The organism is Streptomyces sp. CLCI03, assembly GCF_053615355.1.
On sequence record NZ_CM132132.1, the window covers coordinates 4,701,259 to 4,757,146 of the forward strand.

At 72.5% G+C, this 55,888-nt stretch carries 54 protein-coding genes and 1 pseudogene (2 of these 55 running past the window's edge); 29 read left to right on the forward strand and 26 right to left on the reverse strand.

Annotation, left to right across the window (positions count from 1 at the left end; translation table 11 throughout):
• The 4 genes from ACWG52_RS21795 to cseB form a co-directional block, all read right to left on the reverse strand.
• Positions 1-1,014, reverse strand: partial view of an ABC transporter permease gene (locus ACWG52_RS21795; protein WP_390168364.1) — the beginning only. Its footprint begins 1,599 nt before the window's first position; 1,014 of the gene's 2,613 nt are visible here — the first part of the coding sequence; the start codon lies at positions 1,012-1,014; the stop codon falls past the left edge of the window.
• An 88-nt stretch (positions 1,015-1,102) separates the two neighbouring features.
• Positions 1,103-1,876 (reverse strand): ABC transporter ATP-binding protein, encoded by a 774-nt coding sequence (locus ACWG52_RS21800; protein WP_389815211.1) that lies wholly within the window; start codon positions 1,874-1,876, stop codon positions 1,103-1,105.
• Positions 1,877-1,938: 62 nt separating this feature from the next.
• Positions 1,939-3,273: a sensor histidine kinase gene (locus ACWG52_RS21805; RefSeq protein ID WP_389815214.1), complete on the reverse strand. Its 1,335-nt coding sequence runs from the start codon at positions 3,271-3,273 to the stop codon at positions 1,939-1,941.
• Positions 3,274-3,314: 41 nt separating this feature from the next.
• Positions 3,315-4,043 carry a two-component system response regulator CseB gene (cseB, locus tag ACWG52_RS21810; RefSeq protein WP_389815217.1) on the reverse strand — a complete coding sequence of 243 codons (729 nt, stop codon included), beginning with the start codon at positions 4,041-4,043 and terminating at the stop codon, positions 3,315-3,317.
• A gap of 361 nt (positions 4,044-4,404) precedes the next feature.
• Here cseB and ACWG52_RS21815 point away from each other — a divergent pair, with 361 nt between their 5' ends.
• The gene (locus ACWG52_RS21815; RefSeq protein ID WP_389815220.1) at positions 4,405-5,343 is read left to right on the forward strand and encodes a beta-ketoacyl-ACP synthase III; all 939 of its coding nucleotides are present in this window, start codon (positions 4,405-4,407) and stop codon (positions 5,341-5,343) included.
• Positions 5,340-6,110 carry a thioesterase II family protein gene (locus tag ACWG52_RS21820; RefSeq protein ID WP_389815223.1) on the forward strand — a complete coding sequence of 257 codons (771 nt, stop codon included), beginning with the start codon at positions 5,340-5,342 and terminating at the stop codon, positions 6,108-6,110. The genes ACWG52_RS21815 and ACWG52_RS21820 overlap by 4 nt, the downstream gene beginning before the upstream one ends.
• Before the next feature lie 127 nt (positions 6,111-6,237).
• Here ACWG52_RS21820 and ACWG52_RS21825 read toward each other — a convergent pair whose 3' ends face one another.
• A complete protein-coding gene (locus tag ACWG52_RS21825) occupies positions 6,238-7,515 on the reverse strand; it encodes a M6 family metalloprotease domain-containing protein (RefSeq protein ID WP_389815227.1) in 1,278 nt (425 codons plus the stop codon).
• Positions 7,516-7,808: 293 nt separating this feature from the next.
• On the opposite strand from ACWG52_RS21825, the gene ACWG52_RS21830 reads away from it, so the two are divergent.
• The 3 genes from ACWG52_RS21830 (at position 7,809) to ACWG52_RS21840 (ending at position 10,985) form a co-directional block, all read left to right on the forward strand.
• Positions 7,809-8,501 (forward strand): TetR/AcrR family transcriptional regulator, encoded by a 693-nt coding sequence (locus ACWG52_RS21830; RefSeq protein ID WP_389815230.1) that lies wholly within the window; start codon positions 7,809-7,811, stop codon positions 8,499-8,501.
• A 62-nt stretch (positions 8,502-8,563) separates the two neighbouring features.
• Positions 8,564-10,102 carry an MFS transporter gene (locus ACWG52_RS21835; protein ID WP_389815233.1) on the forward strand — a complete coding sequence of 513 codons (1,539 nt, stop codon included), beginning with the start codon at positions 8,564-8,566 and terminating at the stop codon, positions 10,100-10,102.
• 121 nt (positions 10,103-10,223) lie between these two features.
• Positions 10,224-10,985: a dioxygenase family protein gene (locus ACWG52_RS21840; protein ID WP_389815424.1), complete on the forward strand. Its 762-nt coding sequence runs from the start codon at positions 10,224-10,226 to the stop codon at positions 10,983-10,985.
• Between the two features lie 33 nt (positions 10,986-11,018).
• Here ACWG52_RS21840 and ACWG52_RS21845 read toward each other — a convergent pair whose 3' ends face one another.
• The gene (locus tag ACWG52_RS21845) at positions 11,019-11,549 is read right to left on the reverse strand and encodes a GNAT family N-acetyltransferase (protein ID WP_389815236.1); all 531 of its coding nucleotides are present in this window, start codon (positions 11,547-11,549) and stop codon (positions 11,019-11,021) included.
• Between the two features lie 204 nt (positions 11,550-11,753).
• Here ACWG52_RS21845 and ACWG52_RS21850 point away from each other — a divergent pair, with 204 nt between their 5' ends.
• Entirely contained in the window at positions 11,754-12,731 is a 978-nt protein-coding gene (locus tag ACWG52_RS21850; protein WP_033223788.1) for a sigma-70 family RNA polymerase sigma factor, read from the forward strand.
• A 90-nt stretch (positions 12,732-12,821) separates the two neighbouring features.
• Here the strand turns inward: ACWG52_RS21850 and ACWG52_RS21855 are convergent, their stop codons facing one another.
• Positions 12,822-13,778 (reverse strand): helix-turn-helix transcriptional regulator, encoded by a 957-nt coding sequence (locus ACWG52_RS21855; protein WP_389815240.1) that lies wholly within the window; start codon positions 13,776-13,778, stop codon positions 12,822-12,824.
• Between the two features lie 62 nt (positions 13,779-13,840).
• On the opposite strand from ACWG52_RS21855, the gene ACWG52_RS21860 reads away from it, so the two are divergent.
• Positions 13,841-15,403 carry an MFS transporter gene (locus ACWG52_RS21860; RefSeq protein ID WP_389815243.1) on the forward strand — a complete coding sequence of 521 codons (1,563 nt, stop codon included), beginning with the start codon at positions 13,841-13,843 and terminating at the stop codon, positions 15,401-15,403.
• 407 nt (positions 15,404-15,810) lie between these two features.
• A complete protein-coding gene (gene pfkB / locus ACWG52_RS21865; protein ID WP_389815246.1) occupies positions 15,811-16,761 on the forward strand; it encodes a 1-phosphofructokinase in 951 nt (316 codons plus the stop codon).
• A gap of 21 nt (positions 16,762-16,782) precedes the next feature.
• Here pfkB and ACWG52_RS21870 read toward each other — a convergent pair whose 3' ends face one another.
• Positions 16,783-17,553: a DUF6227 family protein gene (locus ACWG52_RS21870; RefSeq protein ID WP_389815249.1), complete on the reverse strand. Its 771-nt coding sequence runs from the start codon at positions 17,551-17,553 to the stop codon at positions 16,783-16,785.
• Between the two features lie 192 nt (positions 17,554-17,745).
• Here ACWG52_RS21870 and ACWG52_RS21875 point away from each other — a divergent pair, with 192 nt between their 5' ends.
• Positions 17,746-18,387: a vitamin K epoxide reductase family protein gene (locus tag ACWG52_RS21875; protein ID WP_389815252.1), complete on the forward strand. Its 642-nt coding sequence runs from the start codon at positions 17,746-17,748 to the stop codon at positions 18,385-18,387.
• Positions 18,388-18,503: 116 nt separating this feature from the next.
• Here the strand turns inward: ACWG52_RS21875 and ACWG52_RS21880 are convergent, their stop codons facing one another.
• Positions 18,504-18,914 carry a rodlin gene (locus tag ACWG52_RS21880; protein ID WP_327262925.1) on the reverse strand — a complete coding sequence of 137 codons (411 nt, stop codon included), beginning with the start codon at positions 18,912-18,914 and terminating at the stop codon, positions 18,504-18,506.
• A 270-nt stretch (positions 18,915-19,184) separates the two neighbouring features.
• Between ACWG52_RS21880 and ACWG52_RS21885 the strand changes: the two genes are divergently transcribed.
• Positions 19,185-19,649: a hypothetical protein gene (locus ACWG52_RS21885; protein ID WP_389815255.1), complete on the forward strand. Its 465-nt coding sequence runs from the start codon at positions 19,185-19,187 to the stop codon at positions 19,647-19,649.
• A gap of 154 nt (positions 19,650-19,803) precedes the next feature.
• Positions 19,804-20,043 carry a chaplin gene (locus ACWG52_RS21890; protein WP_033223794.1) on the forward strand — a complete coding sequence of 80 codons (240 nt, stop codon included), beginning with the start codon at positions 19,804-19,806 and terminating at the stop codon, positions 20,041-20,043.
• Between the two features lie 81 nt (positions 20,044-20,124).
• Here ACWG52_RS21890 and ACWG52_RS21895 read toward each other — a convergent pair whose 3' ends face one another.
• The 5 genes from ACWG52_RS21895 to ACWG52_RS21915 form a co-directional block, all read right to left on the reverse strand.
• The gene (locus ACWG52_RS21895; RefSeq protein ID WP_033223795.1) at positions 20,125-20,469 is read right to left on the reverse strand and encodes a hypothetical protein; all 345 of its coding nucleotides are present in this window, start codon (positions 20,467-20,469) and stop codon (positions 20,125-20,127) included.
• A 192-nt stretch (positions 20,470-20,661) separates the two neighbouring features.
• Positions 20,662-21,816: a chaplin gene (locus tag ACWG52_RS21900; protein ID WP_453125681.1), complete on the reverse strand. Its 1,155-nt coding sequence runs from the start codon at positions 21,814-21,816 to the stop codon at positions 20,662-20,664.
• Between the two features lie 121 nt (positions 21,817-21,937).
• Entirely contained in the window at positions 21,938-22,171 is a 234-nt protein-coding gene (locus ACWG52_RS21905) for a chaplin (RefSeq protein ID WP_389815263.1), read from the reverse strand.
• A 252-nt stretch (positions 22,172-22,423) separates the two neighbouring features.
• The gene (locus ACWG52_RS21910; protein ID WP_030386268.1) at positions 22,424-22,834 is read right to left on the reverse strand and encodes a rodlin; all 411 of its coding nucleotides are present in this window, start codon (positions 22,832-22,834) and stop codon (positions 22,424-22,426) included.
• A gap of 118 nt (positions 22,835-22,952) precedes the next feature.
• Positions 22,953-23,207, reverse strand: a complete 255-nt coding sequence (locus ACWG52_RS21915; RefSeq protein ID WP_266442030.1) for a chaplin — start codon at positions 23,205-23,207, stop codon at positions 22,953-22,955.
• A gap of 174 nt (positions 23,208-23,381) precedes the next feature.
• On the opposite strand from ACWG52_RS21915, the gene ACWG52_RS21920 reads away from it, so the two are divergent.
• From ACWG52_RS21920 to ACWG52_RS21960, 9 genes and pseudogenes are all read left to right on the forward strand, one after another.
• Positions 23,382-24,473, forward strand: a complete 1,092-nt coding sequence (locus ACWG52_RS21920) for a DUF3344 domain-containing protein (RefSeq protein ID WP_389815268.1) — start codon at positions 23,382-23,384, stop codon at positions 24,471-24,473.
• A 19-nt stretch (positions 24,474-24,492) separates the two neighbouring features.
• The gene (locus ACWG52_RS21925) at positions 24,493-25,680 is read left to right on the forward strand and encodes a glycosyltransferase (protein ID WP_389815271.1); all 1,188 of its coding nucleotides are present in this window, start codon (positions 24,493-24,495) and stop codon (positions 25,678-25,680) included.
• A complete protein-coding gene (locus tag ACWG52_RS21930; protein ID WP_453125683.1) occupies positions 25,677-27,197 on the forward strand; it encodes an exopolysaccharide biosynthesis polyprenyl glycosylphosphotransferase in 1,521 nt (506 codons plus the stop codon). The genes ACWG52_RS21925 and ACWG52_RS21930 overlap by 4 nt, the downstream gene beginning before the upstream one ends.
• Entirely contained in the window at positions 27,197-28,600 is a 1,404-nt protein-coding gene (locus tag ACWG52_RS21935; protein ID WP_389815278.1) for an O-antigen ligase family protein, read from the forward strand. Before ACWG52_RS21930 ends, ACWG52_RS21935 begins: the two co-directional genes overlap by 1 nt.
• Positions 28,597-30,606 carry a murein biosynthesis integral membrane protein MurJ gene (locus ACWG52_RS21940; protein WP_389815281.1) on the forward strand — a complete coding sequence of 670 codons (2,010 nt, stop codon included), beginning with the start codon at positions 28,597-28,599 and terminating at the stop codon, positions 30,604-30,606. Before ACWG52_RS21935 ends, ACWG52_RS21940 begins: the two co-directional genes overlap by 4 nt.
• Positions 30,596-31,372: a polysaccharide deacetylase family protein gene (locus ACWG52_RS21945; RefSeq protein WP_389815284.1), complete on the forward strand. Its 777-nt coding sequence runs from the start codon at positions 30,596-30,598 to the stop codon at positions 31,370-31,372. The genes ACWG52_RS21940 and ACWG52_RS21945 overlap by 11 nt, the downstream gene beginning before the upstream one ends.
• Positions 31,373-31,377: 5 nt before the next feature.
• Positions 31,378-32,636 (forward strand): annotated as a pseudogene (locus tag ACWG52_RS21950) (glycosyltransferase).
• Positions 32,637-32,708: 72 nt separating this feature from the next.
• On the forward strand, positions 32,709-33,527 hold the full coding sequence (locus ACWG52_RS21955) for a YveK family protein (RefSeq protein ID WP_389815290.1): 819 nt from the start codon (positions 32,709-32,711) through the stop codon (positions 33,525-33,527).
• Positions 33,524-34,666: a GNAT family N-acetyltransferase gene (locus tag ACWG52_RS21960; RefSeq protein ID WP_389815293.1), complete on the forward strand. Its 1,143-nt coding sequence runs from the start codon at positions 33,524-33,526 to the stop codon at positions 34,664-34,666. The genes ACWG52_RS21955 and ACWG52_RS21960 overlap by 4 nt, the downstream gene beginning before the upstream one ends.
• A 5-nt stretch (positions 34,667-34,671) precedes the next feature.
• Here ACWG52_RS21960 and ACWG52_RS21965 read toward each other — a convergent pair whose 3' ends face one another.
• Complete coding sequence (locus tag ACWG52_RS21965; protein WP_453125686.1) at positions 34,672-36,363, reverse strand: glycoside hydrolase family 26 protein; 1,692 nt, start codon at positions 36,361-36,363, stop codon at positions 34,672-34,674.
• A gap of 150 nt (positions 36,364-36,513) precedes the next feature.
• On the opposite strand from ACWG52_RS21965, the gene ACWG52_RS21970 reads away from it, so the two are divergent.
• From ACWG52_RS21970 to ACWG52_RS21990, 5 genes are all read left to right on the forward strand, one after another.
• On the forward strand, positions 36,514-37,992 hold the full coding sequence (locus tag ACWG52_RS21970; RefSeq protein ID WP_453125687.1) for a carboxylate--amine ligase: 1,479 nt from the start codon (positions 36,514-36,516) through the stop codon (positions 37,990-37,992).
• Positions 37,993-38,058: 66 nt separating this feature from the next.
• Complete coding sequence (locus ACWG52_RS21975; RefSeq protein WP_390168396.1) at positions 38,059-39,360, forward strand: NAD(P)-binding domain-containing protein; 1,302 nt, start codon at positions 38,059-38,061, stop codon at positions 39,358-39,360.
• A gap of 24 nt (positions 39,361-39,384) precedes the next feature.
• The gene (locus ACWG52_RS21980) at positions 39,385-39,657 is read left to right on the forward strand and encodes a hypothetical protein (RefSeq protein WP_389815302.1); all 273 of its coding nucleotides are present in this window, start codon (positions 39,385-39,387) and stop codon (positions 39,655-39,657) included.
• A gap of 96 nt (positions 39,658-39,753) precedes the next feature.
• On the forward strand, positions 39,754-41,757 hold the full coding sequence (locus tag ACWG52_RS21985; RefSeq protein ID WP_389815430.1) for a SpoIIE family protein phosphatase: 2,004 nt from the start codon (positions 39,754-39,756) through the stop codon (positions 41,755-41,757).
• Positions 41,758-41,828: 71 nt separating this feature from the next.
• Positions 41,829-41,996: a hypothetical protein gene (locus ACWG52_RS21990; RefSeq protein ID WP_375937712.1), complete on the forward strand. Its 168-nt coding sequence runs from the start codon at positions 41,829-41,831 to the stop codon at positions 41,994-41,996.
• 72 nt (positions 41,997-42,068) lie between these two features.
• On the opposite strand, the gene ACWG52_RS21995 is transcribed toward ACWG52_RS21990, so the two are convergent.
• On the reverse strand, positions 42,069-42,506 hold the full coding sequence (locus tag ACWG52_RS21995) for a DUF6299 family protein (RefSeq protein ID WP_389815305.1): 438 nt from the start codon (positions 42,504-42,506) through the stop codon (positions 42,069-42,071).
• Positions 42,507-42,661: 155 nt separating this feature from the next.
• Between ACWG52_RS21995 and ACWG52_RS22000 the strand changes: the two genes are divergently transcribed.
• On the forward strand, positions 42,662-43,252 hold the full coding sequence (locus ACWG52_RS22000) for a hypothetical protein (RefSeq protein ID WP_453125690.1): 591 nt from the start codon (positions 42,662-42,664) through the stop codon (positions 43,250-43,252).
• 56 nt (positions 43,253-43,308) lie between these two features.
• Positions 43,309-43,803, forward strand: a complete 495-nt coding sequence (locus ACWG52_RS22005; RefSeq protein WP_033223804.1) for a DUF5949 family protein — start codon at positions 43,309-43,311, stop codon at positions 43,801-43,803.
• Positions 43,804-43,890: 87 nt separating this feature from the next.
• Here ACWG52_RS22005 and ACWG52_RS22010 read toward each other — a convergent pair whose 3' ends face one another.
• Complete coding sequence (locus ACWG52_RS22010) at positions 43,891-45,144, reverse strand: cytochrome P450 (RefSeq protein WP_390168378.1); 1,254 nt, start codon at positions 45,142-45,144, stop codon at positions 43,891-43,893.
• 120 nt (positions 45,145-45,264) lie between these two features.
• Positions 45,265-46,416: a low temperature requirement protein A gene (locus tag ACWG52_RS22015; RefSeq protein ID WP_389815315.1), complete on the reverse strand. Its 1,152-nt coding sequence runs from the start codon at positions 46,414-46,416 to the stop codon at positions 45,265-45,267.
• A 241-nt stretch (positions 46,417-46,657) separates the two neighbouring features.
• On the opposite strand from ACWG52_RS22015, the gene ACWG52_RS22020 reads away from it, so the two are divergent.
• Complete coding sequence (locus tag ACWG52_RS22020) at positions 46,658-46,870, forward strand: hypothetical protein (RefSeq protein WP_389815317.1); 213 nt, start codon at positions 46,658-46,660, stop codon at positions 46,868-46,870.
• 22 nt (positions 46,871-46,892) lie between these two features.
• On the opposite strand, the gene mscL is transcribed toward ACWG52_RS22020, so the two are convergent.
• From mscL to ACWG52_RS22060, 8 genes are all read right to left on the reverse strand, one after another.
• Positions 46,893-47,384, reverse strand: coding sequence for a large conductance mechanosensitive channel protein MscL (gene mscL / locus ACWG52_RS22025; protein WP_375937696.1), 492 nt, complete (start codon positions 47,382-47,384; stop codon positions 46,893-46,895).
• 123 nt (positions 47,385-47,507) lie between these two features.
• Positions 47,508-47,933, reverse strand: a complete 426-nt coding sequence (locus ACWG52_RS22030; protein WP_389815321.1) for a hypothetical protein — start codon at positions 47,931-47,933, stop codon at positions 47,508-47,510.
• 423 nt (positions 47,934-48,356) lie between these two features.
• Positions 48,357-48,935, reverse strand: coding sequence for a carboxymuconolactone decarboxylase family protein (locus ACWG52_RS22035; RefSeq protein WP_389815324.1), 579 nt, complete (start codon positions 48,933-48,935; stop codon positions 48,357-48,359).
• A 96-nt stretch (positions 48,936-49,031) separates the two neighbouring features.
• Positions 49,032-49,223 carry a hypothetical protein gene (locus ACWG52_RS22040; protein WP_389815327.1) on the reverse strand — a complete coding sequence of 64 codons (192 nt, stop codon included), beginning with the start codon at positions 49,221-49,223 and terminating at the stop codon, positions 49,032-49,034.
• 116 nt (positions 49,224-49,339) lie between these two features.
• Positions 49,340-50,173, reverse strand: coding sequence for an S-methyl-5'-thioadenosine phosphorylase (locus tag ACWG52_RS22045; protein WP_389815330.1), 834 nt, complete (start codon positions 50,171-50,173; stop codon positions 49,340-49,342).
• An 81-nt stretch (positions 50,174-50,254) separates the two neighbouring features.
• On the reverse strand, positions 50,255-50,569 hold the full coding sequence (locus tag ACWG52_RS22050) for an FmdB family zinc ribbon protein (protein WP_389815333.1): 315 nt from the start codon (positions 50,567-50,569) through the stop codon (positions 50,255-50,257).
• A gap of 67 nt (positions 50,570-50,636) precedes the next feature.
• Positions 50,637-52,061 carry an MFS transporter gene (locus ACWG52_RS22055; RefSeq protein ID WP_389815336.1) on the reverse strand — a complete coding sequence of 475 codons (1,425 nt, stop codon included), beginning with the start codon at positions 52,059-52,061 and terminating at the stop codon, positions 50,637-50,639.
• A 388-nt stretch (positions 52,062-52,449) separates the two neighbouring features.
• Positions 52,450-53,973 (reverse strand): potassium/proton antiporter, encoded by a 1,524-nt coding sequence (locus ACWG52_RS22060; protein WP_389815433.1) that lies wholly within the window; start codon positions 53,971-53,973, stop codon positions 52,450-52,452.
• Between the two features lie 215 nt (positions 53,974-54,188).
• Between ACWG52_RS22060 and ACWG52_RS22065 the strand changes: the two genes are divergently transcribed.
• Positions 54,189-55,888: the 5' portion of a penicillin acylase family protein gene (locus ACWG52_RS22065; RefSeq protein WP_389815339.1), read on the forward strand. Its footprint extends 1,174 nt past the window's final position; the window shows 1,700 of its 2,874 coding nt (coding positions 1-1,700); its start codon is at positions 54,189-54,191; its stop codon lies beyond the right edge, outside the window.

The window sequence follows — 55,888 nt, forward strand, 5'->3', positions numbered from 1 at the left end:
GGCTTCCCAGAGGAGGGAGCGGACGACCTGGCGGCGCGTGGCACCGATCGCGCGCAGCAGGGCGATCTCACGGGTGCGCCGGGCGACGAGCATGGTGAAGGTGTTGACGATGAGGAACGACCCGATGAAAAGGGCGACTCCGGCGAAGACCAGGGACAGTTTCTCGTTGCCTCGGGTGAGTGTGTCGACGAGGGCGGCCTGCTGGGCGGCCTGGGCGGTGCCGGTGGTGGCCTCGGCACGGTCTGCGGGGAGCAGGGCGGCGACCCGGCGGGAGAGTTCGGCCTCGTCGGTGCCGGGTACGGCGGACAGGTCGATCGAGGTGTAGCGGCCCGGGGAGACGAACAGCCCTTGTGCGGTGGCCTTGTCGAACACGGCGAGCGTACCGCCGGCCGTCACCCGGGTGTCCCGGGTGGTGACGATGCCGACGAGCCGCTTCGTCATGACCGGGCCGTCAGTCGCCAGGGTGATCGCGTCGCCGATCCGGAACCGGCCGGCGGCGGCGGTGCCGCTGTCCACGGCGATCTCCGTGCCGTCGCGCGGTGCCCGGCCCCCGGTCAGCGGAAGGCGGCTGTCCTTGCCGTCGGCGCCGGGGACGTAGGCGGCCGCCCGGTGCGCCCAGATGCGGCCGGTGCGCAGCGGGGAGCCGTCCGAGGCGTTCAGGGTGGCCAGGCCGTCGGCGGCCGGCCGTACGGCGGAGACGCCCGGCAACGCGGCCAGCTTGCGGGCGAGTTCGTCGTCGAGCGCGGTGGCGTGCGCGTCCGCGACGGACCCGACGGACCCGGCCGCTCCGGGGGCACCGGCCGCTCCGGGGGCGCCGGGCGGGGGGTCTTTCGGGGTCACGGTGACCGCGATGTCGGCGTAGTCCTTCGACACGGCGGCCCGGTGGGCGGCGGTGGAGGAGTCCGCGAAGACGAGGGTGCCGGAGACGAAGGCGACGCCGAGGGCGACGGCGAGCACCGTCATCAGCAGCCGGGCCTTGTGCGCCAAGACGTTGCGCAGGGCTGTTTTCAGCATGGGTGAGTGGCTTCCGAAGACGTGGGGCGTGGGCCGTGGGGCCCACGGGCGGCGGGCGGGGGCAGCGAGGCAGCGGGGCGGGGGAGGGTCAGCTCGTGCGTGCGCGGGTGTCGAGCTGCTTCATCCGGTCCAGCACCCGGTCCGGCGTGGGCCGCGTCATCTCGTCGACCAGCCGCCCGTCGGAGAGGAAGACGACGCGGTCGGCGAAGCCGGCGGCGACCGGGTCGTGGGTCACCATCACCACGGTTCGGCCCAGTTCGCGTACGGAGTCGCGCAGGAAGCCGAGGACCTCGGCCCCGGCACGGGAGTCGAGGTTGCCGGTGGGCTCGTCGCCGAAGACGATCGCGGGCCGGGTGATCAGCGCCCGGGCCACCGCCACGCGCTGCTGCTGCCCGCCGGAGAGCTGGCCGGGCCGGTGGTCGAGGCGCCGGCCCAGGCCCACCATGGACACCACCCGGTCCAGCCACTCCCGGTCCGGGCGGCGGCCGGCGATGGACAGCGGCAGGACGATGTTCTCCAGCGCCGTCAGGGTGGGCAGCAGGTTGAACGCCTGGAAGATGAAGCCGATCCGGTCCCGGCGAAGCTCGGTGAGCTGCCGGTCGCCCAGCGTGCCCAGCTCGGTGGTGCCGACGCGGACGGAGCCCGAGCTGACGGAGTCGAGGCCCGCGGCGCAGTGCATGAGGGTGGATTTGCCGCAGCCGGAGGGGCCCATGATCGCGGTGAACTCGGCCTCCCGGAAGGAGACGCTGACGCGGTCCAGTGCCACCACGCGGGTGTCGCCGCTGCCGTAGACCTTCGACAGCTCGGTGGTGGAGGCCGCGATACCGGGCGTCGGGTGGGGGGAGAACGGGTCGGCGGTCACAGGGACTCCACTTCGGGCGCGGTGGGAAAGGGGTGCAAGCCGAAGGGTGTCGGGGGGACGTATCAGGGCCGGGGCCGCCGTGTATCGGCCTCGGCGCCGTCCTGCGGCGGTCGTGTGTCGGTCGGCGGGGGCGGGAGCCGCAGGGTGGCGACCGCGCCGCCGTCCGCGGCGTTGTCCAGGCGCAGTTCGGCGCCGAGCACCCGGGCCTGACCCAGCGCGATGGTCAGGCCGAGGCCGTGTCCCGCACCACGTTCCGCGGCGCCCGTACGGAAGCGGCGCGGGCCGTCGAGCAGCAGGTCGGCGGGGAAGCCGGGGCCGTGGTCGCGGACGACGACGGTCAGGCCCTCGACGGTGACCCGCACCGGGGTACGTCCGTGCCGGTGCGCGTTGGTGACGAGGTTGCCGACGATCCGCTCAAGGCGGCGCGGGTCGGTCTCCACGTACTCCGCGGCCGCCACCCGCGGCGCGGTCGCCGCGGCTTCCGCGGCCGGTGCCCCGGTGATGACGGTGACCTCCGTGTCCAGGCCGGTACGGGCCACCGCCTCGGCGACCACCGCGGCCAGCGGGACCCGGGCGGGCACCGGCGCCTCCGCGCCCGCGTCCAGCCGGGAGATCTCCAGCAGGTCCTCGACCAGGCCGCGCAGGTCCCGTACGCGGGCCCGCAGCAGGTCCTCCGGCTCGCCGGGCGGCAACAGGTCGGTGGCGGCCAGCAGGCCGCCGACGGGGGTGCGCAGCTCGTGGGCCACGTCCGCCGTGAACTGCCGTTCGATGCGCAGCCGTCGGCCGAGACTGTCGGCCATGAGGTCGACGGTGGCGGCGATGTCGGTCACCTCGTCGTGGCCCCTGGCACGGCCCAGGGCGGGGCCGTTACGTGCGTCGAGGTCCCCGCCGGAGATCCGGGCCGCGGTCTCGGCGACCCGGCGCAGCCGGCGGGCGACCAGAGCGGCCCCGTAGACCGCCAGGGGCAGCGCGGCGGCGAGCGAGACGAGCGAGGCCACCGCCATGCTCGCGTCGAGGCGGCGCAGGTCGTGGAGTTGCGGGCTCATGTTGATCCGGACGGCCAGCACGGGGCTGCCCGGGCCGCCGACGCGCTGGGCGCCCCAGACGCTCGGCCCGAGGTTCCCCTCCACGCGCCCGTCGTAGGCCACCCGCCGGTCGGCACCGGCCGGGTGGCGCAGGGCGGTGGGCAGTTCGGCCGGATCGAGCTCGGCACCGCCCGCCGGCGTTCCGGTACGGCGGTAGACCTCCATGGCGGAGTACACCGTGTTGGAGGCGTCCATCTCGGCCCGGTTGCGGATGTCCATCGCGGTCCACACGTGGACGAGGACGCCCACCGCCAGGGCGACCAGGCAGGCCGTGGCGGCCGCCAGCGCGGCGATCTTCCACCGTAGGGGCACACGGGCCGGCCACCACGGCCGGCGCGGGGGAGGCACCGGCCTCAGCGCCTGAGCTTGTAGCCGAAGCCGCGGACCGTCTCGATCCGCTCCCGGCCCAGTTTCTTGCGCAGCCGCTGGACGGCCAGGTCCACGACCCGGCTGTCGCCGTCCCAGCCGTACTCCCAGACGTTGCGGAGCAGGGTGTGGCGTTCCAGCACGATGCCCGGGTGGGCCGCGAACTCCAGCAGCAGTTTCAACTCGGTGGGGGTGAGCGCCACCGGGCTTCCGCAGACGAACACCTCCATCCCGCCGGTGTCGACGGTCAGATCGCCGAAGACAAGTACGTCCTCCTCCCGGCCGGCGACGGGCTCGCCGCCCGGGGCGGGCGCGTAGGAGGCCCGACGCAGCAGCGAGCGGATGCGGGCCACGAGGACGTTCGTCTCCACCGGCTTGACCACGTAGTCGTCGGCCCCGGCCTCCAGACCGGCGACGACATCGAGGCCGTCGCCGCGGGCGGACATCATCAGCACCGGCACCAGGCTGGTCTCGCGGACCCGGCGGCACAGCCCGATCCCGTCGAGGCCGGGCAGCATCACGTCGAGGATCAGCAGGTCGAAGACGTCGTCGTCGCGGAAGGACTCCAGCCCGGTCAGTCCGTCGGCCGCGGCCGTGACCCGGTAGCCGTAGCGTTCGAGGGCGACGGTGAAGGACCGGCGCATCAGCTCGTCGTCCTCGACCAGCAGCACACGGACCGGAGGCAGAGATTCCGGCGCCGGGGCGGGTGAGGGCACGGGCGGGACTCCTGTTCGTACGCGTCGGGCGAAGCGCCGCTCGGGCGTGAACCCCCACGCGGCCGGCGGCGCCGGAAGGAACGATACGGGAGGCATCGGACGCGGCGGCCGAGGTCAGGGCCGGGTGCGCGATTCGATCGGCGGCCGAGCGCCCGTCGATACACGGCCGATACAAACAACCCCGCCCGGACGCCCACGAGCGCGTGCACCGGTGGCGTGTCGATCGAAATCGGCCTGAATGCCGGTGGTGCCGGCCTGAATCGGTCTGCTGAAGCGATGAGTCCGGCCGGGCCGCCGCATAGTCTGATCATCGGTCGATCGGGATCCGTACCGGGGGTCCACGGAGCGAGGAGAAACACTGATGGTCGGGTCGCGTGTCCTTGCCCTCGGGCACTATCAGCCGTCGAAAATCTTGACCAATGCCGATCTTGAGCAGATGGTCGACACCACCGACGAGTGGATCCGGAGCCGGGTCGGAATCACGACGCGCCATGTGGCCGCCGAGGACGAGTCGGTCTCGGACATGGCGACCAAGGCCGCCGAGCACGCACTGGCCAACGCCGGACTCACCGGCGCCGACATCGACTTCGTCATCGTCGCCACCTGCACGGCACTCGACCGCTCGCCCAACACGGCGTCCCGGGTGGCGGCCGCGGTCGGGGCGAGGACTCCCGCCGCCATCGACGTGAACACGGCCTGCTCCGGATTCCCGCACGCCATGGCACTGGCCGACCAGAGCATACGGACGGGTTCCGCCACGAAGGCCTTGGTCATCGGCGTGGAGAAGCTCACCGACTTCGCCGACTGGACCGACCGCACCACCTGTGTGCTCGTCGGCGACGGGGCGGGCGCGGCCGTCGTCGTCGCTTCCGAGGAGCCGGAGATCAGCCCGGTCGTGTGGGGGTCCGTACCCGAGATGGGCGGGGCCGTCCGCATCGAGGCCCCGACCAACACCTTCGCCCAGGAAGGGCAGTCGGTCTACCGCTGGGCCACCACGGCGCTTCCCGAGGTCGCCCTCCAGGTCTGCGAGCGGGCCGGCGTGAAGCCCGAGGAGCTGGGCGGCGTCGTCCTCCACCAGGCCAACCTGCGGATCATCGAACCCCTGGCGCGCAAGATAGGCGCGGTCAACGCCGTCGTGGCCAAGGACGTCGTCGACTCGGGCAACACCTCGGCCGCGAGCATCCCGCTGGCGCTGTCCAAGCTCGTCGAGCGGGGTGAGATCGAGAAGGGATCGCCCGTACTCCTCTTCGCGTTCGGCGGGGGCCTGTCCTACGCCGGCCAGATCATCAACTGCCCGTGATCGGCGCCGACGGATCGACGACGCGGAATTCCCCGCACGTGCCGTGGTGGCCGCTGCTGCGGGAGGCGAAGACCGCTCCCCGGGTGCGGCTGCTGGTGTTCCCGCATTCCGGGGCCGGCCCCAACACGCTGTTCCCCCTGGTCCGCCCGTTGCCCGGCGATGTGGAGGTGCTCGGACTCTCGCTGCCCGGGCGGGAGCGCCGGTTCGACGAGCCCCCGGGCTGCCGGCTCGACCAGGTACTGGACTCCGTGGCCGACGAGGTGCTCGGCCTGGACCCGCTGCCCACGGTGGTCTTCGGACACAGCCTCGGCGCGCTCCTCGCCACCCGCGCGGCGCGCCTGCTCGGCCCGCACTGCCGGGCGGCCGTCGTCAGCGGGCAGGCCCCCGGCCGGACCACGCGCCGGGCCCACGGCACCAGCACCGACGAGGACGTCGTCCGGCTGCTGCGGGAGGGCGGCGGCACCCCGCAGTGGGTGCTGGACGATCCGGAGATGCTGGCGCACGTGACGCGCGTCCTACGGGCGGACATCGAACTCAGCCGGGAGTCCGCGACGGGGTTCGAGGACGTACGGCTCGACGTGCCCCTGCACGTGCTGGGCGGCACGGCGGACCCCCTGATCCCGCACGAACCGCTCGACGGTTGGGCCGACCACACGACCGGGGCGTGCCAGGTGCTCCGCTTCGAAGGCGACCACTTCTTCCTGCTGGCCGAGGCGCACCGCCCCACGGTCGTGGACGTGCTGCGCCGGGCACTCACGGAGGGCTGACCGAAGGACCACCCGGGCGTCCACGCGCCCACGCGCCCACGCGCCCGGGCGTGCCGAAGGGCCGGGGTCACGTGGCGCGTGACCCCGGCCCTTCGGCCGGTCCCCGTCGGACGGGACCGGCGGGAGATCACGGCCGGATGATGCGGACCTGGTAACTGCCGTTGCGCAGTTCACCCACGACGGACACGCTGATGCCCGCCTTCTCGTCGGTGAAGGTCTCGCCCGGCCGGAACGGCGCGTCCGAGAGCTCCGCGTGCACATTGGGCCGCCGGGTGCAGCCGCCGCTCGTGCTCGCGCTGTCCGACACGGTGATCGGGCCGTGCCCGGTGTCCACGTCGGAGTCCACCTTGTAGATCAGGACGCCCGGCTTGCAGACGGCCTCGTCGTTCCCGGCCCGGGTCCGCACCTCCACCGCGTACCCGGCGCTCTCCGACAGTGGGATGAAGGCCAGCTTGGTGCCGCCCCGTATCCCCAGCGGGGACAGGGTGTGGTCGCTGGTGCCCGACTTGGCCGCGCAGCTGATCTGCGTACTGTCCAGCCAGCCCAGCTTCCACTTGTGCCAGCCCATCAGGTCGTTGTTGGCACCCCAGTCCTCGCTCATGATGTCCCAGTGCCCGACCGTGCTCCCGCCGTCCGCGGTGTAGAGGTCGGGCAGCCCGAAGACGTGCCCGTTCTCGTGCGGGAGCACCCGGTAGCCGGTCTCCTGGTAGGTGCCGGAGCCGTCGTCCTGCCGGCTGTAGACGAAGGACGTGTTGGCCAGCGGCACGCCGTCGGCGACCGGAGCCTCGCCGTTGCCCGAGAAGGTCACCGACAGGACGGTGTCCAGGGCGGACGGCCCGGCGTTCGGCGTGACCAGGATGTTGATCAGGTCGTACCGGGTGAAGTCCACCTCGGGGTCGGCGGCCTTCGCTATGTGCTCGACGAGCTGTCGGTAGCCCGGCTCGTACGCGGACCCGCGCTCGATCCCGTACGCCGCGAAGGGCATCGGCATCCGCAGCCAGTCCTTTATCGGCGCTTCGGCCCGGTAGGCCAGCCGGCCGTAGGAACTGACGCGGAACCATTCGGCCGTCTGGGGGAAGAACTCCGCCATCCGGTCCGCCGCCGTGCCCTCGCCCTTGGCGTCGGGGAAGTCGATCATCAGGTTCAGGGCCCGGATCTCGCCGGTGGAGCGCGAGTAGCCGGGCGGGGTCGGCATGCCCTCGGACATCTGCACACCCATGGTGCCCGCGATCCGGCAGGGCGCGAGAGCCGATTCGACGGTCGTGGCCACCGCTCCGGCCGCCGAGTTGCCGCGACCGGATATGCCCGTGCTCGCCGTTGCCGTGACGCCGAGGGCCAGCGCGGTCAGGCCGATGTACGCGCTGGTGCGACGTGGTCTGCGTATCCGGTGGCGGGTCTGCGACATGGAGATCGCCTTCGGGTCCGCGGCAGCCGGCCCTGCCCGGTCTGCGCTCTGTTCGATCACCCTCCGCCGGGCGCGGCGCGCCCGCGCGTCGGGAGAGGCCGAACGTGGACACGCCGGTGACTCAGGTCACACGAGGGAGTGAAATAACCGGGGACCGGATCCCCGTTTGTACGTGAGTCCCACCAAGCGGGGAGCGACTCCCCGTTTGGGCGGGGTGGTCGCTCGGTCCGCACCACGAGTCCATGAGTCCACGAGCCCACGAGTCCACGAGTCCGCGCCAGGGAGGCCCCGGAATGAAGAGCTCCACCCGCACCACCCCGGCGCCCGGCCTCACCCCGGACCTTGCGCAGGGGTCCGCTTCCGGTGTTCCGCGTCCGCGCGCCGACGCCGTCCGCAATCGCGAGCGGATCCTGGCGGCGGCCCGCGAGGCCTTCGTCGAATCCGGCTCCGGGGCTCCCTTCGACGAGGTGGCCCGCCGGGCCGGCATCGGCAATGCCACGCTCTACCGGCACTTCCCCGACCGCCCCACCCTCGTCCACCACGTCGTGCTCTTCACGATGGGCCGGGTGACGGCCTCGGCCGAGGCCTCCCTCGCCGAGGAGCCCGACGCCTTCGCCGCCCTGTGCCGGTTCACGCACGCCGCCGCGGACGAGCGGATCGGCGCCCTGTGTCCGATGCTCGCCGACGGGTTCGACGGCGAGCACCCCGAACTGCTCGCGGCGCGCACCGCGTTGGAGGGGGCCGTCGTCACCCTGCTGGCCGCGGGCCAGGACGCCGGGCTGGTCCGCACCGACATCGGGGTCGGCGACCTGATGGTCGCCCTGTCCCAGCTCAGCCGCCCGCTCCCGGGCACGGCGTGCCTCGACACCGACCGCTTCGCCCACCGCCATCTGCAGCTCTTCCTCGACGGGTTGCGGGCCCCGGCCCGCTCCGAACTCCCTGGTTCGGCGACGACCTTGGACGACCTGCGGCAGAAAACCATGTGACACGCACAAAGCTTACGAAATAGCCTTTTTCAGTCATTCCGCACAGTGAAGTGGGTATCCCCATGTCAAAAACAGCCGCGAGCCTCGCGCCGGCTGCCGATCCCAGCCGCTGGAAGGCACTCGTCTTCATAGCCCTGGCCCAGCTGATGGTCGTCCTCGACGCGACCATCGTGAACATCGCCCTGCCCTCCGCCCAGACCGACCTCGGCATCTCGGACGGCAACCGCCAGTGGGTCATCACCGCGTACGCGCTGGCCTTCGGCGGACTGCTCCTCTTCGGCGGTCGCATCGCCGACAAGTGGGGCCGTAAGAACGCCTTCGTCGTCGGTCTCGTCGGCTTCGCCCTGGCCTCCGCGCTCGGCGGCGCCGCGAACGGCGAGGCCATGATGCTCGGCGCCCGCGCGTTGCAGGGGGCCTTCGGCGCGCTGCTCGCACCGGCGGCCCTGTCGCTGCTCGCCGTCATGTTCACCGACGCCAAGGAGCGGGCCAAGGCCTTCGGCATCTACGGAGCCATCGCGGGCGGCGGCGGCGCCGTCGGCCTGATCCTCGGTGGGTTCCTGACCGAGTACCTGAACTGGCGCTGGACCTTCTTCGTCAACATCCCCTTCGCGATCGTCGCGGCCGTCGGTGCCTGGATGGTCATCCGTGAGCCCGCCGGGTCCCGCAACCGCGCGCCCCTCGACATCCCGGGCGTGATCCTTTCCACCACCGGTCTCGTCGCCCTCGTGTACGGCTTCACCCGCGCCGAGTCCGCCGGCTGGTCGGACGCCCTGACGGTCACCATGTTCGTCTCCTCGGCGCTGCTGCTGTCCGCCTTCGTCCTCGTCGAGTCCAAGGTGAAGTCCCCGCTGCTGCCGCTGCGCGTCCTGCTGGAGCGCAACCGCGGCGGTGTCTACCTCTCGCTCGGCCTCGCCGTCATCTCGATGTTCGGCCTCTTCCTCTTCCTCACCTACTACCTGCAGGTCGTGAAGGGCTTCTCGCCCGTCAAGACCGGCTTCGCCTTCCTGCCGATGATCGCGGGCATGATCACGGGCTCCACCCAGATCGGCGCCCGTCTGATGACCCGCGTCCCGCCGCGCCTGCTGATGGGCCCGGGCTTCATGGTCGCCGGCCTCGGCATGCTGCTGCTCACCCAGCTGGAGGTCGGGTCCTCGTACCCGGCGCTGATCCTGCCGGCGCAGCTGCTGCTCGGCCTCGGCATGGGTACGGCGTTCATGCCGGCGATGTCCCTGGCCACGCACGGGGTGAACCCGGCCGACGCCGGTGTCGCCTCCGCCATGGTCAACACCTCGCAGCAGGTCGGCGGCGCCATCGGCACCGCGCTGCTGAACACCATCGCCGCCTCGGCGACCACCGCGTACCTGACCGACCACGCGGCCGAGGCCGCGGCGGGCGGCCCCGCGGCGCAGCTGATCCAGGCGCAGGCCATGGTGGAGGGCTACGCGTCCGCCATCTGGTGGGCGGTCGGCATCCTGGTCGCCAGCTCGGTCATCGCGCTGACGCTGATCAACACCGGCCGTCCGGGTGCCGGCGGCCCGGTGGCCTCCGGTTCCGGTTCCGGCGAGGAGGCCGAGCTCAAGGTCCCGGTGATCGCCCACTGATCAGGGCCGAGGGCCCACGGGAATGACTGATGACCCCGTTTCGTTCAAATTTGAACGAGACGGGGTTAGTCTGTTTCGGTACGCATTTCAACTACGCGGAGGAGCGCCCGCTGTGACCCGCATACCGGCCCTGTACCTGAGCCACGGCGCACCCCCGCTGGCCGACGACCCGATCTGGCCCGGCGAGCTCGCCGCCTGGTCCGCCGACCTGCCGCGCCCCCGGGCGATCCTCATGGTCTCCGCCCACTGGGAGGAGGCCCCGCTCGCCCTCGGCGCCACGGAGCGCGTCCCGCTCGTGTACGACTTCTGGGGCTTCCCCGAGCACTACTACCGGGTCCGTTACGACGCCCCCGGCGCCCCGGAGCTGGCCGCCTCGGTCCGCAAGCTGCTGCGCGCCCCCGGCACCCCCGTCCAGGACATCCCCGACCGCGGCCTGGACCACGGCGCGTACGTCCCCCTGGTGGAGATGTATCCGGAGGCCGACATCCCGGTCCTCCAGATCTCCCTGCCCACGCTGGATCCGGCCGGCCTGATGGACATCGGCCGCAAGCTCGCCCCGCTGCGCGACGAGGGCGTGCTGATCGTGGGCAGCGGCTTCTTCACCCACAACCTGGCGGCGCTGCGCCACACGGGCCCGGGCGTCCCCGGCTGGTCGGCGGAGTTCGACGCGTGGGGAGCCGAGGCCCTGGCCGCGTCCGACGTGGACGCCCTGCTGGACTTCGAGCACAAGTCCCCGGCGGGTCGCCTGGCCCACCCCCGCACGGAACACTTCGCCCCGCTCTTCGTCACCCTCGGCGCGGCCGAATCCGACCTGACCGCGACCCGCACTCCGGTGGACGGCTTCTGGATGGGCCTCTCGAAGCGCTCCCTGCAGTTCGGCTAGGGCGTGCCTTTCGGACCGGGTCGGAGGTCGCGCTCACCCGGACGGGTGGTGGCCCAGTCGCTTCTCGTACCAGCGGACGTCCCAGTACCGGTCGAACTTCCGGCCCGCCTCGGTGAACTCTCCGACCCGGCGGAAGCCGAAGCGCTCGTGCAGGCGCACCGAGGCCTCGTTCGGCAGGGCGATCCCGGCGAACACGCGGTGCACCGGCTCCTTGGCCAGGGCGGCGAAGAGCGCCTCGTAGAGGAGGGTGCCGATGCCCCGGCCGACCGCGTGCGGGGCGAGGTAGACGCTCGCCTCCACCGAGGTGACATAGGCCGGTTTGGGGCGATACGGGCTACTGGTGGCGTATCCGGCCATTCGATCGCCGGTCCAGGCAACCAGAAGCCGGTGGGGCCCGTCTTCAGAGTAGGAGTGCAGCCACGGGCGGCGCTGTTCCGGAGTGAAAGCGGCGGTGTCGAACGTGACGGCGGTCTCACGGACGTAGTGGTTGTAGACGTCCGTGAGAGACGCCAGATCGGCCTCTGTTCCGGGCCTGACCTGCACCTCTTCGAGATCTTGCGCCATTGGCTCCCCTCCCGTGGCGGGGCAGGATACTGCAAGATCTCGAAAATGAGGGAGCAGCGTGGGAATTCTGTCCCGATTCCAGTCGTTGTTTCCTTCGGAAGCGGGCACTCGGGAGAGTGTCCGTGACGCACCGGACCGGTCGGCAGCCGTCCCGGCGGCGTCCACCAGCCGCACCGCGACCGAACACTTCGCAAGGGAGCACGCATGGCAACCCGCGCCGTCGCCCGTCGTCAGTCCACGAGCAGCGCCCGCGCTGTGGGCGGGGAGATCGCAGACCGCGACCTGGTCGGCATGTACCTGGACGAGATCGCGCGCACCCCGCTGCTCGACGCCGCCAAAGAGGTGGAGCTCTCCCAGATCATCGAGGCGGGCGTCTACGCCCAGCAGATCCTCGACGGCGCGATAGAACGCGACGGGGACACCCCGGCCCGCGAGGAGCTGGAGGCGCTGGCCGCCGAGGGGGAGCGGGCCAAGGAGGTCTTCATCCGCTCGAACCTCCGCCTCGTCGTGGCCGTCGCCCGTCGCTATCCGCGCAGCGGCCTGCCCCTCCTCGACCTGATCCAGGAGGGCAACGCGGGCCTCGTCCGCGCCGTCGAGAAGTTCGACTACGCCAAGGGCTTCAAGTTCTCCACGTACGCCACGTGGTGGATCCGGCAGGCGATCACCCGGTCCATCGCGGACCAGTCCCGCACCATCCGCCTCCCCGTCCACCTCGTCGAGGAGCTCGGCCGGATCCGTCGCGTCCAGCGCGAGTTCAACCGCGAGAACGGCCGCGAGCCGGAGCACGCCGAGATCGCCGCCGAGCTGGACTCGACGGAGAAGCGCGTCGGTGACGTGCTGGACTGGGCCCGCGACCCGGTCAGCCTCAACATGTCGGTCGACGACGACGGCGACACGCAGTTCGGTGACCTCCTGGAGGACACCTCGGCGATCTCGCCCGAGCAGTCCGTGCTCTCCCTGCTGCGCAGCGAGGAGCTGGAGGACCTGTTGGGCAAGCTCGACCAGCGCACGGCGTCGATCATCAAGATGCGGTACGGCATCGACGACGGCCGCGAGCGGACCCTGACGGAGGTCGGCAAGCAGCACGGCCTGACCCGTGAGCGGATCCGCCAGATCGAGAAGCACGCGCTGCTGGAGCTGAAGCGGATGGCGCGCGACACCGGCTTCGACGCCGTGGCCTAGCGCGACCCGCGGCGAAGCCCCCTGTACGAGCCCCGGTGCCTATCCCCCCCCAGGCGCCGGGGCTCTCTCCTGCCCCGCGCGACCCGGCCCCTACGGCGCGCCCGTCGCCGACGTGAGCCGCGCGGCCAGCGCACCGGCCGCGTCCCGCAGCGCCGCAGGCGCCCGCACGGTGAACGCCAGCCCCGTCAGGGCCAGCCGGGCCGCCGTCCACTCCGGTGCGTCCGCGCTCTCGAAGCTCACCGAGGTCCGCGCCCCGTCCCCCGGCAGGGCCGCGGCCCGTAGCCAGGCCGGCAGCTCCGCGGGGTCCGCCGCGAAGTCGACCTCCACCCGGTACGGCTGCTTCTCCCCGCCCCGCAGCCCCCGCCGGACGAACTCCTCCGCCTCCATCGGCAGCTCCCGCCGCGCGAACCGGGCCCCCGTCGCGAAGGCCTCGTCGACCCGGTCCACCCGGAAGGTCCGCCAGTCCTCCCGCTCCAGGTCGTAGGCGACCAGATACCACCGGCTCCCGGTGCTCACCAGCCGGTACGGCTCCACCAGCCGCCGCGACTCGGCCCCGTCGCGCGCCCGGTACGCGAACCGCAGCCGCTCCGGCCCCGCCACCGCCGCCGCCATCGTCGTCAGCGTCCGCGGGTCGACGCTCGCCCCGTCGCCGCGGGACAGCGCGATCGTCGCCGACTGGAGCGCGCTCACCCGGTGCCGCAGCCGCGACGGCAGGACCTGCTCCAGCTTCGCCAGGGCCCGTACGGAGGCCTCCTCGACCCCCTCGATCGCATGGCCGGCCCCCGCCCGCAGCCCCACCGCGATCGCCACCGCCTCCTCGTCGTCCAGCAGCAGCGGGGGCATCGCCGCCCCCGCCACCAGCCGGTATCCGCCCTCGGAGCCCAAGGTGGCCTCCACCGGGTAGCCGAGGTCCCGCAGCCGCTCGATGTCGCGCCGGATGGTTCGGGGGCTCACGTGCAGCCGCTGTGCCAGCTCGCTCCCCGGCCATTCCCGCGGGGTCTGCAGGAGGGACAGCAGGGACAGCAGTCGTCCGGGTGTGTCGGTCATGAATCCAGGCTGCCGGCGGAATAGGACACGGACTGACCTAGACGCCGTCTAAGTTTCTCCTCATGAGCACCGAGACGTCCCAGACATCGCCCGAAAGAGAGAACGGGCCCGTACAAGAAGAGCGGAACGACGTAGCCCACGACGCACCCAGCTCGCCCGCCGACCGCCGCCGCTGGCTGGCGCTCGCCATCGTGATGACCGCGGCCTTCATGGACCTGGTCGACGTCACGATCGTCAACATAGCCATTCGCACCATGCGTGAGGACTTCGGCGCCTCCACCAGTGCGATCCAGTGGATCACCGCGGGCTATGCCCTCGCCTTCGCCGCAGGCCTGATCACCGGCGGCCGTCTCGGTGACATCTACGGCCGCAAGCGCGTCTTCCTCATCGGCATCGCCGGGTTCACCGTGGCCTCGCTGCTCTGCGGCATCGCCGCGAACCCGGACATCCTCGTCGTGGCCCGCCTCCTCCAGGGCGGTATGGCCGCTCTGATGGTGCCGCAGGTCCTGGCGATCATCCACGTCACCTTCCCGCCGCAGGAGCGCGGCAAGGTCTTCGGCATGTTCGGCGCGATCGTGGGCCTCGCCGCCGTCTCGGGTCCGCTGCTCGGCGCGCTGCTCATCGAGTGGGACCTCTTCGGTCTCGGCTGGCGCCCGATCTTCCTGATCAACCTGCCCGTCGGCATCATGGGCGTGATCCTGGGCCGCAAGTTCATCGCCGAGTCCAAGGCTCCCAAGGCACTGCGGCTGGACCTCGTCGGCGTCGTCCTCGCCACCCTCGCCCTGGTCCTGCTGATCTTCCCGCTGACCCACGGCCACGAGAACGACTGGCCGATGTGGGGCTTCGTCTGCATGGGCGCGGCGCCGTTCGTCTTCGCCGCCTTCATCGCCTACGAGAAGTACAAGATCAAGAAGGATGGTTCCCCGCTCGTCGAACTCTCCCTCTTCAAGGTCAAGAGCTTCGCCGGTGGTATCGCCGTCCAGCTGACCTTCGGCATCGCGACCGGCATCTTCTTCCTGGTCTGGACGATGTACATGCAGATGGGTCTCGGCTGGAGCGTGCTGCGCGCGGGTCTGACCGGCATCCCGTTCTCCATCGCGGTCTCGGTCGCCGCCGGCCTCTCGGTGGAGAAGCTCGTCCCCCGCTTCGGCCGCAAGGTGCTCCAGGCCGGCGCGCTGGTCATGGCCGCCGGTGTGCTCCTCTACATCTGGGAGTCGCAGCACTACGGCATGGAGATCGCCTCCTGGCAGATGGCCGCCCCGCTGGTGGTCATGGGTGTCGGCATGGGCCTGATCGTGGCCCCGCTGAACGACACCGTGCTCTCCGAGGTGCCGCGCGAGCACGCCGGATCCGCCTCGGGTCTGATCAACACCACCGGGCAGATGGGCAACGCGCTGGGTCTCGCGCTGACCTCCGTCGTCTTCTTCGGGTTGATCGACGACGACATGGTCTTCGGCCCGCCGTACGTGGAGGCCTTCCGCGGCGCGCTGTGGTGGATCGTGGCCGTCATGATCGTGATCTTCGCGGTGATGTTCGTACTGCCGCGCAGGGCCCTTCCGATGGAGGAGCGCGAGGGTGCCGCCGAGCACGCCGGCCGCACCCCCGAGAAGGTCCCGGTCGCCTGAGTCGACCCCCACGCGCCGTCGAGCGGACGTGCCTGCCCTCCGGGGCGGCATGTCCGTTCTTTTTTGTTTCCCTCCGCACCCATGCGTACAGTGGTGCGAATCCGCTGATTAGTGAACGAAACGGACGTGTATCCAGATGTGCGCACCGGAGCGACGCCCCGAGATCCTGCTGACCGCCCGCGAGGCGGGCGGCATCGAGGGCGGTAGCGGCAGCGCCATCGTCCGGCCGGCCGTCTCACGGCCGAAGGCGGCCTGACCCCCGACCAGCCGTCCGACCGCCCGCACGCCTGACCGCGCTCGACCTCACCGAGGCGGCCCGCCGCACGCGACCCACTCATCACGGACACGGGGCTCGCCCCCGCCGACAAGGCCTTGATCGAGGCCGCCGGTACGGAAGTTGTGCTCGCATGATCCTCACCGTCACTCCCAACCCCTCCCTCGACCGGGCCTACGAGGTCCCCCCGCTGGACCGCGGCCGGGTGCTGCGCGCCGGCGGCGAACGGGTCGACCCCGGGGGCAAGGGCGTCAACGTCTCCCGCGCCGTGGCCGCCGCCGGTGTCCGTACGACGGCGGTCCTCCCGCTCGGCGGCGCCCCCGGCATCCTCCTCGCCGAACTCCTCGGGGCGCAGGGCGTGGACGTCACGGCCGTCTCGATCACCGGTCAGACCCGCTCGAACGTCGCGCTCACCGAACCCGACGGCACCCTCACCAAAATCAACTCGCCCGGCCCGGCGCTCTCCCCGGAGGAATCCGCCCTCCTCCTCGACACCGTCCGCTCGGCCGCCACCGAAGCCACCTGGGTCGCCTGCTGCGGCAGCCTCCCGCGCGGCGTCGGACCCGACTGGTACGCCGAGCTCGTCGCCCGGGCGCACGCGGCGGGCGCCCGCGTCGCCCTGGACCCTTCGGGCTCCGTACCGCCGGAGCTGACCGCCGCCCGGCCGGAGGTGATCAAGCCCAACGCGTCCGAGCTGGCGACCGCGGTGGGACGCCCGCTGCCCACCCTGGGGGACGTGGTCAAGGCCGCCGAGGAGCTCCGCGACCGGGGCGCGGGGGCCGTACTGGCCTCCCTCGGCGGAGACGGCCAACTCCTGGTCTCGGCGGAAGGCACCTACTACGGCACCGCTCCGGCCCCGCTGGTGCGCAGCACCGTAGGGGCGGGCGACGCCTCGCTGGCCGGCTTCCTGATCGCGGGCGGCGCCGGACCGGGCGCCCTCGCCTCGGCCCTGGCCCACGGCGCGGCCGCCGTCCAACTGCCGGGCAGCGCCATGCCGACCCCGGCGGACCTGCGCCCCGACCGGGTCCGCGTCACCGAGGACCCACCCCTGGACCTCCAGCTCACCGACCCCGGTACGCCGTAGCGGGTCTCTCGCCGAGGCGGATCACCGTACGCGGGCGCGCAGTTCCATCGCTCCGCGGGCGGCCGCCTCGCTCTCGTACACCTCGCACATGTGCCGCCCGTCGGGCGTCGCCGTGTGCTCGACCTCCCACAGGCTGACCTCGGTCCCGTCGAGCAGCACGAAGGCGTGCTCGTACAGGCTGAAACCCGCGCCCCGCCCGTCCGCGAAGGAGTGCCGCGCGCCGAACGCCTGCGTGATCTGGTGCGCGTACGCCGACCGCAGCAGCGTCGTCACCGGCTCGCCCGGCCGGTCGGCGTTCTCCGCGCGGCGCAGCACCCGCCGGGCGTGGTCGGCGGAGTCCTCCACCGCGTACTCCCGGTGCCGACGCATCGGGGCCTGGGCCGCGTACAGCGCGCTCAGCAGCGCCACGTCGCCCTCCGGCTCGTCCTCGCCCGGTGTCGGCGTCGGATCCGGGGACGCCCCGGCCGAGGCCTCGCCGAACAGCCGGGTCACGGCCAGGCAGGTCTCCGCCTTGCTCGCGAAGACCTCGTGCCGGGGGGACCGGTCGCCCTCCAGCCGGTAGGTCAGCTCCCACAGCGAGACCGAACCGCCGTCGGTCAGCAGATAGGTGTGCCGGTGGGTCTCCCGCCAGACGCCCGCCTCCGGGCTGTGGTGGGTGGTGTGCAGCGAAGAGCTGTGGGCGAGCGCCGTGCCGAGGCGCTCGACCAGCCGGTCCGGCAGGTCGAAGGAGTTGAGGGCGCGGCCGAGGAGTCGTTCGAGGTGCGCCTCGGTTGTCTCGTACGGATCGCTCAAGGTGGGTCTCCAGGCCGTCGCAGCTTGTCACTCAGCGGAAGCTCAACGTAACCCCTGGTACTGACATCACGTCCGGGGTTCGGTAAAACGTCCGGGAAGCATCGGAGGTTCCCGCCACACCTTCAGGTCAACTTGCGTACGGATGCGCACGGTTGGGCCCGATCTGAGGGGAAGCGCGGGAGTATGGGCCACATGGCAACGAATACAGTGGGCCTCCCGCGCCAGCAGGTACGGCCCCGCAGTGGATACGAGGGCGAACAGAGCGCCGCTCCGAAGGGGTTGGCCTGGCTGTTGGCCGTCACCGGGGCGGCCGGCCTGCTGGCCTCGTGGGTGATCACCCTCGACAAGTTCCTCCTGCTGGAGGACCCGGACTTCAAGCCCGCGTGCAGTCTCAACCCGGTGGTCTCCTGCGGCAGTGTGATGACGAGCGAGCAGGCGGCGGCCTTCGGCTTCCCCAATCCGATGCTGGGGCTCGTCGCGTACGCCGTCGTGGTCTGCGTCGGCGTGGGCCTGCTGGCGGGCGCCCGCTACCGCGACTGGTTCTGGCTCGGACTGAACGCCGGCACGCTCTTCGGCACCGGCTTCTGCGGTTGGTTGATGGTCCAGTCGCTCTACGAGATCAACGCGCTCTGCCTGTGGTGCTGCCTCGCCTGGGTCGCGACGCTGCTGATGTTCTGGGCGGTGACCGCGCACAACGTCCGTACGCGCGTCCTGCCCGCCCCCGGCCCGCTGCGGGGCTTCTTCACCGAATTCGGCTGGGCCCCGCCCGCCCTGCACCTCGGAGTGATCGGCATGCTGATCCTCACCCGCTGGTGGGACTTCTGGACCGCCTGACCGCCGGGGGGCGGAACACGAAGAGGGCCCCGGCGGCTGGACGCCGCCGGGGCCCTCTTCGTTCACTCCACAGGCTCAGCGGCCCGCGATCACCCGAAGGGCGGAGGGACCGGAGATCAGCTGCCGGCCGAGAGGTTGCCGGAGAGGACCGGGATGTTGTCCAGGATGTGCGAGAGCGGCTCGTCGCCCTTGGCCTGGGTGGAGTTCTCGGTGCACTGCTGGTTCTGCGGGTTGGACAGGACGTTGATGTCCTGGACGCCGATGTTGAGCGCGGCGATCAGCGACTGGGCGTTGACCTTCGCCGGCAGGCCGATGCAGGGCTTGTTGAGGGTGCCCTGGACCAGGCTGAGCTGCGGGCTCATGTCGCCGGCGGTCTTCTGGTTGCCGTAGATCTGCTGGGCACCGTTGCCGTTGACGGTGTTGACCCCGTTGTCGTTACCGATGGCCATGGCCGGGGCCGCGGCGGCAGCGCCCGCGCCGATCGCAACGGCGGAGACCGCGGCGGCGGTCATGAACTTCTTGAACATCTTGATCCTTCTGTCGCACGAGTGCCCGCTGATGGAGCGCCCTGGTCAACTGCCCGACCTGCGGGTCGGTTCCGCTGCTTCACTCGAACGGCCCGCGTGCGCCGAGGTTTTCCCCACCCCGGGTGAGTGGGCTCCGGACGCCTGCGCGAAGCCCGTACGCGGCCGGCAGTGATCGGGTTCCGGTTGCGCTCCGTGCGAGGTGTTCGCACGGTGGGTGACGAAGCGGATCGATCGGGTCCGCTCTCGTGTCCCCACCACGAAGGAACACCCATGCACCGCACGAAGCCGTCCCGCGCCCGCCTCCTCGTCCCGTCGGCCCTCGCCCTCGTCATACTGTCCGGCGTGGCTGCCCCCGCGGTCGCCGCGGAGGGTGACGGCTCCGCGGCCCTCACCGATCGAGTGGCCTCCGTCAAGAAGCAGGTCGAGAAGATCGAGCGGCGCGCGGCGGCCGCCGGCCCCATCGACGACCTCCTTGCGGGCCTCACCAAGACCCTCGAAGGTCTTCTCGCGACGGTCGGGGGTCTGCTGCCCCCCGGGGTGACGCTGCCGCCGATCGAGCTGCCGACGCTGCCGGACATCAAGCTCCCCGAGCTGCCCGACCTGTCCGGCCTCATTCCGCAGCTGCCGCCGGTGGAGCTCCCGCCGGTGGACGCCCTGCCCGAGGTCCCGACCGCCCCGGCGATCCCGGACATCCCCGTGGTTCCTACCGTTCCGGACATTCCGGCCCTCCCGTAGGGCCGGTACGGACCGGTAACCCGTCGGATGGTTACGACAATTGAGCCGAACAGGTCTCATCGTGCGCGTGGCCGTGTCGTCTGGGAAGCTGGACCGTTTCGCTCGGTGTGAGCCCCGGTTCGGGGCAGAACATCGAACAGAAGGTGCACTTCCCATGAACTCTGCCAAGAAGGCCGCCCTGGTCCTGGCCACCGCTGGTCTCGCCGCGGCCGGTGCCGCCGGCTCCGCCGCCGCCGACTCGTCGGCCGAGGGCGCGGCCGTGGGTTCCCCCGGCGTCCTGTCCGGCAACCTGGCCCAGGTGCCGGTGCACATCCCGGTCAACGTCTGCGGCAACACCGTGAACGTCGTCGGCCTGCTGAACCCGGCGTTCGGCAACGTCTGCGTCAACAACTGACGTTCGCACGACCGACTGTGGGCGCCCCGGCCTCGCCGGTGGCGCCCACAGTCGTGTCGGCACGTGGCCGGCCGGGACGGTTCACTGACCGCCGTTGAGCTTCACGCCGCCGAGCATCGGGGACGCCTGGGTGGCGCCGTTCGCGAGACCGAGCACGGTGCCGGGTACGTCGTTGCGCACCTTGTTGACCTTCTGGGCGGTCCCCACGACCTTGTTGACGGTGTCGCCCTGCTCGGCCAGCCCGTTGCCGACCGTCTGCGGAAGGGACTCCGAGACGGGCCCGACGGCGTTCAGCGTCTCGGTCACCCCGCCGGTCAGGCTCATGGGGGGCATCGCGGCCGCGGGCTCGGCGGCGAAGGCGGTGGCGGAGGCGCCGAGGGCGGCGACGGAGCCGACGACGACAGCGGCGACCTTCGTGAGCTTCATTATCGAAATCCTCTTCTTTCGTGGACAGAGGCGTCAGTGGCGACCGTCGCGCCACTTTCACCCTGGGTAACGATTCCCCGTCGCTACGGAAACGCGAACGCGCGCGGTTATGTGGTGCGGGCATGACAGTGGCCGGAGAATCCGACGAGGGATTCTCCGGCCACTGTTTGTTCCGATTACCGGTATTGCCGGTCAGGAGACGCGCGACCGCCGGTACAGAATGGCGCCGCCCAGGATCAGGGCGGTGGCGAGGGCCGCCGCGGCCGCGGGCTGCCCCGCGCCGGTCTCGGCCAGCACCGGCCCGGTCACGTGAGCCGGAGCGGGGGCCGACGGCTGTACGGGAGCGGGAGCGGGAGCGGGCGCGGGGAGGGGCGCCGGGGCCGGGGCGGGAGCGGGCGCCGGGGGAAGGGTGACCGGGGTGTCACCGCCGGGGGCGGCCGGCGGCTGGTCCGCGGGAGGTACCACCTCGGGCGCCGGGGCCGGGGCCGGCGCCGGGTGCTCCACGGGCAGGCTGCCGTGCGGCGGCCCGGGGGCGGGCCCCTCCTCCACCACGGGAGCCGGGCCGGGTGCGGGTGCCGGCAGCGGGTGCGGAGCCTCCTCGACCGGGGCCGGGGCGGGCTCCGGGGCGGGCAGCGTGTGCGGCGGCTCCTCGGCCGGGGGCGCGGGGGCCTCCTGGACCGGTTCCGGGGTGGGCAGCGGGGCCGGGTGCTCCTCCACCGGTTCCGGCATGGGGTGCGGCCGCTCGGGCGCGGGGGGAGCGTGGTGCGCCGGCGGGGGCGGCGGGGACGGCTCGGGGTGGTCGTCGCACTCCTCCTTGCCCCGCTGCTCACCGGGGCCGCCGTAGCCACCCTCGTGGCGCGGCTCCTCCTGGCGCGGCTTCGCGTGCCGCGGTCCGTCCTGTCGGGGCTGCTCGTGGCGGGCCTGCTCGTGCCGGGGCTGCTCCGGTCCGCCCGCGTGGCGCGGCGATCCGTGGCGCTGCTCCGGCACCACGTGCCGGCCCTCGCGTTCGTCGAGGTAGCGTTCGAGGGCCTGGGCGTTCTCGGGGCTGAGGTAGCGCCCGTAGTCGTAGCCGTCGTTCGCGTGCGAACCGGTGTCGGTGACGCACGTGTTCCCCATCGCAGGGTTGAGCGCCGCACCGCCGTCCACGCTGTTGCCGCACACGTTCGGTGCGAAGGTGATCGGTACCGAGACGCTGTTGCCGGCCAGCACGCCCGGTGAGTGCGAGGCCTCGGCACTCGCTCCGGGGTGCGCGTAGGCCGCGCCGGTCGCGATCGACAGCAGACTCGACGCGGCTGCCGCCGTGAGCATCCCCTTGCCCAGTACCTGTCGGCTCAGTACCTGTCGCATGGGTCCTTCCCTGTCTACCGGCGCCATGGCCGGTGTGGAATCGGAGGTGGCCTCGGAGTGCACCGCCGTGCACTCCGAGGCCACCCCGAGGAGGCTTGCCCTCGCGGGCGGAAGCGCTTCGTCAGGCGTTGACGCAGGTGTTGCCGAACGCCGGGTTGAGCAGCGCGATGATGTTCACGGTGTTGCCGCAGACGTTGACCGGGACGTGGACCGGAACCTGGAGCAGGTTGCCGGACAGGACGCCGGGGGAACCCACGGCCGCGCCGTGGGCGGTCGAGTCGGCCATGGCGGGGGAGGCGGCACCGGCGAGCATGAGAGCGCCGGCGGCCAGCACCACTGCCTTCTTGTACGTCATTTTGATTTCTTTCCTTCCCGCAGAGGCGTGTCCACTGCAGAAATAACAACGAGCGGTCGGGGAAAAAGAAACCGCAGATTCTCGGTGGCCTGTCGGTAATTCACCCCGATGCCCGGTCCGCTGTTCGGATCGAATTCCGGGAGTCGATGGATTCATATCGACAATTCCGGGGGTCGGTAAGTTTTCCGGCCCTGCATGCGGCGAGGCCGCCGCGACCCTGTGGGTGCGACGGCCTCGCGGGCGGGGCCTCGGTCAGCTGCCGTTCGAGACGTTGCCGGAGAGGATCGGGATGTTGTCCAGGATGTGCGAGAGGGCCTCGTCGCCCTTGGCCTGGGTGGAGTTCTCGGTGCACTGCTGGTTCTGCGGGCTGGACAGGACCGGGATGTCCTGGACGCCGACGTTGACCAGGGCCAGCACGGACTGCACGTTGGCCTTCGCGGGGAGGGCGATGCAGGGCTTGTTGAAGGAGCCCTGGATCAGCGCCATCTGCGGGCTCATGTTGCCGTAGGTGGCCTGGTTGCCGTAGATCTGCGCGGCGCCGTTGCCCTGGACGGTGTTGACGCCGTTGTCGTTGCCGATCGCCATCGCCTGCGGAGCCATGGCGGCGCCGATGCCCACGACCGAGGCGGCAACCGCGGCCGAGGCCATCATCTTCTTGATCATTGTCGTCCCTTTTTTGCAGGATTGCCCGGTAGTGGAGCACCCGGATCAACGCCGCCGCCCCGGTGTGGGTTGCGTGGCTTCACCCGGATGCGGGCGTTTCGGGCGGCACGGTTGACGGTCAGGCGTTGATGCAGGTGTTGCCGAACGAGGGGTTCAGCAGGGCGATCACGTTCACCGTGAGGCCGCAGGCGTTGACCGGGACGTCGACGGGCACCTGGAGCAGGTTGCCGCTCAGGACGCCGGGGGACCCAGCCGTGACGCCGTGAGCCGTCGCGCCGTCCCCGCCGTGCGCGGAGGCGAGGCCCGCGCCGCCGATCAGCGCGGCGGCGCCCGCGACGGCGATGGTGGTGCCGCGCACCAGCCTCTTCTTCATCTCCGTATTTCCTTTCGGTTCGAACAATGGTGCAACTCATAACGACCCGCCCGTTGCGAGGGTGCGTGTTATCGCCCAAAAGGCCGTACGAGCGAGTCCGACGTGATTTCCGGCCCGAGTTCTGACAAAGTTCACTCCTGTTTTGTCCCCTTGATCGAAAATGGAGACAGGGTCATGGGTTCCTCCCGCAGAATCCTCGGCGCGCTCGGTCTGCTGTCCTGCCTCACTCTTTCCGTGAACGCCCAGACGGCGGGGGCGGCGGCTCCCGCTCCCAAGGAGCTGCCCCGGATCCCCTTCACCCAGCGTTACCAGGCCGTGCAGCACGGCGGGCTGGTGCGTGCCTCCAACTCCGGCATCAGTTGCCGCAAGGAACACTCCCCGCAGGCCGAGCCGTGCGCCGAGGTCAAGAAGGGCGCGGCGGGGGTCAACAGCGACTTCGAGATGTTCTACAGCGAGGTCGACAAGGACCCGGACACCTACAACTCCACCCGGGCCGAGCTCAAGGTCCCGCAGGGCGCGAAGGTCTCGTACGCCCGGCTCTACTGGGGCGGGAACCTGCGGGTGGGTGAGCAGAAGCCGCCGCAGGACGACGGGCGGGTGCTGGTCGCCGAACCCGGCGGCGCGTACAAGGAGGTCCTCGCCGACACGGTGATGGGCCACCGCACGGACGCCGGCAGCGACGCCTACCAGGCTTCCGCCGACGTGACCCCGCTGGTCCGCAAGGGCGGCGCCGGCATGTGGACGGTGGCCCAGCTCAACATCGCGATGGGCCACTCCGAGGTGGGGGCCTGGGGCGGCTGGACGCTGGTCGTCGCCTACGAGCACCCGCAGGAGCCGGTACGCCGGATCTCGCTGTGGGACGGCTTCGAGTCGCTCGCCGCCCGCGCCGGGGACGGAATCGTCGAGATCGAGGGGCTGGACGCGCCGGCCGGCTCCGCGGGTCGGGTCGGGACGGTCGGGTACGACGGGGACCGCGGCACCCTCGGGGATTCACTCACCGTGACGGCTGACAGTGGCCGCCGGGTGAGTCTCGGCGATGGAGAAAATCCTTTTAATGATGTTATGAATTCCACGATCACGGAATTCGGCGATCAATCGTTCGTGCGACAGCCCGAACATATGAACAATCTCGGATATGACGCGGACGTGTTCGACCTGAGCCCCGCGCTGTCCGATGGTGCCCGCAATCTGAACTTCAGGTTCACGGGTGAAAGTCAGGGTCATTTCCTCGGTGTGCTCTTCGTTCAGACAGACGCGCGCCGCTGAACGTAGGAGACCACTCCACGTGCCCAGTCAACCTCGGTCGGCACAACCCACGACCGTCCTCCACCTCGTACAACCCGTCGACGGAGGTGTGGCCAGGGTCGTCACCGACCTCGTCCGCGCGCAGACCGCCGAAGGACTGCGCACCGTCGTCGGGTGTCCGCCCGGCGGCACCCTCGCCGACACCGCCCGCGCCGCCGGGGCCGAAGTGCTCACCTGGCGCGCCGGGCGGGCCCCCGGGCCCGGACTGCCCGCCGAGATCATCGGCGCCCGGCAGGTCCTCCACCGGGTCCGCCCCGACCTCCTGCACGCCCACAGCGCCAAGGCCGGCCTCGCCGGCCGGCTCGCCGCACGCGGGAGCCTGCCCACCGTCTTCCAGCCCCACGCCTGGTCCTTCGACGCGGTCGGCGGGGCCACCGGCGCGCTCGCGCTGCGCTGGGAGCGGTACGGGGCCCGCTGGGCCGACCGGGTGCTCTGCGTCAGCGACGCCGAACGCCGCGCGGGCGAGACCGAGGGGATCACCGCCCGCTGGTCGGTGATCCGCAACGGCGTGGACCTGGACCACTTCCGCCCCGGCGGACCTGACCCCGACCGGGACCGGGCCCTGGCCCGCACCGAACTGCCCCTGCCCGCGGGCTTCCCGGCCGACGGACCGCTCGCCGTCTGCGTCGGCCGGATCTGCCACCAGAAGGGGCAGGACGTCCTGCTCAAGGCCTGGCCCGAGCTGCTCGCCACCGTCCCCGGAGCCCGCCTCGCCCTCGTCGGGGACGGCCCCGACACCGAACGGCTGCGCCGCATCGCCCCACCCGAGGTGCACTTCGCGGGCGCCGCCGCCGACATCCGACCGTGGCTTCGGGCCGCCGATCTCGTTGTACTGCCGTCGCGGTGGGAAGGCATGGCGCTCGCCCCGCTCGAAGCCATGGCCTGTGGCCGCCCGGTCCTGGTCACCGACGTCAGCGGTGCCAGGGAAAGCCTGCCGCCGGGCCAGGGGCGCCTGTGCCTGGTGCCGCCGGAGGACCCGACGGCCCTGGCCGAGGCCCTGGGACGGCTGCTCGCCGAGCCGCGGCTGCTCGCCGAACTCGGTGAGCAGGCCCGGCAGCACGCCCGGACCGACTTCGACGTGCGGCGGACCACGGACGCGGTCACCGGCCTGTACCACGAACTGCTGGGCAGGCCCCGGCCCTTGAACCAGGAGCGCATCAGCCGATGACGATGGACAGCGCACCCGCCCGGCACACCGGGCAGGGCGGCACGGGGCCGACCGGCGCAGGCGCCTTCACGCCCGCGCACCCCGCGGCGGGCCGCCGTTCGGCGACCGCCATCCACCCCCCGCGCAGGCCCCGGGCCGAGCAGGCCCGCTCCGCCGTACGCCCCCGCCGAGTCCGCCGTCGCGGCCGCGTGCTCCCGCTGCTCACCGCCGACGCGCTGGCCGCCGTACTCACCGCGACGACCCTGCCCACGACGGCGCCGGCCGTCCTGTACGCGGCGCCCCTCCTGCTCACCGCGCTGCACGCGCAGGCCGGGCTCTACCGGCCACGACTCGCCCCCTCCGCGCTCCTCGAACTGCCCGTGCTGGCCGCGCGGTCCGCCGTCCTGTGGTGCTCGGTCGCCGCCGTGACGGCCGCCGCCGCCCCCGCCCGGGCCATGGGCTGGAGCGCCCTGCTCACCGCCGTCTGCCTGCAGGCCGTACTGGCCTGCGCCGGCCGCGGCCTCGTCAACCAGCTCCACCGCCGCTCGGCCGTACGCCGTCCCTCCTCCACCCTCGTCGTCGGACCCGGCGCCGGGGCGAGCGCGGTGGCCGCCGCCCTGCACGGCCGCCCCGAATTCGGGCTGCGCCCGGTCGGACTCGCCGACACGCAGGCACCGGCCGAGGGCGACGGCGGCGCCCTGCCGCTGCTCGCCACCCACGAGGACATCCGGCGCGCGGTCATCCAGAACTCCGTCGGGCACGCGGTGTTCACCCGCCCCCCGGAGGCCGACGAGCGCACCGCCTCCCTGGTCCGCCTCTTCCACGACCACGGCTGCCGGCTGTGGCTCGCCGACCCGGCCGGCACCGCCAAGATCACCGGCATGCGGGTGGCGCACCCCACCGACCAGCTGTGGGGGTACGCCGTGCAGCCGTTGCTGCCGCGTCCGGCGCGGCCGTTGGAGCGCTGGGCCAAGCGGGGCATCGACACCGTGATCGCCCTGATCGCCCTGCTCGCCGCCGCGCCCGTGATGGGGGCGTGCGCGCTGGCCGTACGGGTCTGGGACGGGCCGGGGGTGATCTTCCGGCAGGAGCGGGTCGGCCTGTACGGGCGCCCCTTCACCCTGCTGAAGTTCCGTACCCTGCGCGCCGACGCGCACGAGGCCGCCACCCGCTGGACCGTCGCCGGTGACCGCGGGATGAGCCCGGTCGGCTCCTTCCTGCGCAAGTCCTCGCTGGACGAGCTCCCGCAGCTGTGGAACGTCGTACGCGGGGACATGGCCCTGGTCGGCCCGCGCCCCGAACGGCCCTTCTTCGTCGCCAAGTTCTCCACCGTCCACCCCGGCTACGAGGCCCGGCACCGGATGCCCGTCGGCATCACCGGCCTCGCCCAGATCAACGGCCTGCGCGGGGACACCTCCATCGAGGACCGGGCCCGCTTCGACAACCACTACATCGACACCTGGTCGCTGTGGCAGGACCTGTGGATCCTCGCCCGCACCGCGGCCTCCTTCTTCCGCTTCCGGCTGGGGGGCAGCTGATGAGTCTCGCCCTACCGGGCCGGTGGGTCCGGCCCGACGTGCCGGGTCTGCTGCGCCGGCACTGGCCGCTGCTGCCGCTCGCCGCGACCGTGCTGTTCCTGCTCGCCCCGCTCCCGGCGGGGGACGCCACCGCCTCCGGGAAGGTCGGCCCGGCCGACGCGGCCTCCCTGCTGCTGGTCCTCGTCTGCGCGGTGCAGGCACTGCGCGGCCGGGTGCGGGAGCTGACCCCGCTGGGCGTGCTCGTGCTCGGGGCACCGGCCGTGGGCCTCGCGGTCGCCACGATGACCGCGGGGGATCCGTACGCCGCCCTGCCCGGCTTCGTGCGCTACCTGCAGGTCTTCGTCCTGGTCCCGGCGGCCGTGGTGCTGCTGGTGCGCGACGCGGCGGAGTTCCGGCTGGCCGCCGGGTGCTTCGTGGTCCTGGCGCTGGTGCAGGGCGCGGTGGGGGTCGTGCAGTACGCCACCCACACCGGGGCCTCGTACCAGGGCGAGGACGTCCGGGCCGTCGGCACCTTCGGCCCCGGTGACGTCATGGGCATGGCCACCGTCGTGGCGTACGGGCTGATCGTGGCGACCGCCGCCGGGCTCGCTCCGGGCCTGCCGCGCCGCCTGCGGCGGATCGCCGGCGGCTGCGCGCTCGTGCTGGTGCTCCCGCTGGTGCTGTCCTTCAGCCGGGGCGCGTGGATCGCCACCTTCGGCGCGGCGGTGCTGGTGATGGCCCTGGCCGGGATCCGGCGGGCCCTGAAGGTGGTCGCCGCGCTGGTGGCCGCCGGGGTGGTCCTGGTCGGTGGCTTCGGGGTCGGTTCGGAGATGGTCGCCGAGCGGCTCACCTCCATCACCCAGGTGTCCAGCGCCCCCGACCAGTCGGTGACCGACCGCTACACGATGTGGGCCGCCGCCGAGTCGATGTGGCGCGAGCGGCCGGCGGTCGGGGTGGGGCTCAAGGGCTTCCCGGCCAACCGGGACGGGCACGCCTCGCTGGGCCTGTCCTCCGGCAGCGACACCGCGGGCGCCGGCCAGGCGTACCTGCGCCAGCCGCTGCTCTCCCCGCACAACATGTACCTGCTGATCCTGAGCGAGCAGGGCCTGATCGGGCTGGTCGCCCTCGTGGGCGGTTGGGCGGCCCTGCTGGTGGCGGGGCTGCGCCGGCTCGCGTCCGGCGGGGGAGTCCGGGACTGCGGGCTGATCGCGATCGGGCTGTTCGTGTGGCAGCTGACCGACTTCCTCTACGCCGACATCGGGGGGCCGTCCACGGTGCTGACCGGAGTGATCATCGGCCTGGCGGCCTGGTGGGCGCTGCCCTCCCGAGGGGCCGGCCCCCTGGCGGGGGCGGCCGGGGGCACGGAGGCCCTCGCCGGAGTCGGTTCACGGGGTAGGGCCCCCGGGGTTGCGGCTCGCCCGTGACGGACACCACGCCTTGGCGGCCCGCCTCCGGCCCCCCGGCCGGGGCGGGCCACGCCCGTGTCCCGGGCGCCCCGGGCCCCGGCGTCGCCGGCCACCCGCAGAACGCCCCCGGGCCTGCGGGCCCCGTCCTGCCCGGCGGCTCCGGCGCGTCGAGGGGCCGCCTGCGCCAGGCCCGCCGCGCGAGCGGCACTGCCGTCGCCCCCGCCGCGAGCGGCTCGGCCGGCGGGCCGGAGGGCCGAGCGGGCGGTCCCGCCGCCACCCCCGGCGGGAGCCGAGCCGCGGCCGCCGCCCCGAGTGGACGGGGCCGGCCGCGCCAGGCCCGCCGCGTGGGCGGCTCCGCCGCGGGGCCCGAAGGCCGAGCGCCCGAGTCCACCACGGCCAGGGGGAACGCCCCCGGTGGGAGTCAGCCGCTCGGCAGGTTCCTGGCCAAGGCCGCCGCCGTCACCGCCGGACTGACCGCCGCCGGGGCACTGTTCGGGCTGGTGCGCGACCAGACCATCGCGCACCTCTTCGGGGCCGGGCACGACAGCGACGCCTTCCTGATCGCCTGGACCGTGCCCGAGATGGCCTCGACGCTGCTGATCGAGGACGCCATGGCGCTGCTGATGGTGCCCGCCTTCAGTCAGGCCCTGGCCCGACGGGCCGCCGGCCGGGCCGGGCTCACCCGCCGGGAGGCCCGCGCGCAGGACCCCGTACGCCTCCTGGTGGGGGCGACCCTGCCGCGTCTCGTCGTGCTCCTGGCCGTCGTCGCCTCCGTGCTCGTCCTGGCCGCGCCGGCCGTCGTCGCCGTACTCGCCCCAGGCCTGCCCGACCCCGCACTGGCCGTCGAGTGCACCCGGCTCACCGCGCTCACGGTGCTCTCCTTCGGCATCGCCGGATACTTCAGCGCCGCGCTGCGGGCGCACCGGTCCTTCCTGCCGCCCGCCGCGATCTACGTCTCGTACAACGTCGGCATCATCGCCACCATGGTGGCCCTGCACGCCGTGTGGGGCGTCCGGGCCGCCGCCGCGGGCGTCGCCGTCGGCGGGCTGCTGATGGCGCTCGTCCAACTGCCCGCCTTCGTGCGGAACGTGGGCTTCGGAACGCCCCGTGCGAAGAGGTGCGCCCCACGCAGTCAGCGCGACCGGGACCGCCCCACCCTCATCGCCTTCGGGGTCATCGCCCCGGTGATCTTCTTCGCGGTCTTCCGGCAGTCGCAGGTACTCGTCGAGCGGTTCCTGGCCGCCTCGCTCCCGTCCGGCGCGATCTCCCATCTCAACTACGCGCAGAAGGTCGCGCAGATGCCGATGGTGCTCTCGCTGATGATCTGCACCGTCACCTTCCCCGTCGTCGCCCAGGCCATGGCCGGGGGAGAGCGGGAGAAGGCCCGGCGGCGGGTGGAGCAGGACCTCTCGCTGGCCGCGCTGGCCGTCCTCATGGGCACCGCACTCGTCGTCGGCTACGCGCCCCAGATCATCCAGGTCCTCTTCGAACGCGGCGCCTTCACCCACCAGGACACCCTCGCCACCGCCTCCGTCATGCGGGTCTACGCACTCGGACTCCTCGGCCACTGCCTCGTCGGCGCGCTCTCCCGGCCCTTCTTCTCGACCGCCCGGCCCACCTGGTTCCCGGCGCTCGCGATGGGTGCCGGGCTGCTCGTCAACGTCGTGGCCGGAGCCTTCGCCGTCGGCTGGTGGGGCACCTACGGCATCGCCGCCGCCAACGCCGCCGGCATCTCCACCACCGCCGTCCTGCTGCTCACCGGCCTCGGCACGCGGATCATCGCCATCCAGGTCCGCCGGGTCGCCGGGAGCATCGGCCGGCTCGGCGTCGCCGCCGTCGCCGCGGGCGCCCTCGGCTGGATCGCCGGCCCGAAGATCCCCGACCCGATGCTCAGCGCCGCCCTCGGCTGCCTGTTGGTCCCGGCCATGTTCGGAGCCACCGGCATGGCCATGCACGCCCTCGAAGTCACCGCCCTGCCCGGTCAGATCTCCCAGCTCACGCAGAGGTTCCGCAATGTCCGCTGACACCGACACGGCCCCCGCCGCCGTGGTGGTCCCCGCCCGTCGGGCCGCTTCACCGTGGGTCCTGATGTACCACTCGGTCGCCGAGTTCACCGACCCCGCGGAGGACCCGTACGGGATCACCGTCACCCCGATCGCGCTGGAGGCCCAGCTACGGTGGCTGCGCTCCCGCGGTCTGCGCGGGGTGTCCGTCGGCGAACTGCTGCGGGCCCGCGCGGCCGGTCGCGGGGCCGGGCTGGTCGGACTGACCTTCGACGACGGCTACACCGACTTCCTGACCCACGCGCTCCCGCTGCTGAGCCGCTACGACTGCACCTCCACCCTCTTCGTCCTGCCCGGGCGGCTCGGCGTGGACAACGTGTGGGACCCGCTGGGCCCGCGCAAATCCCTGCTCACCGCCGAGGGCATCCGCGAGGTCGCCGACGCCGGACAGGAGATCGGCTCGCACGGGCTGCTCCACCAGGACCTCACCGCGACCGCAGACGACCTGCTCCAGCAGGAACTACGGGGCAGCCGCGACCTGTTGCGGGAGCTGACCGGGACCCTGCCCGAGGGGTTCTGCTACCCGTACGGGCACCTCGACGCCCGCGTCGTCGACGCCACCCGGGCCGCCGGATACGGCTACGCCTGCGCCATCGACCCGGGCCGGCTCGCCGGCCCGCACGCACTGCCGCGTACGCACGTCAGCCAGGCCGACGGCGGTGCCCGACTGCGGATCAAGCAGATCCGCCACCAGGTGCGCGAGCTGCGGCGCGGGGTGCGGCGGTGAAGGAGATCCGGTCGGTCAAGGCGCTGCACATCATCACCGGCCTCGGTGTCGGCGGCGCCGAACAGCAACTACGTCTGCTGCTGCGGCACATGCCGATGCAGTGCGAGGTCCTGACGCTGACCAACCCCGGGCCCGTGGCCGAGGGGCTGCGCGCGGACGGGTCCGGGTGGTCCACCTCGGCATGCGGGGCAACCGGGACCTGGGGGCGCTGCCCCGGCTGGTGCGGTTCATCCGGCGCGGCCGGTACGACCTCGTGCACACGCACCTGTACCGGGCCTGCGTCTACGGGCGCCTCGCGGCCCGGCTCGCGGGCACCGCGGCGACCGTGGCCACCGAACACTCCCTCGGCGAGGGGGAGATCGAGGGCAGGCCGCTGTCGGGCGGAGTGCGCCGGCTCTACCTGGCCAGCGAACGCCTGGGCGCGGCCACGGTGGCCGTCTCCGACACCGTGGCCGCCCGGCTGGAGGGGTGGGGGGTGCCGGCCGCGCGGGTGCACGTCGTACCGAACGGGATCGAGGCCGTCCGCTTCCGCTTCGACGAGGGCGTCCGGCGGGCCACCCGGGCCCGCACCGGGCTGCCCGAGCGGGCCTTCGTGGTCGGCGGGGTCGGTCGGCTGGTCCCCGGCAAACGGTTCGACGTCCTGGTGCGGGCCGTGGCCGCGCTGCCCGGGGCGCACCTGCTGCTGGCCGGGGACGGGCCGGAGCGGGCGGGACTGCGTCGGCTGGCCGCCGAGCTCGGCGCGCAGAGCCGCATCCACCTGCTCGGCGAGCGCGACCCGCTGGGGGACAGCGCGGACGGCCGCACCCCGGGCATTCCGGCGCTGTTGGCCGCCATGGACGTCTTCGTCTCCCCGTCGCGGGAGGAGGCCTTCGGCCTCGCCGTCGTGGAGGCCCTGGCCGCCGGACTCCCCGTCCTGCACGTGACCTGCCCGGCCATCGACGACCTGCCCGCCGCGCAGGCTCCCGGGGCCCGGCGGATCGGCACCGGCACGGAGGAGCTGGTCGCGGCGCTGCGGGGCCACATGGAGGCGGGGGCGAGCCGGTTGCCCCCGCCGCCGGTGGTCCGCCGCTACGACATCGCCCGCAGCGCCCGGCAGCTGCTGGACGTGTACGACCTCGCCCTCTCGGCCGCGCCGGGCGCCGCCGGGGCGGCCCGGGACCGCCGCGCCGCCGACCCGGTGCCCGGCGCCGGCGGCGCGGCGGTCGTCGGTGCCCGGCGCGAGCCGGTCGGGCCGGGACCGGCGGAGCCGACCGGTACCGGCTGATCCCATCCCTGCCCGAAGGGGTCCCGACGGGACCCGAAGGAACTCCCCTCCACCCAGGAAGCGAGCACGTCCATGGCCGACACGTCCGAGAAGAACGCCGAGCAGAAGTCCGAGAAGAAGGCGGAGAGCAGGTCGGAGGGCAGGTCCGAGCGGAAGCCCGACCACCGCTCCGAGCGGCGGCCGCGCCGCCGCAGGCTGTCGGCGCCCCTGTGGTGGCCGCTGCCCGCCTGCGCCCTGCTGGGGCTGGCCGCGGGCGGGGCGTACGGGGTGCTCAAGGCCCCCGAGTACGCCGCCACCAGCTATGTCGTGGCCGTACCCGACGACACCACCGAGCCGGCCACCGCCCTCGGCTTCGCGCAGGCCTACGCCCGTATCGCGACCAGCAGTTCCACCCTCGCCTACGCCCAGCCGCGGGCCGGCATCAGCGCCGCGAAGCTGCGTACCCAGGTACGCGCCGAGACCTCCCCCGAGTCCCCGATGATCGCCGTCACCGGTACCTCGAAGAGCCCCGCCGAGGCCGCCGACATCGCGAACGCGGTGGCCGACGCCCTGTCCCTGAGCAGCAATCAGGCCGCCAAGAACACCGGTGTCCAGCTGCTGCTGTTCAACCAGGCCGTCGCCCCGTCCGAGCCCGCCTCCCCCTCCGCCGCCATCAGCGGCGCCGTCGGCATGTGCGCCGGCGGGCTGCTGGGCGGACTGTGGCTGCTCGCCCGGCCGGGCCGCGCACGGCGTTCCGAGGCCGGCGCGACGGGGTCCCGGAGCGGGTCCGCCGCCGGTACCTCGGGCGCGTCCTCGGTGGAGGCCGCCGTCGGGACCCCCGTCGAGGAGTACGCCTCGCTGCCCGCGCAGGGTGAGCCGGCCTCGACCAAGGAGAAGGAGTCCGTTCGATGAGTTCGGGCTGCGCCGGGGGGCTGTCGGTGACGTTGTGCCGCGACCCCCGGCAGTTCGCCGCGCTGGAGGAGTCCTGGAACAGGCTCTTCCGCGGCTGCCCCACCGCCACCCCCTTCCAGAGCCACGCCTGGCTGCACTCCTGGTGGCTGTCGTACGGCAAGGACGGCCGGCTCCGGATCGTCCTCGTCCGGCGAGGCGAGGAACTGGTCGGCGTGGCCGCCCTGATGCTCGTACACCGTCCGATGCCGCTGCTGGTGCCGCTCGGCGGACCCATCACGGACTACTTCGACGTGCTCGTGGCGGCGGAGTACGCCGACCAGGTCGTCCCGGCGCTGGCCCGCGGGCTGCACCGGGCCGCCCGCGGCGCCGTCGTGGACCTGCGGGAGGTACGTCCCGGGGCCGCCGCCGAGCAGCTGTACCGGCAGTGGCCCGGGGTCTCCAGCGTGCTCGCCGACTCCACGTGCATGGAGCTGCCCACGCTGCCGTTCGACGAACTGGTCAAGCGGATGCCGGCTTCCGGCGGCCAGCGGGTGCGGGCCAAACTGCGCAAGACCGACGCGGCCGGCATCGAGGAGCACGAGGTCGCCGAGCAGGAGGTGCCGCGCGCCGTACGGACCCTGCTGCGGCTGCACGAGAAGCAGTGGCGCGGCCGCGGGGTGACGCCCGAGCACCTGCGGCCCCGTTTCGCCGAGCACCTGACCCGGGCCACCCGGCGGATGGTGCGGTCCGGGGAGAGCCGGCTGACGGAGTTCCGGCTGGACGGCAAGGTGGTGGCGGCCAACGTCACGCTGCTGTCGTCCGGGCTCAGCGGCGGCTACCTGTACGGGGCCGACCCGGACCTGCGGACGCGGAAGGTGGACATCGCGACGTTGCTGCTGCGCTACGAGGCCGGGCGGGCCCTCGCCGAGGGCCGCCCGGTGGTGAGCTTCCTGCGCGGCAGCGAGCCGTACAAGAACCACTGGCGGCCCGAGACGGTCGTCAACCAGCGGTTCCTGCTGGCCACGGCGGCGCTCGCGCCCCTGCTGCGGGTGCACGAGTCGCAGCTGACGGGGCGCGAGCGGGCGGTGGACGTCCTACGGGAGACGCTGCCGGCCGCCAGGGACTGGCGGGCGCGGCTCAACGAACTGCGGGTGCGATGACCCGTCTAGAAGGGCCAGATGCCGGAGTCCTTGCCGAAGTCCAGCTTGATGCAGACCGACTGCGTGCCGACCAGCTTGGAGAGCCACTCGCCGAAGTTGAGCGGCACGCACCAGTGCTTGCTGTTGACGGGCGGCGGTGTGGGCTGCGGCAGGGGCTTCGGCGGCGTGGGCTCGGGCTTCGGTGTGACCGGGGTCGGGACCTGCGGCGTCGGGACCGCCGGCGTGGGCTTGGGCGTGGGCTTGGGCGTGGGCGTGGGGTCGGTCTCGGGGTCGGTGTCGGGGTCGGGGACCTCGGGTGTCGGGACGGCCGGGCTGGGCGTGACCGGCACCGGGACCTGCGGGCTCGGGGCGACCGGGCTCGGGGGCACCGGGCTCGGAGTGACCGGCGCCGGGGTGACCGGTGTCGGGACGAGCGGGCTCGGGCTGACCGGCAGCGGGGTCTGCGGGCTCGGGACCACCGGCGTGGGCGTCGGGACCTGGGGCGTCGGGACCACGGGTGTGGGGACCGCGGGCGTCGGGACCACCGGCGTGGGCGTGGGGACCTGAGGCGTCGGGACCTGGGGTGTCGGGACCTGGGGTGTCGGGACCTGGGGTGTCGGGACCTGAGGTGTCGGGACCTGAGGCGTGGGCACGACCGGCGTGGGCACCACGGGGGTCGGGACCGCCGGGGTCGGCACGACCGGCGTGGGCACCACCGGGGTCGGGACCACCGGGCCCGGGCGCTCGGGCATCAGCGCGTCGCGGAAGACCTTCGCGGAGTCCGGGTTGTCCTTGCACTGCCACACGCCGTGCGGGCAGTAGTCGGTGATGGTGTGGTAGAGCGGCTTGTGCTGCGCGATCCACTTCAGCATGCGCCGCACGTACTCCGGGTTGTCCCCGCGCCGGAACAGGCCCCACTCCGGGTAGGAGATCGGCTTGCCGTGTGCTTTCGCGAAGTCGACCTGCTGCTGGAGTCCGTACGGCTGGGTGATCTGGTCGTCGAAGTTCTGGCCGGGACCCTGGTCGTACGAGTCCATCCCGATGACGTCGACCACGTCGTCGCCGGGGTAGCACTTCGTCCAGCCGATCGCGTCCGTACCCCTGTTCGGGGCGAAGTCGAACGTGAACTTCTGTCCGGGAACGGCGCGCATCGTGGTGACGATGCGCTTCCAGTACACCTTCCAGCCCTCCGGGTCCGGTGCGCACCGGTGGGTGTAGGTGACGCCGTTCATCTCCCAGCCGAGCACGATCACCGTGTCCGGCACGCCCAGCTCCACCAGCCGCTCGGCGAGCCGCCGGAAGTGCTGGTCGTACTGGCCCGCCGCGCCCGCCCTGATCAGCCGGGCCACCTGCCGGTCGGACACCCGCTCCTCGTTCCGTTCCTGCATGGGCACGTTGAGGACGAACATCCGGTCGTCCTCGGCCCGGCGCCAGTCGGCCCAGTCCTCCAGGAACGAGACACCGCCCGCGATACCGGCCCACTTGTCGCCGGGGAGGTAGGTGTGTCCGACCCGGATCTCCTTGCCGCCCAGCCAGCTCGACAGGTGCGGGATCCGCGCCACCCCGGGCGGCCCGTAGTCGAGATAGGCGCCCATGGCGATGTCGGAGCCCTCGGGCCGGTCGTTCTCGGGCGTCGCGAGCGCGGCTCCGGTGGCCAGCAGGCCGGCCGTGACCGTACCGATGCAGGTGCTCGCCAGTCGGCGGCGTGGTCTGGGCATGGCGTCTCCCGAGCTTTCCTGAACCGGTGTGCTTACCGAAGACGTTAGGCATCAGATCTGATGAATGGCCTGTCCGGTGACTGCCGCGTAGGCCATTAGCAGGTGCACACCACCCCCGCTTGGTCCGACTAGGTGAAAGACACCGCTGCCATGCACGCGTATCTCAACCATGTGCCCGCCGTTGTGCTCAGACTCGATCGCAATCCGTTCCACCACGGAACCCTCGGCGCCGTCAGATCCCTTGGCCGCAAGGGCGTGGAGGTTCATGCCGTCGTCGAGGCCGGGGGAGGTCCCATGGGGCGTTCGCGATACCTGCGCGCCGTGCATCCCGGACCGGTGGGCGGGTTGGACCCCGAGGCGCCCGAGGCGCTGCTGGACTGTCTGACCGAGGTCTCGGAGCGGATCGGGCGCCCGGCCGTGCTCATCGCCATGGACGACCTGAGCGCGATCGCCGTGTCCCGGGTCGCGCCGACGCTCCGCGAGCGTTTCCGGATCCCCCATCAGCCCGACAACCTGCCGGCCCGGGTGGCCGACAAGGCCGAGCTGTCGCGGCTCTGCGCGCGGTGGGACGTCCCGCACCCGGAGACCGTGATCCCGGCGAGCGGGGCCGAGGCGGCCGAGGCGGCCTGGCGGCTCGGTCTGCCGGTGATCGCCAAGTGGAGCCGGCCCTGGCTGCTGCCCTCCGGGGCCGACGGGCTGCGCAGCACCATGCTCGTGCACACCACCGCCGAGGCGCGCCGGCTCTACGAGCGCTCCGCCGAGGCCGGGAGCCGGCTGCTGCTCCAGCGGTTCCTGCCGGCCGGGGCGGACACCGACTGGTTCTTCCACGGCGCCTTCGCGCGGGGCGGGCGTCCGCTGCTCGCCGGCTCGGGCCGCAAGGAGCTGTCCTGGCCGGTGCGGACGGGGCTGACGGCCGTGGGGCGCTGGCTGCCGGATCCGGCGGTGGAGGAGGCGGGGCTGCGGCTCGCCGAACGGCTGGGCTACCAGGGGATCCTGGACCTGGACTTCCGCCGCGACGAGTTGGGCTGCTTCCGGCTGGTGGACTTCAACCCGCGGCCGGGGGCGCAGTTCCGGCTGTTCGCGGACTCGGCCGGGCTGGACGTCGTACAGGCGATGTACCTGGACCTGACGGGCCAGCAGGTCCCGCAGCCCTCGGGTGGGCCGGGCCGGGTGTTCGTCGCCGAGAACTACGCGCTGCTGGCGCGGATCCGGGGCGGGTCGATGCCGCGCCGCCCGGCGCTGGTCCCGGCGGATCCGGCCGGGTCGGCGGGGGCGTCCGCCTGCTCGGCCCCGGGTGCGGACCGGGGGACGGCGCCGAAGCGGGCCCCGCGGCGGGCCGTCGAGCGGGGGCGCGTGGAGACGGCCTGGTTCGCCGCCGACGACCTGCTGCCGTTCCTGGCGATGCTGGGCGCCCTGCTGGGGCGGGGCGCGGGCAAGGGCGTACGGGCGCTGCGCGGGGTGCCGGAGCAGGGTCGGCGCACGGCGCTCGCGGTCGTCCGGGCGCCCCGGCAGCGCAGCCGGAATCAGTCGGAGGCCGGTTCCGCCGGTTCCGCCGGTTCCGCGGGGTCGGCCTCGCGGCCCGTTCCGCCCGGGGCGTCGGCCGAGCCGGACGAGTTGGTGACCCGTTGACCCGGACCGTCGCGGCGAACGGGCCGGGCCGGTGACCATCGAGCTGGAGGAACGGCGTTGACGCGGATCGACGATCTCGTGGTGATCGGCGCGGGCCCGTACGGGCTGTCGATCGCGGCCCATGCGGCGGCCGCGGGGCTTGACGTACGGCTGCTGGGGCGGCCGATGGCTTCGTGGCGCGACCACATGCCCGACGGCATGTACCTGAAGTCGGAGCCCTGGTCGTCCAACCTGTCCGCGCCGGACGGGCGGTACACCCTGGCCGATTACTGCGCCACCGTCGGCACGACGGCGGAACACGGCACTCCGCTGCCGATCGGGACGTTCAGCGCGTACGGGATGTGGTTCGCCCGGCAGGCCGCGCCCGAGGTGGAGGAGGTGACCGTCCTGGAGGTGACCCCGCAGGGCGACGGCTTCCGCATCCGCACCGCCGAGGGGCCGCCCCTCCTGGCCCGTACGGTGGCCCTCGCGGTCGGGGTGATGCCCTTCGTCCGCCACCCCGAGGCGCTACGGGAGCTTCCGCCCACGCACTACTCGCACAGCAGCGGCCACCGGGACCTGAGCGGATTCGCGGGCCGTGAGGTCGCCGTGCTCGGGGCCGGGCAGGCGGCTCTGGAGACCGCCGCCCTGCTCGCCGAGCAGGGCGCCCGACCCGCTCTGGTGGCCCGGCGCACCCGGCTGAACTGGAACACCGTCCCGCAGCCCCTGGACCGGTCCCCGCTGCGGGCCCTGCGCGATCCCCACAGCGGCCTCGGTACCGGCTGGCGCAGCTGGGTCTGGTCGGAGCTGCCCGGGGCGGTGCGCCGGCTGCCCGCGCCCACCCGGGAGCGGATCGCGGCCACGGCGCTGGGGCCGGCCGGCGCCTGGTGGCTGCGGGACCGCTTCGAGCGGCGCGTCCCCGTCCTGCTCGGGCACCGGCTGCACCGGGCGGTGGCGGTGGGTGAGCGGATCCGGCTCGGGCTGACCACCGGGGCGGGGGAATCGGTGGTGCTGGACACCGCCCACGTCATCGCGGCCACCGGCTTCCTGCCGGAGCTGGACCGGTTGGAGCTGCTCGACGCGGGGCTGCGGGCGGCGCTGGAGACCGTGGGGGAGAGCCGGGCGCCGGAGCTGAGCGCCGGGTTCGAGTCCTCGTGGCCCGGACTGTTCTTCGCGGGGCTGCTGACGGCTCCCTCATTCGGCCCTTCCATGCGATTCGTGCACGGCGCGGGCTTCACGGCGGGGAGACTGGTGAGAGGAGTCCGCAAGCGCCTCGGTGCCCGGGGTCCGCGGCCGGGTTCGCCCGGTGTCGCCCGGCAGGGCCGGGCTGCCACCCCCGGGCACGTTCCGGGGGTGCCCCCAGGGCATCCGAAGACGTATCTGCGGTGAGATCCGCGGAGAGAGGGGTCCGTGATGAGCTCGGAGCGAGGGCAGGGCCGCGGCTGGGTACGCATTCCCGCCAGTCGTGGGGAACAGTCCGCCGGTCGGGCCAGGGCCGCCGGGTACGACCGCACCGCGTACGCGGGGCCGTACGCGGGCCCGTACGCGACGGCCTCGCCCGCCGACCAGCCCACGATCTACCTCTCCATGGTCAAGCGCTGGCGGGAGGCCGGTCGCACCCTGCCGGGTCATCCTGACGAGGAGTGGGAGCGGCTGATCTCCCAGCCGTGTTGGCCCGGCCGTTAGGTGGTGGGAAAGGTGGCAGCGGCGGAACGGGACGGACCCGAGCCGGTCCGACGGTCCCCCGTGACCGGGCCCGGGGAACGGTTCGCGCTCAACGGCATGGGCAGTCTCGAATGGGACCTGGTCGCCGGGACGGTGGTGCTGGACGAGGCCGCGATGGAGGTCTTCGACCTCGGACCCCAGGACTTCGACGGCACCGTGTCCGGTATCGGGCTGCGGGTCCCGCCCGAGGACGGGCTCCGGCTCACCGACATCATCGAGGGGGTCCTGGCCGGCAGTGCGGAGACGTACGGCGCCTACTTCACGGTGCGTCGGCGCGACGGCCACGACCAGTGGACGCACACCGCGGGCCGTGTGCTCCGGAGCGACTCGGGGCAGCCGGAGCGGATCGTGGGGATCGTCCGGGACGCGACCGCGGAGCTGGCCCAGGCGACGTTGCTGCGCAAGCTGGAGGCGGCGCGCGCCCAGCAGACCACGATCGTGCAGCGGACCACGGAGGCCCTGTCGCGGGCGGTGACGGTCGACGACGTCACGGCCGCGCTGACCGGGGCGGGCGCGTTGGAGCGGCTCGGCGCGGACGGGCTGGCCCTGGGGCTGGTCGAGGGCGGCAACATCAAGATCATCGCGCTGAGCGGGGAATCCCTGGAGATCCTCGGCGAGCGCCGGTTCACCCGCCTGGACGGTTCGCTGCCGCTGTCGCACGCGGTGCTCACCCGGCAGGCACGTTTCGTCACCTCGCTCGCCGAGCTCGGCGACGAGTTCCCGCTCCTCGCGGACTACCTGAACCGGATCCGGTACGACGCCGCCGCCTACCTGCCGCTGATCGCGCAGGCCAAGGCCATCGGCGGGCTGGTCCTGTTCTACCGGCGGCGCACCGAGTTCAGCCCCGAGGAGCGCAACCTGTGCCTGGGCCTGGCGGGCATCGTGGCCCAGTCACTCCAACGGGCGCTCCTGTTCGACCAGGAGCGCGAGTTCGCGACCGGCCTGCAGGCGTCCATGCTGCCGCGCCGGATCCCCGAGATCAGCGGCGGGGAGATCGCGGTCCGCTACCACGCGGCCTGGAGCGGGCGGGAGGTCGGCGGGGACTGGTACGACGTGATCGCGCTGCCCCGCGACCGGGTGGGCGTGGTGGTGGGCGACGTGCAGGGCCACGACACGCACGCGGCGGCGATCATGGGCCAGCTGCGGATCGCGCTGCGGGCGTACGCGGGGGAGGGCCATCCGCCGTCCACCGTGCTGGCCCGGGCCTCGCGCTTCCTCGCCGAGTTGGACACCGAACGCTTCGCCACCTGCATGTACGCGCAGGTGGATCTGGAGACGGGCGGCGTACGGGCCGTCCGCGCGGGTCACCTCGGGCCGCTGATCCGGCACACGGACGGGCGTACGGGCTGGCCCAAGGTGCGCGGCGGACTACCGCTCGGGCTGGCCTCGCTCTTCGAGTACGAGGAGTTCCCCGAGACCCGGCTGGACCTGGTCCCCGGAGAGACCCTGGTGCTGTGCACGGACGGCCTGGTGGAGGAGCCGGGCACCACCATCACCGCCGGGATGGACGCCCTGGCCCAGGCGGTGCGCAGCGGCCCGCAGGGAGCCGCCGCGCTCGCCGACCACCTCTCCGACCGGCTCTGGGAGCGCTGGGGCTCCGGGGACGACGTGGCCCTGCTGGTGCTGCGCCGGGCTCCGGACCCGGGCACCCACCGGGCGCCCCGCATCCACCAGTACGTCCACCAGGCCGACCCGGAAGGTCTCTCGGAGGCCCGCTACGCCCTGCGTCAGGCCCTGCGTGACTGGGGCATGCCGGAGCTCGCCGACGACGTGGAGGTCGCGGCCGGGGAACTGCTGGTCAATGCCCTGCTGCACACCGACGGCGGGGCGGTGCTGACGATGGAGGTGCTGCCGGAGCCGGTCCGGCGGATCCGGCTGTGGGTCAAGGACCGCTCCAGCGTGTGGCCGCGCCGGCGCACCCCGGGCGAGGCGGCCACCACCGGGCGCGGGCTGCTGCTGGTGGACGCGCTGGCCACGCACTGGGGCGTGGAGTCCCGGGGCGACGGCAAGGCGGTGTGGTGCGAGTTCGACGCCGCGGGCAGGACCCGGAGCGCGGGGTGACGGGGCGATCACCCCGGGTTGTGGGTCGCCGGGGGTGGGGTGATGATGCGAGCCATGGAACGGATCGTGTTGTGCGCGGGCTGACCAAGGTCGCCGTGACGGGCGCCCTGGCCGTGCTCCTGCTGGTGGCCGGGGTGCCGGCGGTCGTGGACTGGGCGACGGGGCGACCGCACGCGGACCCCGCGTGCCAGTCGGTGGCGTTCATGTCGATGACGGACGTCGCCCCCGATTGCCGGTAGCGGCGGCCACCGGCCCCGGGGGCGCGTGCCCCGGGGCGCGTGCCGCGGGCGCGGGTCGCGGGCCCGCACCGCTCAGTGCTCGTGGACCTCGACGTCGCGCGAGTCCTGGGCGACGGTGGTGACCGACCTCGGCATCAGGCCCGAGAACCGGACCTCCTGGAGCTCCGCGGTGACCACGGCACGGCCCGGGCGCACGTTCGCGTAGGCACCCGGCGCGTTCGCCACCCAGCGGCGCTCCTGCCCGTCGCAGACGATCTGCTCCGCGCCGACGCTCAGCCGGCCACCACCCTCCTGTGCGACGGTCGCCTTGATCTGCATCGCCCCCATGGGTGACGCCTGCTCGCAGCGGTACGTCCCGGAAAGGGTGACGGCGCCGTCGTGGGCGACGTACGCGTCCCGCACGGAAATCCCCTGCTCGAAAACGGTGGCGCCGGCCGGAGCGGTGAAAAGCGTGGTGGCGGCCAGTGCGGAGAAGGCCACGAGTGACATTCGGCGGGCGGAGCTGCGCATTCATTCCTCCAGGTGCGTCGGACGGCGGGATTCCGCCGGAACGCATTGTGCTGGCAGCTGGGCGTACGCACGTGATCCGTGCGCTCGTGTCGTTGTGGGCAATTACCTGCCCGGGCGCGTGAAACTGACCGAAATCGCCCCCGAAGGGATCTTGCATGCGCCAGCCCGCCCTCCCCCTGCCCGTCCTCGTCCTGCTCCCGCTGCTGCTGTTCGGCGCCACCGCCTGCGCGAGCGCCCCCGAGTCGGACGCGCTCGCGCCCGGCGCCCCGCCGGCGGTCCTGGTGGACGACGGGGCGCCGGGCGCGGCGGAGGCTCCCGCACGGCCCGCCGTGAAGAACGCCCATGTGGGTGGCGTCGCGCGGGTGCACGGCAAGCAGGTCGGACGACACCTCCAGGTCGAACTCGGGGCGTTCGTCGACCCGGCGATCAGCGTGGACAAGAACTTCGCCCCGCCCGCCGGGAAGCGCTGGGTGGCCGCCTCGATGTCCTTCGTCAACGTGGGCGGAGCCTCGTACGGGGCGCTCGGACGCATGTGGGCGCACGACAGCGCGGGGCAGCGTCACCCGGTGGTGAAGACCGGCGAGCTGACGACCGGCAAACCGATCGTCTTCGATTCCCTGGAGGTCGGTGAGCGGGCCGAGGGCTGGGTGGTGTTCGAAATTCCGGAAAGCGCGCGCATTGTGCGCCTCCAGTATCAGGACGCGAACATGCAGGCGAATTCCGGAGAGGGATTCTGGGCCGTCTAGCCCGCCCGGGTGAAGGGCCGTGAAAGGCGCGGTGGAGAGACCACTAGGGTGCGCGCATGACTTCTACTCAAGCCGAAATCGACCGGTCCCAGCTCGGCACCCTTTCGGTGCTCGCCTGGATCGGCGACCCCGAAGAGGCGCACGACATCCCGTACCTCCTCGCCTACACCCTCGGCGACGGACCGAAGGGCCGGGAGGCGGGCGAGGCGGCCGCCCGCGGGCTGCTGGAGGAGATCGGCCTGCCCATCGGCGACGTGGTCATGGACGGCACCCTCAAGGCGGCCACCTTCCCGGTGCAGATCCTGCTGGAGGGCAACCAGATCGCTCTCACCCTGCCCGGGATGAACGCGCGCTGCACCGCCCCCGACGAGTGGGTCGCCGCGGCGGACGAGAGCGGGCAGGCGTACTTCCTCTTCGCCACCCGCGCCTGGCCGGAGGCGGTCCCGGGGCAGCCGGTCGCGCCGGAGACCCTGCAGGCCTTCGCGGGCGACGAGTCGGTGCTCACCAGCAGCGCGCACTGCGTCCTCGCCGTGCGGCGCGTGCAGCGGTAGCCACCGACCGGGTGCCGCCACCACCCGCTCCGGCCGCCGGGCCCCCAGCCTGCCCGGTGGCCGGTTCCGCTTTTCCCCGGGCCGGGGTCAGGGCCGCTCGAAGTCGAACTTCAACGAGCGGACCCGGTTGTCGAAGTTCGATCCCGCCAGGTCCGGCAGCCCCACCGCCCGCAGCCCGACCGGCCGGGTCAGCAACTCCCGGAAGAGGGCCTTCATCTCCACCCGGGCCAGGTGCGCGCCCAGGCAGAAGTGCGGGCCACCGCCGCCGAAGCCCAGGTGCGGATTGGGCGAGCGGGTGATGACGAAGGCATCCGGGTCGGGGAAGACCGCCTCGTCACGGTTGGCGGAGGCGTAGTACAGGACCACCTTGTCGCCCGGCCGGAACACGTGCCCGTCCATGGTGTGCTCGGCGGCCACGGTCCGACGGAACTGGATGATGGGCGTCGAGTGCCGGATCATCTCGTCCACCGCGCCGTCCGCGTACTTCTCGAAGTCCGAGAGCAGCAGGTCCCGCTGGTCGGGGTGGTCCGTCAGCAGGGTCAGCCCATGGGTGATCGCGTTCCGGGTGGTCTCCACCCCGGCGACCATCAACAGGGAGAAGAAGGCGCCGAGCTGGCGGGCCCCGAGGGCCTGGCCGTCGACGTTCGCACGGACCAGCGCCGAGATCAGGTCGTCGGTGGGGTGCTTGCGCCGCTCCCGCCCGATGCCCGCCACCATCCGCTGCATACGGGCGAGCGCGCGCAGCCCGCGCCCCGGCATCCGCAGCCGGGAGGCCAGGCCCCGCTCCACACCGATGTTCTCGGAGGCGTGGTTGACGCGGTCGGCGATCTCGGCCCGGTAGTGCTCCGGGATGCCCATCATGTTGCAGATGACCTCCAGGGGGAGCCGGGAGGCCACGGCCGAGACGAACTCGTCGGGCCGCTCGGCCAGTACGTCGTCCACGATGCGGGCGGCCACGGCGTGGATGTCGGCCTCGGCGGCCGCCAGCAGCCGGGGCGTGAAGGCACGCTGCACGATCTTGCGCAGCTGGGCGTGGTCGGGGCCGTCCAGATTGACCATCGAGTCCCCGAACAGGGCCCGCACCCATCGGGCCGGCTCGGGGGTGGTCACGCCGGGGGCACTGGCGAAGACCTTCGGGAGGCGGCTGGCCTCCTGCACCTGGGCGTGGCGGACCAGGGCCCAGTGGCCGGGCCCGGACCCTTCGGGGACGAACACCGGGCCCTCGGCCGCGCGCAGCCGGGCGAAGGCGGCGAGGCGGTGGGCGGGGGGCTGCTGCCAGAAACCTGGCTCGGCCAGCTCCCTGCCGGGGTCGGTGCCGTGGCGTTGTGCCGGGAGTGTCAAGGCAGGGCCTCCAGTCGGTGCGCGTCGTTCTGCGCTGGAGAACGGCGGCGGGGGCGCGGGAGTGACGGTTCGCCGGGGCGCGGGCGCGTCCACGGGTGGCGGGCGGGGGCGGCCCGGGGCTCAGGCGGCGGCGCCGGTGGTCGCACCGGCCCGCGTGGACAGGGTCTGGCCGACCGCCACCGTCAGCACCCCGACGAGGCCCGCCCACAGGACCGCGTACGTACCCGACCAGGTGCAGGCGAGCGTCACGAGGGCGGACACCGGCAGGACCAGCTGCTGGGCGAGGCCGCGCTTGAAGTGGCGGGAGTGCAGCAGCCACACCATCAGCAGGAACAGCGCGCTCGGGACCATCACCGCCGCGTTCGCGGCGACCTGGGAGATGTGTGCCTTGCCGACCGCGTGCTCGACCGCGACCTCGATGCCGGCGCCGATCGCCGCACCCGAGAGGAAGATCAGCAGATGTCCGTAACCCCACGGGATGGCCTCGCGGTTGGACGTCAGGTGCTCGTGCATCGGCACGGCGAAGTAGATCCACCACGCGGCGAAGACGATCAGCAGCCCGCCCGCCGCGATGGGCAGCAGCTGGTCCAGCGCCTCGTGCTCGTCGATCGCGGACTTCACGGCCACCGTGGCCGCGGCGATCGTCTCGCCGAGCACGATGATGGTGAACAGGCCGTACCGCTCCACGATGTGGTGCGCGTGCCAGGGCGTCTGGTGCCCGCGTTCCGCGATCACCGGAACCGCCAGCTCGGCGACGAGCAGGACGAGGAACGTCCAGCGCTTCAGGTCGTCGGGGACGAACAGCAGGCCGATCCAGCCCAGCTGGCAGATCACCAGTCCGGCCGCGTACTTCAGCGCCGCCGCCCGGGCCTCGCCCTGCTCCCCGGAGGCGGCCCGCAGCCACTGCGCCGTCAGGGCGACGCGCATGATGATGTAGCCGGTGACCGCGACCGCCCAGTCGTTGTCGTCGAAGGCCCGGCTCACCCCGGCCGCGTACACGAGCACACCCGCGATCTGTACGAGCGTCGCGACCCGGTACGGGACGTCGTCCACGTCGTACGCCGAGGCGAACCAGGTGAAGTTCATCCAGGCCCACCACACGCCGAAGAAGACGAAGAAGTAGCCGACCACCCCGGCACCGGGGTGGCCCTCCGCGAGCGAGTGCACCAGCCGGGCACCGGCCTGGGCGATGGCGACGACGAAGCAGAGGTCGAAGAACAGCTCCAGCGGGGTCGCGGCACGGTGGAGCTCGTCGGGGCTGCGAGCGGTCATGGGGGAGAAGGCCATACCGGCCAGGAGACCAGAGGCGGGGACCTCCGGCGGGGCGGACGCGCGGCTCGCGCGCCCCGTGTGCCCCGGGCGGAGGCGAGGCGCGGTCCACGGCCCCGACGCGGTCCGACCCGCGGGCGGGCGCCGTCACGGGCCCCCATCGGCATCCGGGCCACGCGCCCGACGGCCGGGGAGGGGGACCGGGCGGCCGGGGCGGCGCGGGGGCCGGCCGTACCCTGGAGGCATGAGCAGCACCTCCGCACCCGGCCCGCAGCCCTCGCGCACCGCCCCCGAGGCCGACCGGCCCCGGCCGAAGCCCCGGCTCGTCTTCGACGACCCGCTGGACCAGCAGTCCTCGGACGACACCGACCGAGGCTGGGGCGAGCGGCCGCCCGCCGGCGGAAGCGCGGCCGACCTGGCCCGCTTCCTCGACGAGAAGCCCCCGCACCACGTCTGACCGCCCGAGGCGGCCGGAGCGGTCAGAACCGGTCGTGCGAACCGGCCGGTCCACCGCCGCCCGAACGCTGCGCGACCAGCTCGTCCCGGATCTCCTTGAGGACCTCGAGCTCGGTGATCTCGACGAGTTCCTGGACACCTTCCTTCGCCTTGCGCCGGGCCTCCTGCCGCGCGAGGTACTTCGACATCGGCAGCACCATCAGGAAGTACACGACCGCCGCGGTGATGACGAAGGTCAGCGTCGCGTTCAGCACCGAGCCCCAGAGGATCTCGACACCAGTCGGCTGGCCGTTCGCGCCGATGCCACAAGGAGCCTTGAGGCAGGACTTGTAGCCGTCCAGGCTCTGCGTGCCGACCGCGCCGATCACCGGGCTGATGATCCCCTTGACCACCGAGTTCACGATGTTCGTGAACGCGGCGCCGATGACCACGGCCACCGCCAGGTCGACCACGTTGCCGCGCATCAGGAAGGCCTTGAAGCCTGCCAGCACGCTCTCCTTCTTCTTCTCGCTCACCACTGAGCCTCTCTTCACATCTGCCGAACACGGAGTCAACGGTTCCGAAAGCTACGGCAGTCCGGGCGCGGTGTGTCCAATCGGGCCTCATCCCGAGGTGAATTGACCGGCCGTGCGTGCGAATCAGCACAACGTCACCGCCAGTCGGGTCGTGGCGCCCGTGCCGACGAGAACCCGCGCGGTCTCCCGCGGTACGGACAGCACCACCAGCGCCCCACCGTCCGCAACACCCTTGTCCGGAGCGGGTACTTCGGCGACCAACGCCCCGGCGGCCACCACCTCGGGCGGTCCGGTGCGCTCCGCCGCGACCACGTCCACCCGGTCTCCGGGCCGCAGCAGCCGTACCGTCGCCGCGTCCGCGATGCGCACGGGAGCCGACACCATCCGCACCGCGGCGGGTGGCGCCGCGCCCTGGGAGGCCCGCACCTCGGGCCGGGCGGTGGCGCCCCGCGAGGCCTGCGCCTCCGTCCCGCCCACCGCGACGGCCGCCGCCACCACGGCCAGCGCGGCCGAGGCGGCCCGCCGCCTGCGCCGTACGGCCCGGCGCAACCGGTCCCCGCCCCGCCCCACACGAAGCGGCGGGAACGCCGGGACCGGGCGGGCCGGCGGACACGCGGACGACGTCGCGCACGCGGCCCGCCCGGCGGGGAAGGCGCGGGAAGCGGAGGAAGAGGGGGAGGCGGAGCGAGGGGAGCAGACCGAAGGGGTCGCGGACGTACGGGACATGACGAACACCACCAGACCGAGTGAGGCGCTGTGCCCGGACCCTGCGCCCGGACACCTCCCACGATCCGGTCCCACCGGGAATCCCGCCGAGGCCTGTGGACGATCCCCAGCTTGTGGACAAACCGGCCACCCGCACGAGTCAGCCGGCGGCCGCCCGCACCCGCCGCGGACCGCCCCCACGGCCGGTCGGGCCGGGCGCAGCAGCCCGCGCAGCGCCCAGGCCTCCCGCGGCGAGGAGGTCGGTGTTCACGCCGTCGTTGTCGAGGTCGCCGTTCGGCCGGGGATCTGGCAGGCCTCCGCGAAGCCCTGACCGGTCAGGCCGAAGGCGCTGTTGACGCGCGAGCGCCAGTTCTCCAGCGCGACCATCGCGGTGAGCTCGACGAACGCCTTCTCGCCGAGCCGCGCGATCAGCTCCCGCGCGAGCTCGTCCGTGACCGTCGGCTCGGTCTCCGTCATGGCCTCGGCGTACTCCATGACCAACAGTTCCAGCTCGGTGAACACCTCGGGGGCCTCCCGCCACCGCGGCACCCGCTCGATCTTCTCCGTCTGCAGGCCCAGCTCGTGGCCCTCCCAGTAGCCGAAGTCCATGCACCACGAGCAGTTGATCCGGGCCGCCGCCGCCATCACGGCGAGGTGCTTCAGCCCGGCGTCGAGCGCGTTCCACTTCGCCACGCTCCGCTCCAGCCGGACGTAGGAGAGGAGCACGCGCGAGTGGTGCCCGTAGGCCTGCCCGGGGTCGAGCACCTTGCCGTAGGTCCGACGCGAGTACCAGGCCCCGATCCGCATGAGCAGGGTGCGGGGCGGGGTGAGCGAGATACGCGGCATGACAGTCATCTCCCTGGCCGGGGCGGTCTTCGTTTCCGCCGTCACCAAGGAGGACCGGACAGCCCCGGCGGATGTGACAGCCGCCGGGCCTTTTCTCTACGCGTCGTCCTCGCCCGGTGCCGCGGACTCGATCCCCAGCGCGCCGAGGAGGCGTTCCGCGAGGTCCTCCGCGAAGGCCTCGGAGCCGGTGAGGACGGCCCGCACCGCCTCCGGTTCGGCCGTCGGTCCGCCCGCGGCCGCCCGGTCGAGCGCGCCCGCGAGGGCCGCGTCGACGGGGAACCGGTCCACGGGTACTCGTAGTCCTCGGCCGTGTCCCGGTCGAGCAGCCCCTTCCAACGGCCCCCGGCGAAGGTGGCGCCACCGACAACGCGGCCCGGGCGTCCCCAGGGACGCCCGGGAGGGGGCTACGGCAGCTCGATGCCCAGGTCCCAGCCGTCGTGCGCGTGCGTGCACAGGCAGGCCCGGGTCTCCGTGGCCGGCAGGGCCGCCACCGCGTCGAAGAGGACCTCGCGCAGCCGTCCGACGTTCTCGCCGAACACCTTCAGGACCTCCGTGTGGGAGACGCCCTCACCGGTCTCGGCGCCCGCGTCCAGGTCCGTGACCAGGGCCATCGAGGTGTAGCAGAGCCCCAGCTCGCGGGCGAGGACCGCCTCCGGGTGACCGGTCATGCCGACCACCGACCAGCCCGCCGCCGCGTGCCACCGCGACTCGGCGCGCGTGGAGAAGCGCGGTCCCTCGACGACGACCATGGTGCCGCCGTCCACCGGTTCCCAGTCGCGCCCGCGGGCCGCCGCCAGCGCCACGGACCGGCCCACCGGGCAGTACGGATCGGCGAAGGTGGTGTGCACGACGTTCGGGACGGAACCGTCGGGCAGCGGCTCACCGTCGAAGAAGGTCTGGGCTCGGGCCTTCGTACGGTCGACCAGCTGGTCGGGAACGAGCAGCGTGCCCGGCCCGTACTCGGCCCGCAGACCGCCGACCGCGCAGGGCCCCAGCACCTGCCGGACGCCGACCGAGCGCAGCGCCCACAGGTTGGCCCGATAGTTGATCTTGTGTGGCGGGACGGTGTGGCTGCGCCCGTGTCGGGGCAGGAAGGCCACCTGGCGCCCGGCCAGCTCGCCCAGGTAGAGGGAGTCGCTCGGGGGTCCGTACGGGGTCTCCACCTGGATCTCGGAGACGTCCTCCAGGAAGGAGTAGAAGCCCGAGCCGCCGATGACACCGATCTCTGCGTTCACCATGCGGTCCACCCTACGGCCCTGCCGTGGGCATGCCGAAGGCCCCGCTGCCGGTAGGGGCGGCGGGGCCTTCGGGCGAAGCGATCAGGCGGCCGACGTGGAGCTGCTGCTGCTCGACGAGCTCGACGACGTCGAGGCGGCGGGAGCGGCGGCGGCGGTCGACGTCGAGGACGACGAGGAGCTGGATGACGGCTTCGAGGCAGGGGTGCTGCTCGACGACGCGCCACGGCTGTCGTTCCGGTAGAAACCGGAGCCCTTGAAGACGATGCCGACCGCGGAGAACACCTTCTTCAGGCGTCCGTCGCAGCTCGGGCACACGGTCAGTGCGTCATCGGTGAACTTCTGCACGGCCTCAAGGCCCTCACCGCACTCGGTGCACTGGTACTGGTAGGTCGGCACGAATTTCCTCCTGGCACTCTGACTCAATGAGTGCTAACGACGCTCCATGGTGACGTATTCCGGCGGATCAGTCCACCGTCACCGGCACGCGGTGACCGATCCCACGCTCGTTCACCCGGTCACGGGAGGCCGGGGAGGCGGTGGTGCGCGGGGTCGTCCGACCCTTCGCCGGGACCGTCACCCGCTCCGTGACCTGCGACTTCACCGGGGTGGCGGGCGCGGCCGCGGCCGTGGCCCCGGCCTCCTGTGCGGACGCGTTCACGATCCGGCTCGGAGCCTTCGGGGCGAGCCTCGAACGCAGCGCCAGCAGGGTGGTCAGCGCGAGCGCGGTGGCACCCATGGGCACCAGGAATCCGAACGAGGATCCGTGCGCGTCCGTGAGGCGGCCGGCCAGGATGACGGCGACGGCCTGACCGAAGGCGATCGAGCCGGTCAGCCAGGTGAAGGCCTCGGTGCGGGCGTTCGCGGGGACCAGCTGCTCGACCATCGTGTAGCCGGTGATCAGCGCCGGGGCGATGAACAGGCCGACGACCAGGCCGAGCGCGCCCAGCAGGATCATCGAGTTCGCGGCCCACAGGACGGACGCGGCGGCGGTGAGGCCGACGTAGCCCAGGATCAGCCGGCGACGCGGGCCGATCTTCCAGGCGATGGCGCCCATGGCGATACCGGCGATCATGTTGCCCGCGGCGAAGACTCCGTAGAGCAGGCCGTTGGCGCCGGGGTTGCCGATCTCGCTGGAGAAGGCGGCGAGCGAGACCTGCATGCCGCCGAAGACGGCGCCGATCCCGAGGAACGCGAAGATCAGGACGCGCAGGCCCGGGAAGGACAGCGCGAAGGCGCGCTTCTCACCGGTCTGCGACGGGGCGTGCGTCTTGGGCTGGCCGGCGCGCCGGGCCGCGAAGAGCAGGCCGCCGAGCAGGGTCAGCGTGGCCTCGGTGACCAGGCCGGCCGCCGGGTGGACGCCGGTGCACAGCGCGGTCGCCAGGACCGGGCCGACGACGAAGGTGAATTCGTCGGTGACGGACTCGAAGGCGGCGGCCGTCGGCAGCAGCGGAGAGCCCTCCAGCTTGGCGGCCCAGCGCGCCCGGACCATGGGTCCGACCTGCGGCACCGAGGCGCCTGCCGGTACGGCGGCGGCGGCCAGCGCGAGCAGCGGGGCGTCCAGCAGCGCGAGCGCGGCCAGGCCGATGACGGCGACGGAGTGTGCGAGGACCACGGGCAGCAGGACGGCGGTCTGGCCGTAGCGGTCGGTGAAGATGCCCATCAGCGGGGCGGACAGTGCCATGGAGATACCGGTGACGGCGGCGACGATGCCGGCGCTGCCGTAGGAACCGGTGGTGTGCTGGACCAGCAGCAGGATGCTGATCGTCAGCATGCCGAAGGGGAGTCGTGCTGCGAAGCCGGGGAGTACGAAGCCGAGGGCGCCGGGAGTGCGCAGGAGCTGCCCGTAGCCGGGGCGGGCGGACGTGTCGGTCGTGACCGCGGATGTCACGGCCTTGCCTTTCCGCTGCCTGGTAGAGCGTCCCCGTCTGCGGACGGTGCTTCGCCTTGTGAGCGGCCGCACCCGTACATGTGGGAGCCCCGAGAGCTGTCCTCTTGCGCAGAACCGAGTGATACCTGGGCGCCCACGTCGGGGTGGTGCCACGGCCGCTTTGCGGTCGCGCCAGCTCTGCGTCAGGCAGAGTTGGTTCGATCTGGTGTGCCTTCATCGTACAGGGAAAGCCACTACCACGCCCTGTGAATTCGGTGACAAGGGGTGTCTTCGCCTGGGATTAACGGCCGCTTCGCATGCAAAGAGCCCGGAAAAGCAGGCAAAAGCGGGCATAGCTCAGCTAAATTGGCGGAATTAGAACGACGCTCTAACGCATTTGAGCATTGCTCTAACGTGAAACGGGTCCGCCGGTGCCCAGCCATCCCGCGAGCTTGCCGCCCCGGGCCACCGCCCGCAGTCGCGCCTCCGCCGCGTCCCGGACCGGATCCGTGGCCACCACCAGCAGCTCGTCCCCGCGGCGCAGCACGGTCGACGGCGCCGGTACGAAACTCTTCGCGTCCCGGACCACCAGCGTGACCGAGGCCCCCGGCGGCAGCCGCAGCTCGCTCACCTCCACGCCGTGCATCCGCGAGGCCTGTGGGATGGAGAAGGACAGCAGGTGTCCGCGCAGCTTCTCCAGCGGCGCCGACTCGATCCCGAGGTCGAAGGCGCCCTCCTCCCCGTTCCCGAGGTTCAGCTTGCGCGCGAGCCAGGGCAGGGTCGGACCCTGCACCAGGGTGTAGACGACGACCAGCACGAAGACGATGTTGAAGACCCGGTCGCTGCCCTCGATCCCGGACACCATCGGAATGGTCGCCAGGATGATGGGCACGGCCCCGCGCAGGCCCGCCCACGACATCAGCACCTGCTCCTGCCAGGAGAGCCGGAAGGGCAGCAGGCTGATGAAGACCTCCAGGGGTCGGGCCACCATCGTCAGCACCAGTCCGATGATCACGGCGGGCCAGAAGTCGCGGACCAGCTCGTGCGGGGTGACCAGCAGACCCAGCAGCACGAACATGCCGATCTGGGCGATCCAGCCGAGTCCGTCGGCGAAGCCCCGGGTGGCCGGCCAGTGCGGCAGCTTGGCGTTCCCGAGCACCATCGCCGCCAGGTAGACCGCGAGGAAGCCGGAGCCGTGCGCGATGGCGCCGGCCGCGTACGCCACGATGGCGATGGCCATCACGGCGATCGGGTAGAGGCCGGAGGCGGGCAGGGCGACGTGTCGCAGCCCGTACGCGCCGAGGAAGCCCACGGTCAGGCCGATCGCGGCGCCGATGGCCAGCTCCAGGGCGATCTTGCCGATCAGGATGTACCACTCGTCCACCGGGCCGACGGTCGAGAAGGCCACCACCAGGATCACGACGGGCGCGTCGTTGAAGCCGGACTCGGCCTCCAGGACGCCGGTGATCCGTGCGGGCAGCGGGACCTTGCGCAGCACGGAGAAGACGGCCGCGGCGTCGGTCGAGGAGACGACCGCGCCGATCAGCAGGGCTTGGCGCCATTCCAGGCCGACCAGATAGTGCGCTCCCGCCGCCGTCACGCCCACGCTCACCGCGACGCCCACCAGTGACAGCATGACCGCGGCCGGCAGGGCCGGCTTGATCTCTTTCCACTTGGTGCCCAGACCGCCCTCGGCGAGGATCACGACGAGTGCCGCGTAACCGATGACCTGGGTCAGCTCGGCATTGTCGAACACGACGTTGCCGATGCCGTCCTGGCCTATCGCGATGCCTATGCCGAGGTAGATGAGCAGGCTGGGAAGACCGCTGCGTGACGAGATGCGTACCGCCGCCACGGCGACGAGCAGCACGAGCGAGCAGACCAGCAGCAGCTCATTGAGCGTGTGGACAGTCAGCGGGCGGCCCTCCTCAATGCGCCCGGTGGATCGATCCTCCCGGCGACAAGTTCGGCAAGTAGTTCGTTACCTTACCTAATCTTTGACGCGCCCTTTACGCGATAACCACATTGTGAAACGCCTGTTCGCCCCTGTCCTCGCCAGCTCCACCCCTGGCGGATCAACGAAGTCGGTCCTGCGCCTATGGTTGCTCCCAGCACTCCCAGGACCACCCTGCCCCTCTAAGGACAGCGATGCCCGCCAACGAAACCGCTCCTCCCGTCAAGAAGAAGGGACGACGCGCCCGTCTGATCGTGCTCGTCCTGGTCCTGGCTCTCGTCGCGGGCCTCGGCTACGGGGCGTACTGGAGCGTGGACGGCGTGCGCGCCTCCTTCCCCCAGACGACCGGCTCCCTCAAGGTGCCGGGCCTGACCGGGACCGTCGACGTCAAGCGCGACGCCCACGGCATTCCCCAGCTCTACGCCGACAACGACGACGACCTCTTCCGCGCGCAGGGCTTCGTGCACGCCCAGGACCGCTTCTGGGAGATGGACGTCCGACGTCACATGACGTCCGGCCGACTCTCCGAGATGTTCGGCTCCGGCCAGGTCGAGACCGACGCCTTCCTGCGCACGCTGGGCTGGCGCCAGGTCGCGCAGGAAGAGTTCGACAAGAAGCTCTCGACCGAGACCAAGAAGTATCTCCAGGCCTACGCCGACGGGGTCAACGCGTACCTGAAGGGGAAGTCCGGCAAGGACCTCTCCGTCGAGCACGCGGCCCTCAAGCTCACCGACGACTACCAGCCCGAGCAGTGGTCGCCGGTGGACTCGGTGGCCTGGCTCAAGGCGATGGCGTGGGACCTGCGGGGCAACATGCAGGACGAGATCGACCGCGCGCTGATGGCGACCAAGCTCTCGCAGGCGCAGATCGACGAGCTCTACCCGCCCTACCCCTTCGACCGGAACAAGCCGATCGTCGAGGGCGGCAAGGTCGACGGCGGCAAGTACACCCCGCAGGGCGTCACGGGCAGCGGCTCGGGCACCGGCACCGGTAACGGGACCGGCTCGGGCAGCGGCTCCGGCGGCAACACCGTCGCAGGCCAGACCTCGACCGTCACGGGTCCGATCGGCGGCCCGGCCAACGGGCTGGCCGACAACGTCGCCGCCCAGGGCGCGACCGTGGGCCTGCGCACCCAGCTCACCTCCCTCGCCGACACCCTGGACAAGATCCCCGCGATCCTCGGCCCCAACGGCAGCGGCATCGGCTCGAACTCCTGGGTCGTCTCCGGCAAGTACACGACGACCGGCAAGCCGCTGCTCGCGAACGACCCGCACCTGTCCCCGCAGCTGCCCTCGGTCTGGTACCAGATGGGCCTGCACTGCCGCACGGTCTCGCCCCAGTGCCAGTACGACGTGGCCGGCTACACCTTCTCGGGCATGCCCGGCGTGGTCATCGGCCACAACACCGACATCGCCTGGGGCATGACCAACCTCGGCGCCGACGTGACCGACCTCTACCTGGAGCAGGTCAAGCCCGAGGGCTACGTCTACGACAACAAGGTGCTCCCCTTCACCACCCGTGAAGAGGTCATCAAGATCGCGGGCGGCGACAGCAAGAAGATCACCGTCCGGACCACCAACAACGGCCCGCTCGTCTCGGACCGCAGCGAGGAGCTCGGTACGGTCGGCAGCCGCGCCCCCGTCGCCAGCTCCGCCCCCGACCGCGGTGACGGCTACGCCGTCGCCCTGCGCTGGACGGCGCTGGACCCGGGCAAGTCCATGGACGCGGTCTTCAAGCTCGACCGGGCCAAGACCTTCGACGACTTCCGCAAGGCGGCCGCCGACTTCGAGGTCCCGTCCCAGAACCTGATCTACGCCGACAACAAGGGCCCCAACGGCAACATCGGCTACCAGGCCCCGGGCCGCATCCCGATGCGCGGTCAGGGCGACGGCCG

What these genes read in the sequence shown, in the direction of transcription:
- ACWG52_RS21905 (WP_389815263.1), bottom strand. Translation starts at nt 22,171, where the DNA reads ATGACGTACAAGAAGGCAGTGGTGCTGGCCGCCGGCGCTCTCATGCTC.
- ACWG52_RS21910 (WP_030386268.1), bottom strand. Translation starts at nt 22,834, where the DNA reads ATGATCAAGAAGATGATGGCCTCGGCCGCGGTTGCCGCCTCGGTCGTG.
- ACWG52_RS21890 (WP_033223794.1), top strand. Translation starts at nt 19,804, where the DNA reads ATGAACTCTGCCAAGAAGGCCGCCCTGGTCCTGGCCACCGCTGGTCTC.
- ACWG52_RS21995 (WP_389815305.1), bottom strand. Translation starts at nt 42,506, where the DNA reads ATGCGCAGCTCCGCCCGCCGAATGTCACTCGTGGCCTTCTCCGCACTG.
- ACWG52_RS21900 (WP_453125681.1), bottom strand. Translation starts at nt 21,816, where the DNA reads ATGCGACAGGTACTGAGCCGACAGGTACTGGGCAAGGGGATGCTCACG.
- ACWG52_RS21845 (WP_389815236.1), bottom strand. Translation starts at nt 11,549, where the DNA reads ATGGCGCAAGATCTCGAAGAGGTGCAGGTCAGGCCCGGAACAGAGGCC.
- ACWG52_RS21980 (WP_389815302.1), top strand. Translation starts at nt 39,385, where the DNA reads ATGAGCTCGGAGCGAGGGCAGGGCCGCGGCTGGGTACGCATTCCCGCC.
- ACWG52_RS21830 (WP_389815230.1), top strand. Translation starts at nt 7,809, where the DNA reads ATGAAGAGCTCCACCCGCACCACCCCGGCGCCCGGCCTCACCCCGGAC.
- ACWG52_RS21880 (WP_327262925.1), bottom strand. Translation starts at nt 18,914, where the DNA reads ATGTTCAAGAAGTTCATGACCGCCGCCGCGGTCTCCGCCGTTGCGATC.
- ACWG52_RS21935 (WP_389815278.1), top strand. Translation starts at nt 27,197, where the DNA reads ATGAGTCTCGCCCTACCGGGCCGGTGGGTCCGGCCCGACGTGCCGGGT.
- ACWG52_RS21970 (WP_453125687.1), top strand. Translation starts at nt 36,514, where the DNA reads ATGCACGCGTATCTCAACCATGTGCCCGCCGTTGTGCTCAGACTCGAT.
- ACWG52_RS21915 (WP_266442030.1), bottom strand. Translation starts at nt 23,207, where the DNA reads ATGAAGAAGAGGCTGGTGCGCGGCACCACCATCGCCGTCGCGGGCGCC.
- ACWG52_RS22045 (WP_389815330.1), bottom strand. Translation starts at nt 50,173, where the DNA reads ATGGTGAACGCAGAGATCGGTGTCATCGGCGGCTCGGGCTTCTACTCC.
- ACWG52_RS21850 (WP_033223788.1), top strand. Translation starts at nt 11,754, where the DNA reads ATGGCAACCCGCGCCGTCGCCCGTCGTCAGTCCACGAGCAGCGCCCGC.
- ACWG52_RS22020 (WP_389815317.1), top strand. Translation starts at nt 46,658, where the DNA reads ATGAGCAGCACCTCCGCACCCGGCCCGCAGCCCTCGCGCACCGCCCCC.
- ACWG52_RS21815 (WP_389815220.1), top strand. Translation starts at nt 4,405, where the DNA reads ATGGTCGGGTCGCGTGTCCTTGCCCTCGGGCACTATCAGCCGTCGAAA.
- ACWG52_RS21965 (WP_453125686.1), bottom strand. Translation starts at nt 36,363, where the DNA reads ATGCCCAGACCACGCCGCCGACTGGCGAGCACCTGCATCGGTACGGTC.
- ACWG52_RS21855 (WP_389815240.1), bottom strand. Translation starts at nt 13,778, where the DNA reads ATGACCGACACACCCGGACGACTGCTGTCCCTGCTGTCCCTCCTGCAG.
- ACWG52_RS21875 (WP_389815252.1), top strand. Translation starts at nt 17,746, where the DNA reads ATGGCAACGAATACAGTGGGCCTCCCGCGCCAGCAGGTACGGCCCCGC.
- ACWG52_RS21985 (WP_389815430.1), top strand. Translation starts at nt 39,754, where the DNA reads ATGGGCAGTCTCGAATGGGACCTGGTCGCCGGGACGGTGGTGCTGGAC.
- ACWG52_RS21860 (WP_389815243.1), top strand. Translation starts at nt 13,841, where the DNA reads ATGAGCACCGAGACGTCCCAGACATCGCCCGAAAGAGAGAACGGGCCC.
- ACWG52_RS22000 (WP_453125690.1), top strand. Translation starts at nt 42,662, where the DNA reads ATGCGCCAGCCCGCCCTCCCCCTGCCCGTCCTCGTCCTGCTCCCGCTG.
- ACWG52_RS21885 (WP_389815255.1), top strand. Translation starts at nt 19,185, where the DNA reads ATGCACCGCACGAAGCCGTCCCGCGCCCGCCTCCTCGTCCCGTCGGCC.
- ACWG52_RS21920 (WP_389815268.1), top strand. Translation starts at nt 23,382, where the DNA reads ATGGGTTCCTCCCGCAGAATCCTCGGCGCGCTCGGTCTGCTGTCCTGC.
- ACWG52_RS21930 (WP_453125683.1), top strand. Translation starts at nt 25,677, where the DNA reads ATGACGATGGACAGCGCACCCGCCCGGCACACCGGGCAGGGCGGCACG.
- ACWG52_RS22015 (WP_389815315.1), bottom strand. Translation starts at nt 46,416, where the DNA reads ATGACCGCTCGCAGCCCCGACGAGCTCCACCGTGCCGCGACCCCGCTG.
- pfkB (WP_389815246.1), top strand. Translation starts at nt 15,811, where the DNA reads ATGATCCTCACCGTCACTCCCAACCCCTCCCTCGACCGGGCCTACGAG.
- ACWG52_RS21945 (WP_389815284.1), top strand. Translation starts at nt 30,596, where the DNA reads ATGTCCGCTGACACCGACACGGCCCCCGCCGCCGTGGTGGTCCCCGCC.
- ACWG52_RS21955 (WP_389815290.1), top strand. Translation starts at nt 32,709, where the DNA reads ATGGCCGACACGTCCGAGAAGAACGCCGAGCAGAAGTCCGAGAAGAAG.
- ACWG52_RS22005 (WP_033223804.1), top strand. Translation starts at nt 43,309, where the DNA reads ATGACTTCTACTCAAGCCGAAATCGACCGGTCCCAGCTCGGCACCCTT.
- ACWG52_RS21825 (WP_389815227.1), bottom strand. Translation starts at nt 7,515, where the DNA reads ATGTCGCAGACCCGCCACCGGATACGCAGACCACGTCGCACCAGCGCG.
- ACWG52_RS21960 (WP_389815293.1), top strand. Translation starts at nt 33,524, where the DNA reads ATGAGTTCGGGCTGCGCCGGGGGGCTGTCGGTGACGTTGTGCCGCGAC.
- ACWG52_RS22035 (WP_389815324.1), bottom strand. Translation starts at nt 48,935, where the DNA reads ATGCCGCGTATCTCGCTCACCCCGCCCCGCACCCTGCTCATGCGGATC.
- ACWG52_RS21895 (WP_033223795.1), bottom strand. Translation starts at nt 20,469, where the DNA reads ATGAAGCTCACGAAGGTCGCCGCTGTCGTCGTCGGCTCCGTCGCCGCC.
- ACWG52_RS21835 (WP_389815233.1), top strand. Translation starts at nt 8,564, where the DNA reads ATGTCAAAAACAGCCGCGAGCCTCGCGCCGGCTGCCGATCCCAGCCGC.